Source organism: Pseudomonas sp. GL-B-26, assembly GCF_019947405.1.
Classification (GTDB): domain Bacteria; phylum Pseudomonadota; class Gammaproteobacteria; order Pseudomonadales; family Pseudomonadaceae; genus Aquipseudomonas.
The window spans coordinates 1-57671 of the sequence record NZ_JAGYGJ010000007.1 but is presented as its reverse complement, the minus strand read 5'-3'; the positions used below and the strand labels follow the sequence as shown (position 1 = coordinate 57671).

The 57671-nt window shown below is 60.6% G+C and carries 43 protein-coding genes (1 of these 43 running past the window's edge); 28 read left to right on the top strand and 15 right to left on the bottom strand.

Translation table 11 applies throughout. The annotated features are described in order from the left end of the window. The 6 genes from KGB23_RS06495 to tpx form a co-directional block, all read right to left on the bottom strand. Nucleotides 1-1315 carry the 5' portion of an EAL domain-containing protein gene (locus KGB23_RS06495; RefSeq protein ID WP_223430355.1) on the bottom strand. It extends 767 nt beyond the left edge of the window, so 1315 of the gene's 2082 nt are visible here — the first part of the coding sequence; it begins with the start codon at nucleotides 1313-1315; its stop codon lies beyond the left edge, outside the window. 325 nt (nucleotides 1316-1640) lie between these two features. After that, nucleotides 1641-3122: an efflux transporter outer membrane subunit gene (locus KGB23_RS06490; RefSeq protein ID WP_223430354.1), complete on the bottom strand. Its 1482-nt coding sequence runs from the start codon at nucleotides 3120-3122 to the stop codon at nucleotides 1641-1643. Beyond that, nucleotides 3119-6226, bottom strand: a complete 3108-nt coding sequence (locus tag KGB23_RS06485; RefSeq protein ID WP_223430353.1) for an efflux RND transporter permease subunit — start codon at nucleotides 6224-6226, stop codon at nucleotides 3119-3121. The genes KGB23_RS06490 and KGB23_RS06485 overlap by 4 nt, the downstream gene beginning before the upstream one ends. Further along, nucleotides 6223-9327, bottom strand: coding sequence for an MdtB/MuxB family multidrug efflux RND transporter permease subunit (locus KGB23_RS06480; RefSeq protein ID WP_223430352.1), 3105 nt, complete (start codon nucleotides 9325-9327; stop codon nucleotides 6223-6225). The genes KGB23_RS06485 and KGB23_RS06480 overlap by 4 nt, the downstream gene beginning before the upstream one ends. Beyond that, a complete protein-coding gene (locus tag KGB23_RS06475) occupies nucleotides 9324-10640 on the bottom strand; it encodes an MdtA/MuxA family multidrug efflux RND transporter periplasmic adaptor subunit (protein WP_223430351.1) in 1317 nt (438 codons plus the stop codon). The genes KGB23_RS06480 and KGB23_RS06475 overlap by 4 nt, the downstream gene beginning before the upstream one ends. A gap of 178 nt (nucleotides 10641-10818) precedes the next feature. Next, on the bottom strand, nucleotides 10819-11319 hold the full coding sequence (gene tpx / locus KGB23_RS06470; RefSeq protein ID WP_033054703.1) for a thiol peroxidase: 501 nt from the start codon (nucleotides 11317-11319) through the stop codon (nucleotides 10819-10821). Nucleotides 11320-11702: 383 nt separating this feature from the next. Here tpx and KGB23_RS06465 point away from each other — a divergent pair, with 383 nt between their 5' ends. From KGB23_RS06465 to KGB23_RS06400, 14 genes are all read left to right on the top strand, one after another. Further along, nucleotides 11703-12128, top strand: a complete 426-nt coding sequence (locus KGB23_RS06465) for a YciI family protein (RefSeq protein ID WP_223430350.1) — start codon at nucleotides 11703-11705, stop codon at nucleotides 12126-12128. A 478-nt stretch (nucleotides 12129-12606) separates the two neighbouring features. Further along, nucleotides 12607-14058, top strand: coding sequence for a DUF1254 domain-containing protein (locus KGB23_RS06460; RefSeq protein WP_223430349.1), 1452 nt, complete (start codon nucleotides 12607-12609; stop codon nucleotides 14056-14058). A 27-nt stretch (nucleotides 14059-14085) separates the two neighbouring features. Further along, nucleotides 14086-15489, top strand: a complete 1404-nt coding sequence (locus KGB23_RS06455) for a DUF1254 domain-containing protein (protein ID WP_223430348.1) — start codon at nucleotides 14086-14088, stop codon at nucleotides 15487-15489. Nucleotides 15490-15501: 12 nt separating this feature from the next. Next, nucleotides 15502-16455, top strand: coding sequence for a transporter (locus tag KGB23_RS06450; RefSeq protein WP_223430347.1), 954 nt, complete (start codon nucleotides 15502-15504; stop codon nucleotides 16453-16455). 14 nt (nucleotides 16456-16469) lie between these two features. Beyond that, nucleotides 16470-17450: an AAA family ATPase gene (locus KGB23_RS06445; protein WP_223430346.1), complete on the top strand. Its 981-nt coding sequence runs from the start codon at nucleotides 16470-16472 to the stop codon at nucleotides 17448-17450. Nucleotides 17451-17458: 8 nt separating this feature from the next. Beyond that, a complete protein-coding gene (locus tag KGB23_RS06440) occupies nucleotides 17459-18397 on the top strand; it encodes a DUF58 domain-containing protein (RefSeq protein ID WP_223430345.1) in 939 nt (312 codons plus the stop codon). Continuing rightward, complete coding sequence (locus KGB23_RS06435; RefSeq protein WP_223430344.1) at nucleotides 18394-18990, top strand: DUF4381 domain-containing protein; 597 nt, start codon at nucleotides 18394-18396, stop codon at nucleotides 18988-18990. Before KGB23_RS06440 ends, KGB23_RS06435 begins: the two co-directional genes overlap by 4 nt. Continuing rightward, on the top strand, nucleotides 18977-19969 hold the full coding sequence (locus KGB23_RS06430) for a vWA domain-containing protein (protein ID WP_223430343.1): 993 nt from the start codon (nucleotides 18977-18979) through the stop codon (nucleotides 19967-19969). The genes KGB23_RS06435 and KGB23_RS06430 overlap by 14 nt, the downstream gene beginning before the upstream one ends. Before the next feature lies 1 nt (nucleotide 19970). After that, complete coding sequence (locus KGB23_RS06425) at nucleotides 19971-21551, top strand: VWA domain-containing protein (protein ID WP_223430342.1); 1581 nt, start codon at nucleotides 19971-19973, stop codon at nucleotides 21549-21551. Continuing rightward, nucleotides 21548-22978 carry a hypothetical protein gene (locus KGB23_RS06420; protein ID WP_223430341.1) on the top strand — a complete coding sequence of 477 codons (1431 nt, stop codon included), beginning with the start codon at nucleotides 21548-21550 and terminating at the stop codon, nucleotides 22976-22978. The genes KGB23_RS06425 and KGB23_RS06420 overlap by 4 nt, the downstream gene beginning before the upstream one ends. Then, nucleotides 22975-24003 (top strand): HAD family hydrolase, encoded by a 1029-nt coding sequence (locus tag KGB23_RS06415; RefSeq protein WP_223430340.1) that lies wholly within the window; start codon nucleotides 22975-22977, stop codon nucleotides 24001-24003. The genes KGB23_RS06420 and KGB23_RS06415 overlap by 4 nt, the downstream gene beginning before the upstream one ends. A 73-nt stretch (nucleotides 24004-24076) precedes the next feature. Continuing rightward, the gene (locus tag KGB23_RS06410; protein WP_223430339.1) at nucleotides 24077-25657 is read left to right on the top strand and encodes an arylsulfatase; all 1581 of its coding nucleotides are present in this window, start codon (nucleotides 24077-24079) and stop codon (nucleotides 25655-25657) included. Between the two features lie 183 nt (nucleotides 25658-25840). Then, entirely contained in the window at nucleotides 25841-28357 is a 2517-nt protein-coding gene (locus KGB23_RS06405) for a fused MFS/spermidine synthase (RefSeq protein WP_223430338.1), read from the top strand. 108 nt (nucleotides 28358-28465) lie between these two features. Further along, a complete protein-coding gene (locus KGB23_RS06400) occupies nucleotides 28466-30817 on the top strand; it encodes a tetratricopeptide repeat protein (protein WP_223430337.1) in 2352 nt (783 codons plus the stop codon). A gap of 185 nt (nucleotides 30818-31002) precedes the next feature. On the opposite strand, the gene KGB23_RS06395 is transcribed toward KGB23_RS06400, so the two are convergent. From KGB23_RS06395 to KGB23_RS06385, 3 genes are all read right to left on the bottom strand, one after another. Next, nucleotides 31003-31971 (bottom strand): hypothetical protein, encoded by a 969-nt coding sequence (locus KGB23_RS06395; RefSeq protein WP_223430336.1) that lies wholly within the window; start codon nucleotides 31969-31971, stop codon nucleotides 31003-31005. A 78-nt stretch (nucleotides 31972-32049) separates the two neighbouring features. Further along, a complete protein-coding gene (locus KGB23_RS06390) occupies nucleotides 32050-32529 on the bottom strand; it encodes a DUF934 domain-containing protein (RefSeq protein ID WP_223430335.1) in 480 nt (159 codons plus the stop codon). Continuing rightward, entirely contained in the window at nucleotides 32526-34199 is a 1674-nt protein-coding gene (locus KGB23_RS06385) for a nitrite/sulfite reductase (protein ID WP_223430334.1), read from the bottom strand. Before KGB23_RS06385 ends, KGB23_RS06390 begins: the two co-directional genes overlap by 4 nt. Nucleotides 34200-34634: 435 nt before the next feature. Here KGB23_RS06385 and ccoN point away from each other — a divergent pair, with 435 nt between their 5' ends. Beyond that, a complete protein-coding gene (gene ccoN / locus KGB23_RS06380; RefSeq protein WP_223430333.1) occupies nucleotides 34635-36062 on the top strand; it encodes a cytochrome-c oxidase, cbb3-type subunit I in 1428 nt (475 codons plus the stop codon). A 15-nt stretch (nucleotides 36063-36077) separates the two neighbouring features. Then, on the top strand, nucleotides 36078-36299 hold the full coding sequence (locus tag KGB23_RS06375; RefSeq protein WP_223430332.1) for a cbb3-type cytochrome c oxidase subunit 3: 222 nt from the start codon (nucleotides 36078-36080) through the stop codon (nucleotides 36297-36299). Between the two features lie 208 nt (nucleotides 36300-36507). Here KGB23_RS06375 and KGB23_RS06370 read toward each other — a convergent pair whose 3' ends face one another. Then, nucleotides 36508-37002, bottom strand: coding sequence for a hypothetical protein (locus KGB23_RS06370; protein WP_046046933.1), 495 nt, complete (start codon nucleotides 37000-37002; stop codon nucleotides 36508-36510). A gap of 69 nt (nucleotides 37003-37071) precedes the next feature. Continuing rightward, complete coding sequence (locus tag KGB23_RS06365; RefSeq protein WP_223430331.1) at nucleotides 37072-37848, bottom strand: helix-turn-helix domain-containing protein; 777 nt, start codon at nucleotides 37846-37848, stop codon at nucleotides 37072-37074. Nucleotides 37849-37941: 93 nt separating this feature from the next. Here KGB23_RS06365 and KGB23_RS06360 point away from each other — a divergent pair, with 93 nt between their 5' ends. Next, complete coding sequence (locus KGB23_RS06360; protein WP_134097061.1) at nucleotides 37942-38634, top strand: aspartate/glutamate racemase family protein; 693 nt, start codon at nucleotides 37942-37944, stop codon at nucleotides 38632-38634. Nucleotide 38635: 1 nt separating this feature from the next. Here the strand turns inward: KGB23_RS06360 and KGB23_RS06355 are convergent, their stop codons facing one another. The 3 genes from KGB23_RS06355 to KGB23_RS06345 form a co-directional block, all read right to left on the bottom strand. Beyond that, nucleotides 38636-39157 carry a GNAT family N-acetyltransferase gene (locus KGB23_RS06355; RefSeq protein WP_223430330.1) on the bottom strand — a complete coding sequence of 174 codons (522 nt, stop codon included), beginning with the start codon at nucleotides 39155-39157 and terminating at the stop codon, nucleotides 38636-38638. A gap of 37 nt (nucleotides 39158-39194) precedes the next feature. Next, nucleotides 39195-40187, bottom strand: coding sequence for a LysR family transcriptional regulator (locus KGB23_RS06350; RefSeq protein WP_223430329.1), 993 nt, complete (start codon nucleotides 40185-40187; stop codon nucleotides 39195-39197). A gap of 87 nt (nucleotides 40188-40274) precedes the next feature. Beyond that, nucleotides 40275-40715, bottom strand: coding sequence for a carboxymuconolactone decarboxylase family protein (locus tag KGB23_RS06345; protein WP_223430328.1), 441 nt, complete (start codon nucleotides 40713-40715; stop codon nucleotides 40275-40277). A gap of 207 nt (nucleotides 40716-40922) precedes the next feature. Here KGB23_RS06345 and KGB23_RS06340 point away from each other — a divergent pair, with 207 nt between their 5' ends. The 4 genes from KGB23_RS06340 to KGB23_RS06325 all read left to right on the top strand — a co-directional run bounded on the left by KGB23_RS06340 (nucleotide 40923) and on the right by KGB23_RS06325 (nucleotide 44320). Then, nucleotides 40923-42356: a PLP-dependent aminotransferase family protein gene (locus KGB23_RS06340; RefSeq protein WP_223430327.1), complete on the top strand. Its 1434-nt coding sequence runs from the start codon at nucleotides 40923-40925 to the stop codon at nucleotides 42354-42356. A 123-nt stretch (nucleotides 42357-42479) separates the two neighbouring features. Further along, the gene (locus KGB23_RS06335) at nucleotides 42480-42773 is read left to right on the top strand and encodes a putative quinol monooxygenase (protein ID WP_223430326.1); all 294 of its coding nucleotides are present in this window, start codon (nucleotides 42480-42482) and stop codon (nucleotides 42771-42773) included. Between the two features lie 191 nt (nucleotides 42774-42964). Further along, nucleotides 42965-43381, top strand: coding sequence for a cupin domain-containing protein (locus KGB23_RS06330; protein WP_223430325.1), 417 nt, complete (start codon nucleotides 42965-42967; stop codon nucleotides 43379-43381). A 228-nt stretch (nucleotides 43382-43609) separates the two neighbouring features. Beyond that, on the top strand, nucleotides 43610-44320 hold the full coding sequence (locus tag KGB23_RS06325; protein WP_223430324.1) for an ATPase: 711 nt from the start codon (nucleotides 43610-43612) through the stop codon (nucleotides 44318-44320). Nucleotides 44321-44523: 203 nt separating this feature from the next. On the opposite strand, the gene KGB23_RS06320 is transcribed toward KGB23_RS06325, so the two are convergent. Further along, nucleotides 44524-49431, bottom strand: a complete 4908-nt coding sequence (locus tag KGB23_RS06320) for an NAD-glutamate dehydrogenase (protein ID WP_223430323.1) — start codon at nucleotides 49429-49431, stop codon at nucleotides 44524-44526. 503 nt (nucleotides 49432-49934) lie between these two features. Between KGB23_RS06320 and KGB23_RS06315 the strand changes: the two genes are divergently transcribed. The 7 genes from KGB23_RS06315 (at nucleotide 49935) to KGB23_RS06285 (ending at nucleotide 57406) form a co-directional block, all read left to right on the top strand. Next, entirely contained in the window at nucleotides 49935-50288 is a 354-nt protein-coding gene (locus tag KGB23_RS06315; protein WP_033054675.1) for a hypothetical protein, read from the top strand. A 272-nt stretch (nucleotides 50289-50560) separates the two neighbouring features. Beyond that, nucleotides 50561-51520 (top strand): AAA family ATPase, encoded by a 960-nt coding sequence (locus tag KGB23_RS06310; RefSeq protein WP_008030123.1) that lies wholly within the window; start codon nucleotides 50561-50563, stop codon nucleotides 51518-51520. A 5-nt stretch (nucleotides 51521-51525) separates the two neighbouring features. Continuing rightward, nucleotides 51526-52470, top strand: coding sequence for a DUF58 domain-containing protein (locus KGB23_RS06305; RefSeq protein ID WP_046046923.1), 945 nt, complete (start codon nucleotides 51526-51528; stop codon nucleotides 52468-52470). After that, nucleotides 52467-52961: a DUF4381 domain-containing protein gene (locus KGB23_RS06300; RefSeq protein ID WP_150657585.1), complete on the top strand. Its 495-nt coding sequence runs from the start codon at nucleotides 52467-52469 to the stop codon at nucleotides 52959-52961. The genes KGB23_RS06305 and KGB23_RS06300 overlap by 4 nt, the downstream gene beginning before the upstream one ends. Beyond that, complete coding sequence (locus KGB23_RS06295) at nucleotides 52954-54033, top strand: vWA domain-containing protein (protein ID WP_223430322.1); 1080 nt, start codon at nucleotides 52954-52956, stop codon at nucleotides 54031-54033. Before KGB23_RS06300 ends, KGB23_RS06295 begins: the two co-directional genes overlap by 8 nt. Beyond that, a complete protein-coding gene (locus KGB23_RS06290) occupies nucleotides 54030-55769 on the top strand; it encodes a tetratricopeptide repeat protein (protein WP_223430321.1) in 1740 nt (579 codons plus the stop codon). The genes KGB23_RS06295 and KGB23_RS06290 overlap by 4 nt, the downstream gene beginning before the upstream one ends. Beyond that, the gene (locus tag KGB23_RS06285) at nucleotides 55766-57406 is read left to right on the top strand and encodes a BatD family protein (RefSeq protein ID WP_223430320.1); all 1641 of its coding nucleotides are present in this window, start codon (nucleotides 55766-55768) and stop codon (nucleotides 57404-57406) included. Before KGB23_RS06290 ends, KGB23_RS06285 begins: the two co-directional genes overlap by 4 nt. Nucleotides 57407-57671 lie beyond the last annotated feature (265 nt).

Here is a 57671-nt window from a genome sequence, read left to right as displayed (position 1 = left end):
GCAATAATTGCAGCTGTTTGCGCGCGTTGCTGTTCATCGAGGCATCGAAGAAGCTGTAGCCGTTTTTCCCGGCGCCCTTGGCGTGGTACATCGCCGCGTCAGCGTTCATCAGCAATTCCTCGGCGGTTTCACCGTTGCCCGGATATATCGCGATGCCGACGCTGGCGGAAATCTGCAACTCATGTTCGCCGACCCGGAACGAACGCCCGATCAGCCCGACCTGACGGGCCGCCAGGTTCAATGCGTCATTCTGCTCGCCGAGTTGCACCAGCAATACGAACTCATCACCGCCGATTCGTGCCAGGGTGTCGTGGCTGCGCAAATCCTCACGCAAGCGCAAGCCGACCTCACGCAACAACAGATCGCCCATATGGTGACCGAAGGCATCGTTGACTGGTTTGAAACCGTCCAGATCGATGAACATCAGCGCGAAACAACCGCCCTGTTCCTGCACCATGGACATTGCCTGATCGATGCGGTCAGCCAGCAACACGCGATTCGGCAGGCCGGTCAGGGTGTCATGCAGGGCCAGTTGAGTCAGTTCGCGGTTGGCCTCGGTCAATGAGTGGGCAAGCGCTGCGGTGCGGGCCTCAAGGCGCGCATCGAGGATCGAGGTCAACAAGGCAAGGCTCAACACCGCCAGGGTGGTGATCAGCACCAGATTGTCCAGGCCCTTGCCGTTCAGGCCGCTGACGGCCGCGCCACAGAAGCTGCCATCCGGGAAACGCGCCGCCGCCATGCCGGTGTAGTGCATGCCGACGATCGCGAAGCCCATGATCACCGCCGCACCGCCACGGATCAGCCCAACATAAGGTGTGTGCTGGCGCAGGCGGAACGCGATCCATAACGCGGCGCCCGAGGCGACTACGGCGATCAGCAGCGATGCGCCGAACAGCGTCGGATCGTAATCGATACCCGGCTGCATGCGCATGGCGGCCATGCCGGTGTAGTGCATCGCGCTGATCCCGGAACCCATGACCAGTGCGCCGAATGCCAATTGCCAGGCTGGCAATTTTGGCTGGCTGACCAGCCACAGGGCAAAGCCGCAGGACAGGATGCCAATCAGCAGTGACAGCAATGTGATACCGACGTCGTAACCGAGGTCGATGGGCAAATTGAACGCGAGCATGCCGATAAAATGCATCGACCACACGCCAACCCCCATGGCAAAGGCGCCGCCCGCCGTCCATAAATGCACGGCCCGGCCCTTGGCCGTGGCGATGCGTTCGGTCAGGTCGAGCGCGGTATAGGAGGCGAGAATCGCCACAAAAAGCGAGATGACAACCAGCGTGGGGGAATAGCTACCGATAAGCATGAGACTACTCGTGACAGCCCTCCGTGCTCGGGGGGCAAATCGGGCGATTGTACTGATTGCGCAAAAGAACGCACTGACAAAATAAGCAAAGGGCCATCAAGTCGATGAAACGCTTGTTTGACACCTCGCAACGGCCGCTACCACCCGTAGCAGCGCTGCCGAGCCTGCGAGGCTGCGTTCGGCTGCGCAGCAGTCGCGAAATCAGACAGTGCGGTGTTTCAAGAAGACCATGCGTACAGGTTTTACGACTGCTACGCAGCCGAACGCAGCCTCGCAGGCTCGACAGCTGCTACGGAGTATCGAGTTGCCGTCAGAGAATGGGCGCCTACTCTTTTTCGCTCACTTGCAACGCCCCATCCCAGCCACCGCCCAATGCCGCGATCAACTGCACACTGGCAATCAACCGGCTCTGCAACAGGCTCAGCACGCTGCGTTCATTGTTCAACGCTGTGGCCTGAACGACCACCACGCCCAGATAAGCGATCACACCGGCCTTGTACTGGTTCTGGGTCAGGCGCAAGGACTCTCGCGCCGCGTCCAGTGCTTCCTGGCGCACGCCCGCTTCGTCTTCCAGGACCTTGAGCTGCACCAGATAGTTTTCCACTTCACGGAAGCCATCGAGCACGGTCTGGCGGTACTTGGCCACGGTTTCGTCGTAGGCCGCTTCGCTGCGGTCAACTTCCGCGGAGCGCTGACCGCCGTCGAACAAGGTCATGGCCAATTGCGGTCCGACCGACCAGAAGCGGTTCGGCACGCTGATCCAGTTGGAAGTGGTGCTGCTGCTGTAACCGCCGTTCAGACTCAGCGTCAGGTCCGGATAGTAGGCCGCTTTGGCCACACCGATGTTGGCATTGGCCGCCATCACCGAGCGTTCAGCGGAGGCGATGTCCGGGCGGCGCTCGAGCAATTGCGAAGGCAGGCTCAGCGGTATCTCGGGCAACGCCGGAATGTCTTTGGTTTCAGCCAGGCTGAACTCGGCCGGCGGTAGCCCAATCAGTACGGCAATGGCATTCTCGAATTGAGCACGCTGCCAGATCAAATCAACCATGTCAGCCTGGGTGCTTTTGAGCTGAGTCTGGGCCTGCGCCACCGCATCCTTGCCGGAGACACCGGCGCGGTACTGGTTTTCGGTCATTGTCAGCGAGCGCTGATAGGCCTCGACCGTCGCTTCCAGCAGGCGTTTCTGCTCGTCGATCACCCGCAATTGCAGATAGTTCTGCACCAGTTCCGACTGCTGGCTCAAGCGCATCGCCGCCAGATCGGCATAACTCGCCTCGGCGTTGGCCGTGTCGGCTTCCAGTCCTCGGCGCAATTTGCCCCAAACGTCGGCTTCCCAACTGACCCCGGCCTGTGCGGTGTAAGTGTCACGAATCCCGCTGGAAGAACTGGTCAGGCTCGAACTGCTGCTGCCGGTGCCCTGGCTGGAGCGGTTTTTCCCGACGGTCAGGTCCACAGTGGGGAAAAACGCGCCACGGGCACTGCGTACCAAGGCCTGGGCTTGACGGTACTGGGCTTCGGACTGCGCAACGGTCTGGTTGGCACTGTTGAGTTTTTCGATCAGGCCATTGAGCTGCTGATCGCCATACAACTCCCACCAGGCGCCACGGGCCAGGGAATCGCCGGGATTGGCCTGACGCCAGCCTGCCGCTTCCTTGTATTGCGTCGGCGCAGCCGCTTGCGGGCGCTGGTAATCCGGGCCGATGGCGCAGGCGCTGAGCATCGCCACGCACAGCGCCAGGCTCAATAAACGCGAGCCTCGGGCCGTTACCAGCGGTGCAGCCAGAGTGATAAGCGAACGGTCAGTCATAGCGGAGTTTCCAGAGCAACATCGGTACGCACCCCACGCCAGTGGTTGAAGCGATGGCGCAGTTTGTCGAGATAGAGGTAAACCACCGGGGTGGTGTAAAGGGTCAGCACCTGGCTGAAGATCAGCCCGCCGATAATGGTCAGGCCCAGCGGTTGACGCATTTCCGCACCTTCGGCGCGGCTCAGCAACAACGGCAACGCGCCGAGGATCGCCGCCAGGGTGGTCATCAGAATCGGCCGCAGACGTTGCAAGCAAGCGCTACGAATCGAATCCAGCGGCGCCATGCCCTGATGCCGTTCCAGCTGCAAGGCCAGATCGATCATCAGAATGGCGTTTTTCTTCACCACGCCGATCAGCAGGAACAGCCCGAGCAACGAAATCAGGCTGAATTCACCGCCCAGCGCGTAAATCGACAGCAACGCGCCGACCCCGGCCGACGGCAAGGTCGAGAGAATGGTCAGCGGATGGATATAGCTTTCATACAGCACACCGAGCACCAGATACACCGCCACCAGCGCACCGAGAATCATCCACGGCTGGCTCTTCTGGGTGGCGGCGAAGGCGTCGGCGGTGCCGGCCATTTTCACGATCACGTCTTCCGGCATGCCGAGTCGGGCGATGGCCCGCTCGATGGCCGCCGAGCCCTGCTCCACCGTCACGCCTTCGGCCATGTCGAAGGAAATGCTCTCGGAGGCGAACTGGCCTTCGTGGCTGACGCGGTCGTCTTCCAGGCTGTTTTCGTAATGAGCGATGGTCGAGAGCGGAATCCGCGCACCGTCGGCGGTGATCACCTGAACCTGTTTGAGGGTAATCGGGTCCTGGGCATATTTCGGATTGACCTCCATGACCACCTGATACTGGTTAAGGCTGTCGTAAATCGTCGAAATCTGCCGCTGGCTGTAGGCGTTGTTCAACACCGCGGTGACCATGTCCATGTCGACGCCCAGGCGTTTGGCCTGATCACGGTCGACGATCAAGGTCACCTGTTGGGCGCCGCGCCCTTCACGGGCGTCAATCGCGGTCAGCTCCGGCAAAGCCTTGAGTGCGGTAACGACTTTCGGATACCACTCGCGCAACTCGCCAAGGTCGGCGCTTTGCAGGATGTAGGAATACTGGGACGTGGACTGTTCACGACCGCCACCAAACTGCAGGTCCTGATCGGCCATCAGCATCAGCTGCGCACCGGCGACCTTGGGCATTTCCTTGCGCAGGCGTTCAATGACCTTTTGCGCAGACAGGTTGCGTTCCTTGATCGGTTTCAGCCGCACCAGCATGAAGGCATTATTGGTGCCGTTGGTGCCGCCGATGAAGCCGGCAACGCTTTGCACCGCGTCATCCTTGAGCACGGCACGGCGAAAGGTTTCCATTTTCGGCTGCATCACACTGAATGACAGTCCGTCGTCACCGCGCACGAAACCGATCAGCTGACCGGTATCCTGCTGAGGCATAAATGTTTTAGGAACAACGACATACAATGCAATGTTAACGCCAACTGTCACGATCAGGCTAAGCAAGGTCAACCGGCGATGACGCAGCACCCAGTCGAGGCTTGTGGCGTATTTACCGACCATCCACTCGTTGGCGCGCTGACTCCAGCGCTGCAAACGGTTTTCCTGACCCGGCGTATGCGGCTTGAGCCAGCGGGCGCAGAGCATCGGCGTCAGCGTCAGCGAGACCACCAGTGACACCACGATGGACGCCGCCAACGTGATGGAAAACTCGCGAAACAGGCTTTCGACGATCCCGCCCATGAACAGGATCGACAGGAACACCGCCACCAGCGAGACGTTCATCGACAGCAAGGTGAAGCCGACTTCCTGCGCCCCGAGGTACGCGGCCTTCATCGGCGGTACGCCTTTGTCGATGTGCCGGGAAATGTTCTCCAGCACCACAATGGCATCGTCCACCACCAGCCCGGTGGCCAGAATCAGCGCCATCAGCGACAGGTTGTTCAGGGAGAATCCGTAGAGGTACATCACCGCAAAGGTGCCGACCAGGGACACAGGCACCGCCAACGTCGGAATCAACGAGGCGCGGAAGTTACCGAGGAACAGGAACACCACCAGAATCACCAGCGCCACGGCAATCAGCAGGGTCATTTCCGCTTCGTGCAAGGTCGCCTTGATCACCGGCGACCGGTCCATCGCCACGTTCAGTTTGACGCTGGCCGGCAACACGGCCTGCAACGCCGGCAGTTGAGCCTTGATTTCGTTGACCGTCTCGATGATGTTGGCGCCGGCCTGGCGGTTGATCACCAGCAGTACCGCCGCGTCGTTGTTGAAGAAACCGCTGTTGTAGCGGTCTTCGACGCCGTCGCTGACCTTGGCCACGTCCTTCAGGCGCAGAGCCGCGCCGTCCGCGTAGTGAATGATCAGCGACTCGTAATCCTTGGCTTTTTCCAGTTGATCGTTGGCCTGAACCTGCCACAGCCGCTGGCCGTCTTCGACGGAGCCTTTTGGCCTGCGTACGTTGGCGTTGGCGATGGTGTTGCGCACATCGTCCAGCGCCACGCCGTACTGGTTGAGCGCCTGCGGTTCGAGTTCGATGCGCACCGCCGGCAAGGAACTGCCGCCGATCTGCACTTCGCCGACACCCTGCACCTGAGACACGCTCTGGGACAGAATCGTCGAGGCCAAATCGTAGAGCTGGCCTTTTTCCAGTACGTCGGAGGTCAGCGACAGCACCATGACCGGCGCCTGGGACGGGTTGACCTTCTTGTAGGTCGGCATGCTGCGCATCCCGCTCGGCAGCAAATTGCGCGAGGCGTTGATTGCCGCCTGCACTTCTCGTGCCGCGCCGTTGATGTCGCGGTCCAGGTCGAACTGCAAAATCACCCGGGTCGAGCCCTGGCTGGAGCGGCTGCTCATGGTGTTGACCCCGGCGATGGCGCCGAAGGAGCGTTCCAGCGGCGTGGCCACCGTCGAGGCCATGACCTCCGGGCTGGCACCGGGCAGACTCGCCTGGACCACGATCACCGGAAAGTCCATCTGCGGCAGCGGCGCCACCGGCAACAGGCCGAAGCTCACGCCGCCCAGCAGCAGGATCGCCAGGCTCAGCAACATCGTCGCAACCGGGCGCTTGATGAAAGGTCCGGACAGGTTCATGGCTGTTCTGCCGCTTCCACGGCTTCAGGCTTGCGACCCCAGCGCCGACCGAGGCGGTCGAAATACAGGTAGATGACCGGAGTGGTGAACAGCGTCAGCACCTGACTCACCAACAAGCCACCCACCATCACCAGACCCAACGGTTGACGCAGTTCCGCGCCGGAGCCGGTCGCCAGCATCAGCGGCACCGCGCCGAACAACGCCGCCAGTGTGGTCATCAGAATCGGCCGAAAACGCAACAGCGCCGCCTGATAGATCGCCGTTTCCGGGTCCATGCCCTGATTGCGTTCAGCGTCGAGGGCGAAGTCGATCATCATGATCGCGTTCTTTTTCACGATGCCGATCAACAAAATGATGCCGATGATCGCGATCATGCCCAGGTCATTGCCGCTCAACAGCAACGCCAGCAAGGCGCCAACCGCCGCCGAGGGCAAGGTCGAGAGAATGGTGATCGGATGGATGTAGCTCTCGTAAAGCACACCGAGCACGATGTACATGGTCACCACCGCCGCCAGAATCAGCAGCAAGGTGCTAGACAGCGACGCCTGGAAAGCCTCGGCCGCGCCCTGGAACTGGGTCTGCACGCCAATCGGCATACCGATGTCCTTCTGCACCTGGTCGATGATCTCCACCGCCTGCCCCAACGCTACGCCGGGCGCGAGGTTGAAGGACATCATCACTGCCGGGAACTGACCGATGTGGGTGATCGCCAGTTGTGCCTGACGCTCCTCGATGTGCGCCAGACTGGACAGGCGCACTTGCCCGCCGTCGGTGGTTTTCACGTGAATCTGGTTCAGCGCCTCCGGACCGATCTTCTCGCCGGACTGCGATTGCAGCACCACGCGGTATTGGCTGGCCTGGGTATAGATGGTGGAAATCTGCCGCTGACCGAAGGCGTCGTACAGCGCATCGGTGATGTTCGACACCGACACACCGACCCGCGACGCCGCATCGCGGTCAATCACCAGATACACCTGCAAACCCTTGTCCTGCAAATCGCTGGCAACGTCGGTCAGCTCCGGCCGTTGGGCCAGTGCGTCCACCAGACGACCGCTCCACAGACTCAGCAGCTCGGAATCCGGCGACGACATGCTGAACTGGTATTGAGTCCGGCTGACGCGGTCTTCGATGGTCAGGTCCTGCACCGGCTGCATGAACAGGCGGATGCCGACGAGTTCGTCCAGTTCCGGTTGCAGGCGTGCAATCACCTCGGTGGCGCTGAGGTCGCGATCGCTATGGGATTTGAGGTTGATCAGCAGACGACCGCTGTTCAGCGTCGAGTTGTCACCGTCCACACCGATGTAAGACGACAGGCTCTCCACAGCAGGATCCGCCAGGATCACTTTGGCCAATTCCTGCTGACGCTCGCTCATCGCCGCAAAGGAAATCGACTGCGGCGCCTCGGAAATGCCCTGGATCACGCCGGTGTCCTGCACCGGGAAGAAGCCCTTGGGCACCACCATGTAAAGGAACACGGTCAACGCCAGCGTGCCGATGGCCACCATCAGGGTCAGCGGTTGATGCTTGAGAACCCACTTTAACTTGCGCCCGTAAGCCGCGATCATCCAATCAATTGCGGCGCCACTGGAGCGGTAGAAACGGCCCTGTTCTGCTTCCTTGGGCTCACGTTTGAGCAGCCGCGCGCACATCATGGGCGTCAGTGTCAGGGACACCACCAGGGAGATCAGGATCGCCACCGCCAGGGTGATGGCAAATTCGCGGAACAACCGCCCCACCACGTCGGCCATGAACAACAACGGAATCAGTACTGCAATCAACGACAGGGTCAGGGAGATCAGGGTGAAGCCAATCTGCTTGGCGCCCTTGAGCGCCGCATTCAGGGGGCTGTCGCCCTCTTCGATAAATCGGGAAATGTTCTCCAGCATGACAATCGCATCGTCCACCACGAAACCGGTGGCGATAGTCAGTGCCATCAGGGTCAGGTTGTTCACCGAGAAACCCGCGAGGTACATCACGCCGAAGGTGCCGATCAGCGACAGTGGGACCGCGACCGACGGAATGATCGTGGCGCTGGCCCGACGCAGGAACAGGAAGGTCACCATCACGACCAGCGCAATGGCGATCAACAATTCGTGCTGCACGTCGGTGACCGAGGCGCGGATGGTCTGGGTGCGGTCGGTCAGCACGGTGACTTCGAGACCAGCCGGCAGGTTGTCGGTGATGCTCGGCAGCAAGGCTTTGATCCGGTCGACCACTTCGATGACGTTGGCACCGGGCTGACGCTGGATATTCAGCAGCACGGCCTGATTTTCGTTGGCCCACGCCGCCAGACGTTCGTTTTCCGCGCCATCGACGATCTCTGCCACGTCCTTCAACCGCAACGGCGCGCCATTAGCGTAGGCGAGGATCAGGTTGGCGTAGTCCTTGGGCGAGGTCAGTTGATCGTTTGCATCGAGCATCGACACCCGGGTCGGGCCGTCGAAGTTGCCCTTGGGCTGGTTAACGTTGGACGCACCGATCAAGGTGCGTACGTCCGACAGGTTCAAGCCATTGGCCGCCAGCGCCTCGGGGTTGACCTTGATCCGCACGGCCTGACGCTGGCCGCCGGCAATACTGACCATGCCGACGCCGCTGATCTGGGCAATTTTCTGCGCCATGCGCGTGTCGACCAAATCATTGAGCTTGGGCAGCAGCATGGTCTTGGAGGTGATGGCCAGCGTCAGCACCGGGGTGTCCGCCGGGTTGACCTTGTTGTACACCGGCGGCGCCGGCAGGTCCTTGGGCAGCAAATTGGTCGCGGCGTTGATCGCCGCCTGCACCTGCTGCTCGGCGACGTCCATGTTGATGTCGAGGCTGAAACGCAGGGTCAGCACCGAAGCGCCGCCGGAACTGGTCGACGCCATCTGGGTCAGGCCGGGCATCTGCCCGAATTGACGCTCAAGGGGCGCGGTCACGGCGCTGGTCATGACATCCGGGCTCGCACCGGGGTACAGCGTCATGACGCGGATGGTCGGGTAATCGACCTGAGGCAATGCCGACACCGGCAGCAGCCGATAGGCGATCACGCCGGCCAGGATAATGGCCAGCATGCTCAGGGTCGTGGCGACCGGGCGAAGGATGAACAGCCGCGAGATGTTCATGCGCCGCCCTTTTTCGCCTTGTCGGTGGTCGTCGCGTCAGGCGCCGTGGCGGCCGATTTACCTTGCAGGTGCCCGGTCGGGGTGGTCGGTACATCCTTGGTGTCGTTGACCACTTCCACTTCGCTACCTTCCTTCAAGCGGTCGGTGCCTTCAAGGACCACCCGATCCCCAGGGGCCAGGCCTTCGGTGATCACGGTGTTTTCACCGTCACTGGCGCCGACTTTCAATTGACGAATCGCGACTTTCTTGTCGCCGTCCAGGGCGTAGACAAACGTGCCGTTGGTGCCGAACTGAATCGCTGCCGAAGGTGCGAGCACCACGTCTTTGAGGGTGTCGGCCAGCAGGTGGACGTTGACGAACTGATTCGGGAACAGCGCCTGATCGCGGTTCTCGTAACGAGCCTTGAATTTCAGGGTCCCGGTGGTGACGTCGATCTGGTTGTCCAGGCTCTGCAAAACGCCGGTGGCCTGCAACTTGGTGTCGCCACGGTCCCAGGCTTCGGCGGGCAGTTTGGCGCCGGTGCGATAACGGGCCAGCACGATCTCCAGACTGTTTTCCGGCAAAGTGAAGGCAACGCTGATCGGTTGGGTCTGGGTGATGATCACTAGCGCGGTGGTGTCGTTGGCCGCCACCAGGTTGCCGACATCCAGCTGACGCAAGCCCACACGCCCGGCAATCGGGGCGCGGATCTTGGTGAATTCCAGATTGAGCCTGGCGTCGTTAACCGCCGCCTGATTGGTTTTGACCGTGCCCTGATACTGGCCCACCAGTGCTTCGGCGGTGTCCAGGGTCTGCTTGGCGATACTGTCTTCGCGATACAGGCCGCGATAGCGTTCCACATCGACCTGCGCGTTTTTCAGTTGTGCCTGGTTCTGCAGCAACGTGCCTTCGGCCTGAAGCAAGGCGTTCTGGTAAGGACGCGGGTCGATTTCAGCCAGCAGATCGCCCGCCTTGACCATCTGCCCTTCCTCGAAGGAGATCTTCATCAGCTCACCGCCGACGCGGCTGCGCACATTAATGGTGTTCAGCGCCGTCACGGTGCCCAGCGCCTTGTAGTACAGCGGGAAGTCACCCTTGACCGCTGGCGCGACACGCACTGGAACCGGCCCGGTCGCCCCGCCGAAACCGGGACGCATCCCCCCCGACCTGCCGGTGTGCCCGGCAACGGCTTTTTGCCCTGCGCCCTCTTTTTGGGCAGTGCCGGCGGGCCAGAACTTCCAGCACACGCCAGCGATGACCAACAGGACAAGCAGGCCAAACAGCCAGCGACGGGGACTACGGGAAACGGAGGATTGCATGGAATGATCAACCATTGGGCGCGTGGGCTTCTTCTACAGGAGGCTGAACGATAAGCACTGGCGGGCATTAAGCAAAGCGGCTTTACCGGCAATTTACCTTCGGCTTACGTTACAGGAGATGTATCTAAGGCACTGAAGCACAAATGAAAACGGCCTGGACAGGGCCAGGCCGTTAACAATTGTAAAAGCGCGTTTACTTCAGAACAGCAAGTGCCGCTTCGTAGTTCGGTTCGTCAGCGATTTCCTTGACCAGTTCGCTGTGCAGAACGTTGTCGTTTTCGTCCAGAACCACGACGGCACGGGCTGTCAGGCCTTTGAGCGGGCCGTCAGCGATGGCAACGCCGTAGTTCTCGATGAACTCGGCACCGCGCAGGGTCGACAGGTTCTGTACGTTTTCCAGGCCTTCGGCGCCGCAGAAGCGCGCTTGAGCGAACGGCAGGTCAGCGGAGATGCACAGCACGACCGTGTTGGCGACATCACTGGCCTGGGCGTTGAACTTGCGAACCGAAGTGGCGCAGGTCGGGGTATCGACGCTTGGGAAGATGTTCAGCACTTTGCGCTTGCCGGCGAAGCTCGCCAGGGTCACGTCGGACAGATTGCCGGCGACCAGGGAAAAGGCTGGCGCCTTGGAACCGGCTTGTGGCAGTTGGCCGTTGACTTGAACCGGGGAGCCTTTAAGAGTGACTTGAGCCATGAACGGAGTCCTTCTGAACGTTGTTGTAGAGAGTTTTGAAGAGGCCGAAGTTAACCACGAAATGGCCCGACGACCTATGCCCAGATACAAATTGTGATGTGTCGCCCCCTAAATTGGATACAACTCTGACAATCAACACAAAACCTGTGGGAGCGAGCTTGCTCGCGATAGCGGAATAACATTCAAAATGGATGTCGACTGGTACACCGCTATCGTCGGATCGCCGCCCGGAGCAAGCTCGCTCCCACAGAGTCGGTGTACAGCGTACCGCCCTCGCCGGCCGCAACCTGGTGTTTCATGACGAAAGGCCGTCAGCATTGTCGATTCAGGCGACGGCCATTCGACTAGCCTGTGAGTCACTCACATCCAGCGGAGATAAGACCATGCGATTCATGATCATTGTGAAAGCCAGCCAGGATTCCGAGGCCGGTGTACTGCCCAGCAAAGAACTGATGACCGCGATGGGCAACTACAACGAGGAGCTGGTCAAAGCCGGCATCCTCATCGAGTGCGATGGCCTGCAACCCAGCAGTAAAGGCGCCCGCGTGCGTTTCTCGGGTGACCAGCGCACGGTGATCGACGGCCCGTTCGCCGAAACCAAGGAGCTGATCGCCGGCTACTGGATATGGCAGGTGAAGTCGAAACAGGAGGCGATCGAGTGGGTCAAGCGCTGTCCCAACCCGATGCCAGGCACCGACGCCGAGATCGAGATTCGCCAGGTGTACGAGGCCGAAGATTTCGGGGACGAGTTCACACCGGAATTGCGGGAGCAGGAAGAACGGGTGCGTGCGCAGGTGAAAAAGCGCTAATAGCGGATCATTCCCACGCGCCTGCGTGGGAATGACCAAAATGTCGGTCTCCCAAAGGAGCGAGGCTTACCCTTGATTGCTTTTTTGCCTCCCGCCTCCTTGACCCCCTGTTTCGAATTAACTTTTTAGTACACATAAATCCCCACAAACGTGTACAAAAAAACCAAAGATCCCCCCTTCGACTGGCGAACCCCGAGTTAGCTGCTAGCTTCAACAGACGTGTCCTACAGGCTTGATAGGAAAGAGATTTCGCAGTAACGACCGCCAAGTGCCGAGTTGTCCAATGAGCCACGAAGGAACGGGGGATTCATGTCGAACAATGCGCGAGCACACGCCTTTCACGTTGCCCATCGCCCCCGGCGCCTTCATGCGTGCGCTCCAATTGCTGCGCGCTACCCTGCCGATCGGCACCCGCCCCGCCCCCACAACGGTGACGATACCGGCATCAGCGTCACGTTCGGCAAATAAGGACTTTGATATGCACGGTGCAATTCGCGCAGCCGGTTTCAGCCTGATGACAATGTTCGTCAGTTGCGGTGTCGGCGCCCAGGAGCTGGATACGCGGATCGGCAAGATCGCGATGGAAGGCGAACTGCCGGCCCATGAATCGATTGCCAAACTCTACGCCGAGCTGGATTTCCAACAAGCGACCCAGAGTTACCTGTGGGCCTTGCCGCTGGTGTCCTATGCCCAGTGGCAGGAAGAATTTCGCGACAAACTCGGCGCCCACAGCGGCGACTTGATGGTGCTCAACAGTTACGAAGACAAACTGGGCGTGATCACCGCCAACGCCACTACGCCGTACATTCTCGGCTTTGTTGACCTGAATGAAACCGGTCCTCTGGTGATCGAACTGCCGCCCGGCCCGACCGCGGGCGGTGTGGGTGATTTCTGGCAACGCGCAATCATCGACATGGGCCAGACCGGCCCGGACAAAGGCAAGGGTGGCAAGTATCTGGTGCTGCCACCGGGTGCCGAGCCACCGGCCGACGCTGGCAAATACTATTTGGCAAAGTCGGAAACGATGAACGTGCTGGTGGGCTTTCGCGTCCTCGATCCGGACCCGACCAAGGGCAAGGCGTTGGTCGAACAATTCAAGATGTACCCTTACGCCAAACGCGCCGAACCGGGCAAGACCCAACTGCTCTCCCCCGGCGGCAAGGCCTGGTCCGGCACTCAGCCGCGTGGCCTGGCGTATTGGCAGCGCTTGCACCAGATTATCCAGAAAGAGCCAGTCAACGAACGTGACCGTTTCTACATGGCCATGCTGGCCAGCCTGGGCATCGAAAAAGACAAACCCTTCAACCCCAACGACAACCAACGCAAGGCACTGGAGCAAGGTGCGCAAGTCGGCGAGCTGATCGCCAAGGCCAACACCTTCGCCAAGCGTTTTCCAGACGCCCAGTACTGGAAAGACCGGCAATGGGACACCGTGCTGAACATCGCCGAGCCGTCGCAGCGCGTGGCTTATTACGACCAGTTGTGGGAACGCAGTGCCTGGTTCTACGAAGCGGTGACCAACACCAAGGGCATGGTTTCCAAGACACCGGGCCTGGGCCAGACCTACCTCGGCGCCTACACCGACGCCAAGGGCAACTGGCTCGACGGCGGCAAAAGTTATCGCCTGCACGTCGGCGCCAACCCGCCGGCCAAGCAGTTCTGGTCGATGACCGTCTATGACATCGACAGCCGCTGCCTGATCGACAACCCGCAGCGCAAGGCCGATCTGTCGTCCCGTCAGGATCTTAAAAAGAACGCCGACGGCTCGGTGGACCTGTACTTCGGCCCGACCGCACCCAAAGATTTCGAGAACAACTGGGTGCAAACCGTACCGGGCAAACACTGGTTCAGCTATTTCCGCCTGTACGCGCCCACCGAAGCCTACTTCGATAAAAGCTGGAAACTCGACGACATCACGGCCGTGGAATGACGCCCAAGCGTTTTATAAGGAAGTTTTATGAATAACCGCATGCTGCTCACCGCGCTCTCGCTCGCCCTGAGCACCGGCGCCTGGGCCGACTTCACCGCTACCCCGGAAGAAGCCCGGGGCATCGCCAAGGAAGCCTATTTGTACGGCTTCCCAGTGGTAGAAATGTACAAGACCCTCTACACCCAGGCCGTCGATAAAAAGAGCCCGAACTTCAAGGCACCGTTCAACCAGATCGGCAACACCGCCAAGGCGTTCACCGCCAAAGACACCGCCTTCGTCACCCCGAATGCTGACACGCCTTATTCATTTGTCTGGATGGACCTGCGCGCCGAACCGGTGGTGCTGACCCTGCCCCCCATCGAAGAACATCGTTACTACTCAGTGCAGTTGATCGACGCCTACACGCAGAACTTTGCGTACCTGGGCACTCGCAGCACGGGCAACAATGGCGGGCATTTCATGATTGCCGGGCCGAACTGGCAAGGCCAGCAACCGGTGGAGATCGATCGGCTGCTGCGCAGTGAAACCAACATCGCCTACGCGCTGTATCGCACGCAGTTGTTCGATGAAAAGGACGTGGGCAAGGTCAAGGAGATCCAGAAGGGTTACAAGGTCGAGACACTCAGCCACTACGTCAAACAAAAAGCCCCGCCCGCTGCGCCGAAGATCGACTGGCCGAAACCCACCCCGACCATGAGCGATACGCCCGACCTGTTCCGCTACCTGAACTTCATGCTGTCGTTTGCCCCGGCGCAGGACGTGGAAAAGGACCTGCTCGCGCGCTTTGCAAAAATCGGTATTGAAGCCGGCAAGCCTTTCAAACCGGACGCGCTCACGCCTGAGCAGCGCAAGGCTCTTGAGGACGGTATCAACGATGCCAAAGCCGAGTTTGCCCAATTCAAAAAAGACAAGGTCGACACCCACCAGGTCACCAGCGGTGACATCTTCGGCACTCGCGATCACCTGAACGGCAACTACCTGTACCGCTACGCCGGCGCCAACATGGGGATCTTTGGCAACTCCGCCGAAGAGGCGAATTACATCGGCTATTTCGTCGACAAGGACGGCCAACCGGTCGACGCCTCGAAACACGATTACACCCTGCATTTCGACAAGGGCGCCCTGCCCCCGGCCGATGCGTTCTGGTCGCTGACGATGTACGACGGCAAGAACAAGTTGCTGGTGGCCAACCCGTTGAATCGTTACCTGATCAACTCTCGGATGTTACCGGATCTCAAGCTCGACACCGACGGCGGGCTGACTCTTTATGTGCAGCACGAGGCACCGGCCAAGGACCGGCAAAGCAATTGGCTGCCAGCGCCGAACGGTCCGTTTTATGGCGTGTTGCGCTTGTACCTGCCGAAACCGGAAGTCACCAGTGGCGAATGGAAAATGCCGTTGCTGACCCCCGTCAATCAACCAAAACAATAAATGGAGTCCGTCATGGTCAGGCCTTATGTTGTGCGTCCTTTACTGGCCCTGTGCGTGCTCGGTGCAAGCCCGTTAGCCCTCGCGGCCGAGGGCGGTGTCGGCCGGCCGATCACCGGACAACAGGTATTTTCCAATGCCGGGATCGTGCCGCCAGAACCTGGCTGGGTCATGTCGCTGACCAGCATCTGGTACGACGGTGACCTCAAGGGCAGCAAGGGTGTGCCGATTTCCGGTGAGATCGGTGCAGACCTGGACATGAAAGTCTCCTACACCATGGCCAACTTCACCCACATCTGGGACACCGGCAAGGGACGCTGGAACTACGCCTCGGCCATCGGCGTGCCGGTGCAGTACACCGACGTCAGCATCAGCATTACCGGTCCGCGCGGCCGGACACTGGGCGACGAAGACACCGGCACACAGTTCGCCGACATGCTGATCACGCCAATCGCCGCCGGCTATCACTTCGATGAAGTCAACCACCTCTCGCTTTCCCTGCCGATCTACGTGCCGACCGGTGCCTATAACGACGATCGCCTGGCCAACCCCGGGCAGAACACTTACACCTTCATGCCCACCGTGGCCTTCACCCATCTGGACGGCAAGGGCGGCGAGTTCACCCTGTCGAGCGGCCTGGAGTTCTACACCGAGAACGACGCCACGGATTATCGCAACGGCAACATTTTCACCCTCGACGCGCTGTGGACCCACGGTTTCGGCAATGGCTGGAGCGCCGGCGTTGTCGGCGGTTACATACAGCAGATCACCGATGACAAAGGCCAGACCGCCGATTCACTCAACGGCTTTCGCGGCCGCTCCGTGGGCGCCGGCCCGGTGGTGGGCTGGGCCGGTAAATTTGCCGATGCCCAGGCCAGCGTCAGCGCGCGTTGGGTACCGGAGTTCGACACCAAGAACCGCCCTGAAGGCAATGGCTTCAGCGTCAACCTGACGCTGGCGTTTTTCTAGGAGAGGAACATCCCATGACTTCGCTCCAAGACCTCAACGCCCTGCAAGCCAGCATCGCCGAAGCCGTGCTCGGCCAGGATCAGGTGATCCGCCAGATTATCCTTGGCCTGCTGGCCAACGGACACTTGTTGCTCGAAAGCCTGCCCGGCCTGGCCAAGACCCGCACGGTCAAAGCGCTGGCCAAACACCTGGACGCGAAGATGAGCCGCATCCAGTTCACCCCCGACCTGCTGCCGTCGGACATCACCGGCGCCGAGGTGCTGCACCAGATCGATGGCAAGAACGAGATCCGGTTCCAACCCGGCCCGCTGTTCGGCAACCTGATCCTGGCCGACGAAATCAACCGCGCCCCGGCCAAGGTTCAAGCCGCGTTGCTGGAAGCCATGGAAGAACGGCAAATCACCGTGGCCGGCAACAGCCATGTGCTGCCGGAGTTGTTCATCGTAGTGGCGACCCAGAACCCGATCGAACAGGAAGGGACTTACCCGCTGCCGGAAGCGCAGATGGACCGGTTCCTGATGAAGGTTCTGCTGGATTACCCGAGCGCGGAGAACGAAAGCCAGGTGCTGCGCCTGTTACGTGAAGAAGAATTTGCGTTGGGCGCGAAAACGGCTGCGGTGCAGGGCTTCGCGCTGTCCCAGGAGGTGATCTTCGCGGCGCGTCGAGAAGTCAGCGCCGTTCACGTGTCCCCGGCCATCGACCGTTACCTGATCGACCTGATCAATGCCACCCGCCACCCGGCCGATTACGATGCCGACCTCGGTCGCTGGATCGCCATCGGCGCCAGCCCTCGCGGCGGTATCGGCCTGGATCGTTGCGCCCGGGCCCATGCCTGGTTGCAGGGGCAGGATTTTGTGTCGCCGGATAACGTTCGCGCCGTGGTGCATCCGGTGCTGCGTCATCGCCTGCAACTGAGCTATGACGCGGTTGCTGACGGCGTCACTGCCGATCAGGTGCTTGATCGCCTGCTCGACAAAGTCGCGATTCCGGCCTGAGGTCGAAAATGAACAGTGCGGACGGTCTGGTCTATGTCTCTCTGGCGCAGTTGATGGCCCTGGAGTTCAAGGCGCGTGACCTGAGTTTCCTCGCGCGTCAGCCGCAAGGCAGCATCCTCGCCGGCAACCATGCCTCGCGCCTGCGGGGCCGTGGTTTGAACTTCGATGAGCTGCGCCGCTATCAGCCGGGAGACGACTTGCGTCATCTGGATTGGCGGGCGTCGCTGCGCACCGGCAAACCGGTGGTTCGCACCTTCACCGAAGAACGCGACCGCCCGGCGTTGATTCTGGTCGACCAGCGCATGTCGATGTTCTTCGGCTCCCAACGCAGTTTCAAATCCGCCATTGCCGCCGAACTTGGCGCGTTGGCCGCGTGGATGGTGTTCCACTCGGGAGATCGGGTCGGCGGCCTGGTGTTCAATGATCTACGCATCGACGCCATTGCCCCGCTGCGCAGCCGTAAGCGTGTCGAAGCGCTGTGCAGTCGCATCGCTGAGCAGAATCAGCAACTCAACGCGGCCAATCCGGACGCCGAAGGCGAGGACCAGCTCGACAAGGTTTTACAGCATTGCCTGGCGGTGGCCGGTCACGATCACCTGATTTGCATCGTCAGCGACTTTGCCGGCGCCGGTGAGCGCACCTTGCAGTTGATGCGCCAATTGGCCGCTCACAACGATGTGATTGCCATGCAGGTCTACGACCCATTGGCGCTGAACCTGCCGAAAAATGGCCGTTTGCTAATCACTCAAGGCCAGTTGCAGGTGGAACTGGCCGTCGAGCAACGCAGCGTTCATCAGCCGCTGGGGGACTTTCTCAGTGGTCGGCTCAAGGACGTCGCCACGTTGCTGCGCCGCAGTCAGGTGCCGCTGATGATGTTCAGCACCGCCACCGAGGCGCAGGAACAATTGCGCGCCGAACTGGGCAAGCTCGGCGGAGGCCGGCGATGACCCCGAGCATCCCGAGCATCGAGCAACTCAAGGAGATGGCCCTTCCCGCGCCGGTCAGTTATGCGCCGCAGACGTGGGGTTGGTGGGTGTTGCTCTGCCTGTTGCTGATTGCCGTTTTGCTGGTCAGCGCACGGAGGTATTGGCAGTGGCGGCGGGATCGCTATCGGCGTGAGGCGTTGGTGCGGCTGGCTGAACTGCAAAGCAGTGATGATCAGTTGAACGCCTTGCGCGAACTCCCGGAACTACTCAAACGCGTGGCCCTGTCGATACCCTCCCCGAATTGGAATGCAGACAATGTGGGAGCGGGCTTGCTCGCGAAGGCGTCTGGTCAGGCGACATCAATGTCGAATGGAAGTCCGTCTTCGCGAGCAAGCCCGCTCCCACAGGGGACTGTTGGTGCGCTTGGGGGTGAGGATTGGCAGGCGTTTTTGCTGCGACACAGTTCGCAGCCCTTGCCCGCCGATTTCAGCGAGCAACTGGCGCAATTGGCCTATGCGCCTGATGCCGCATTGTTGGCGCTTAAGACCGAACAGCGCCAACACCTGTTCGCCACCTGCAAACACTGGGTAGAGCATCACCATGTGGCAGCTTGATTACCCTTGGCTGCTAATCCTTTTGCCGTTGCCGTGGTTCGGTTACCGCTACCTGCCCGATTACCGCGAAGCCCGCAGCGCCGTGCGCGTACCGTTTTTCGCTGCCATGAGCCGAGCCGTCGGCCAGGCACCCAGCCAGGCCGGCACCCGCAGCAATCGCTGGCAGTTGCTGCTGAACCTGCTGGTCTGGGCACTGTTGCTACTGGCGGCCGCGCGCCCGGTGTTCGTCGAAAAACCGATCGAGCGCCAGCAACCGGTGCGTGACTTGATGCTGGCCATCGACATTTCCCAGTCTATGGAAACCACTGATTTCACCGACGCCAACGGCCAGAAGATCAACCGTCTGGCGGCGGTCAAGGACGTGGTTCATGGCTTTATCGACAAGCGCAAAGATGATCGGTTGGGCCTGATCGTGTTCGGCAGTGGTGCTTACCCGCAGGCGCCGCTGACCCTCGATCACGCCAGTCTGTCGCTGTTACTGGACGACACCGGCATCGGCATGGCCGGGCCCAACACGGCCATCGGTGACGCCATCGGTCTAAGCCTGAAACTGCTCGATCAGGCCCACGAACAGGAAAAAGTCCTGATCCTGCTCACCGACGGCAACGACACCAGCAGCGCCATTACCCCGGATCACGCGGCGTCCATGGCGGCCGCCAAAGGCGTGGTCATTCATACCATCGGCATTGGTGACCCTGATGCCTCGGGTGAAGCCAAGGTCAACCTTCAGGGTTTGCAACAAATCGCCGAGGCCACGGGCGGCAAGTTCTTCCGTGCAGAAGATCGCAATGCGCTGGATCAGGTGTACGGCACCCTCGACAAGCTCACGCCGCATCAAGTGAAAACCCTCAGTCATCAGCCGAAAAAGGACCTGTTCTGGTGGCCGCTGGGGGCCGCGATCGGTTTGCTCGCGCTCTATCACTTGGGCGCCCTGCTCCGTCCGCACCTGACATTCGCGCGTCAGCGGCAGGAGGCTTGAGATGGAGATCAATCTCAGTGACTTCCATTTCCTGCGTCCACTGTGGCTGTTGCTGGTGCCGTTCGGCGCCCTGTTGCCCTGGCTCTGGCGCCGCAGCCGCGACGTGCAACGGCGCTTGCGCAGCAACATTGCCGAGCACTTGTTGCCGCATTTGCTGATTACGCCGCAGGATCAACAGCGCTTTCGGCCCGAGCATCTGGCGTGCGCGTTGTTGATGCTGGGTGCCATCGCCGCTGCCGGGCCCACCTGGGAACAGGACCGTCCGGACTTTCTGGAAAACCGCGCGCCACTGATCATCGCCATCGACCTGTCGCCGTCCATGGACGCCACCGACGTCCAGCCAAGTCGTCTGGAAGCGGCCAAACACAAGCTGCATGACCTGATCCAGCGTCGCGCCGGTGCGCGCAGCGGGTTGATCGCCTACGCGGGGAGCGCGCATCTGGTATTGCCGCCGACCGACGATCCGGCCCTGCTCGACACCTTCATTCAGGCCCTGAGCACCGACTTGATCAGCAAACCGGGGAAAAATGTCGGCGCGGTGATCGAGCAAGCCAAACGCCTGCTGATCGCCGAGAAGATGCCGGGAACCCTGCTGCTGATCACCGACGGCGCCGACACCTCACAACTCAGCGGTCTGGACAAGCAACTGGTCGACAGCGCGCTGCAACTGCTGATTCTGGCCGTCGGCAGCGAGGACGGCGGGATCATCCACGACGCCAACGGCCAGCCACGTACCGACAGCACGGGGCGTCCGGCACTCGGCAGTTTTGATCAGGCTGCACTCAAACAGCTTGGATCAACGTTGGATGCGCCGTTGGGCAGCCTGACGCTCAATGACGACGACCTGGACTGGATCGAGCTGCACGCTCAGCAGCATTTCCAGGCTGCCAGCGATGAACAGCGCGAACTGCACTGGAAGGACGCTGGTTACTGGCTGTGCTGGCCGTTGCTGCTGATCGCCTTCTTCAGCGTGCGCAAGGGCTGGAGCCTGAACTGGATGGCGGGGTGGTTGCTGGCGCTGGGCATTGGCTTGCAACCGGCACCGGCCGAAGCCAACGCGTTGACCGATGCCTTTTTCACCCCGGACCAGCAAGGCCGCTGGGCTTTCGAGCACGAACACTTCCCGCAGGCCGCTGCGCATTTCGTCGATCCCTATTGGAAAGGCATCGCCGCCTACAACGCCGCCGATTACGACCTGGCACTGGCCAGTTTCGCGAGACTGGACACCCCGCAGGCGTATTTCTACCTGGGCAATATTTACGTGCGCCGCTTCAAGTTTGATCAGGCGATCGCCGCGTATACCCAGGCGTTGAAGGTGCAACCACAATTCCCTGAAGCCACCGCCAACCTGGCCTTGGCCATCGCCTTGCAGAAAGACACCGACAGCGCCGAACAGAACGCGCCGGAGGTCAAACCCGACGACATCAAAATGGACAAGGCACCGGACAAGGGCCAGAGCAAACCGGTTCAGACCGAGCAAGCGGCGTCGGATGCGCTGTGGTTGCAGAACCTCAGTACGTCGCCGGCGAAATTCCTGAAGCAGAAATTCAGTTTGCAGGATAAGGCGGGAGGCAAACTATGACCCGTCTGATAGACCGAGTCGCACCCTTCGCGAGCAAGCCCGCTCCCACAGGGGATTTGCGTTGCATACAGATCAAATGTGGGAGCGGGCTTGCTCGCGAAAGCGCCAGGTCATTCGCCACTAAATTCGGCACTTTGTTGATCTTCTCCCTGATCAGCATCAAAGCCGTTGCTGTCGAACCCGAGCTGCGAATCCAGACCCGCCTGCAACCCGCCGACTCAGTCATGGTCGGCGGCATTCTGCAACTGCAACTCGATGTCCTCACCGACAGCTGGTTCACCGACGCGCCCACCCTGCCCGATCTAAAGCTACCCGGCGCACTGGTCATGCCGCCCGACGGCCACGCCGAACACCTGAACCAGACGCTCGACGGCAAGTCGTTCAACGGCATGCGCTACAGCTACCGGATCACCCCGAATCTGGCACAGGGTTTCGACATCCCGGCGTTGACGGTGCACGCCACGCCCGGTCAGGCCAGTGCGCCGTTGACCGCCCAAAGCCAGCCACTGCACTTCATTGCCATACAACCGCCAGGGTTCCAACCCGGCGAACCGGTGCTGGTGGCCCAAGGACTGCGCTTCACGCAAACAGTCCTCAACTCGGCGACACCCCTGAAGGTCGGTGACAGCATCACCCGGCAACTGACTTTGCAGGCTGACGATGCCCTGGCAATGTCGCTGCCAGTGCCGTCGCTGGAGGATGTCGCCGGCCTCAGCCGTTATCCGAAAACCCCGCAAATCAGCAACCTCGATGACGGTCGCGGCCATTTCAACGGTGGCCAGCGCGTCGATACCGTGACCTATCGGATCGACACCGAAGGCCGCCATAACCTGCCGGCGATCGAGCTGAAATGGTGGGACGCCAGCACCGGACAGACCCGAACGGCCCAAGTCCCGGCCGTAACCTTCGCTGCCGCAGCCAACAGCGCTTATCGGCCGGTATTTTCGATCACCGAAGACCTGAAAAACCTGGGTCAGCAAGGTCGCGTGCATCTCTCCGGGCATTGGCTGGTGCTATTAGCGCTGCTGGTGGCCGTGACGCTGCTCGGCTGGTTTGCCCGTCCGCTCGTCCATCGTGCGCACCTTCAATGGCAGGCCCGACGCCGCGCCCGACGCGCCACGTGGCTCGAATCCGCCGACTACGCCTGGCGGCAGATTCCGGCGCAAATCGACGGCAAACCCGCACAGTTGAGCGCCCTGTACCTATGGGTCAGACGCAGCCGCATGGGCCTGAAACTGACGAACCTTGGCCCGCGCCTGCAAGACCTGTTACGCGCCTGTTACAGCCGTCAACCCACCGAAGAACAGGCGCTGCATCACCTCATGCAATCCTTGGCTACGCTGCATAGTCAGGCCAAACGCAATACCGAATCAGCCGCGCCTGCACTGCGTCCACTCAATCCCGCTCACGAGAAGGATTTCCCATGACGAACCCGATATCGCTACGCCACCGCTACGGGCTGACGTTGCTGTTAACCCTTGCGCTGAGCCTCCCGGCGCTGGCCCAGACCCGCGAGCCCCTGCCCTCGTGGAACGACGGCCCGGCGAAAACCAACATTATCGAGTTCGTCCAGGCAGTGACCGATCAAAGCAGCAAGGACTTCGTCAAACCCGCCGATCGTATCGCCGTGTTCGACAACGACGGCACGCTGTGGAGCGAGCAGCCGATGTACTTCGAATTGCTGTTTGCCCTGGAAGAGGTCAAGCGCACCGCACCGCAGCATCCGGAATGGAAAACCACCCAGCCCTTCAAGGCCGTGCTCGAAAATGATCACAAGGCCCTGGGCGAGTCGGGCATGGACGGCATGCTGAAAATCTTCGGTGCCACTCACACCGGCATGACCACCGAAGCCTTCGACGACTACGCCAAAACCTGGTTGACCCAGGCGCGCCATCCGAAAACCGGCAAGCCGTACACCGAGATGATCTTCCAGCCGATGCTGGAAATGCTCGATTACCTGCGCAGCCAGGACTTCAAGACCTACATCGTCTCCGGCGGCGACACCGCGTTCATGCGCGCCTTCGCCGAGAAGGTCTATGGCATCCCGCCGGAACAAGTGATCGGCACCACGTTTGTCACCGCCTACCAGCTCAAGGACGGCCAACCGTCGATCCTGCGCACCGCCAAACTGGCCCACAACGACGATGGCCCGGGCAAACCGGAAAGCATCGATGCGGTCATCGGCCGGCGCCCGATCCTCGCGTTCGGCAACTCCGACGGCGACCTGCAAATGTTGCAGTGGACCGCCGCCGGGCCGGGTAAACGTTTCATGGGGCTGGTGCATCACACCGACGCCAAACGCGAATGGGCCTACGACCGTCAATCGCAGATCGGTCGTCTGGACAAGGCCCTGGACGAAGCAAAATCACGTGGCTGGACTATCGTGGACATGGCCGCCGAATGGCGCCGGATCTATCCCTTCGAGGCCGCCGCCCCCGAGCACGTGCAATAAAAAAGCGTTACGCAGGACTGCAAAAAACGTTTGTCGCGCTTGAGCGACGCAAGTGAGCAAAGGAGCAAGTCAGATGACTCGCATACACAAGTGGCTACCGAAATTCGCCCTGGTGGCAGCCTCGGTGATGGCGATTTCGGCAACAGCCGGGGCCGCTGAAAAACCCAACATTCTGGTGATTTTCGGCGATGACATCGGCCAGACCAACATCAGCGCCTATTCGATGGGCGTGGTCGGGTACAAGACGCCGAACATCGACCGCATCGCCAAAGAAGGCATGATGTTCACCGACTATTACGCGGAGAACAGCTGCACGGCTGGACGCTCATCCTTCATCACCGGACAGACACCGCTGCGTACTGGCCTGTCGAAAGTGGGCGCGCCCGGTGCCTCGGTAGGCCTGCAAAAACGTGACATCACCATCGCCCAGGCACTCAAATCCCAAGGCTACGCCACCGGCCAGTTCGGCAAGAACCACTTGGGCGACAAGGATGAATACCTGCCGACCAACCACGGTTTCGACGAGTTCTTCGGCAACCTGTACCACCTCAACGCCGAAGAAGAACCCGAGCGTCCGTACTGGCCCAAGGACGACCCTGAGTTCGTCAAGGCCAACTCCCCGCGTGGCGTGATTCACAGCTTCGCTGACGGCAAAATCGAAGACACCGGCGCACTGACCACCAAGCGCATGGAAACCATCGACGACGAAACCACCGCCGCCGCGCAGGCGTTTATCGAGAAACAGGCCAAGGCGGACAAACCGTTCTTCGTCTGGATGAACACCACGCGCATGCACCTGTTCACCCACGTGCGCGAGTCGATGAAGGGCCAGAGCGGCATGCCCGGCAACGAGTACGCCGATGGCATGCTGGAACACGATGGCGACGTCGGCAAACTGCTGAAAACCCTCGACGACCTGAAAATCACCGACAACACCATTGTCGTCTACACCACCGACAACGGCCCGAACCAGTTCTCCTGGCCGGACGCGGCGACCACGCCGTTCCGCAACGAGAAGAACTCCAACTGGGAAGGCGCCTATCGCGTACCGGCGATGATTCGCTGGCCGGGCAAGGTCAAACCGGGTGAAGTCTCCAACGAGATGTTCTCCGGTCTTGACTGGTTCCCGACGCTGCTGGCGGCTGCCGGCGACACCGGTGTGAAAGACAAACTCCTTAAAGGCTGGGCACCGACCTCGGGCGGCACCAACTTCAAAGTGCACCTGGACGGTTACAACCAACTGCCGTACCTGACCGGTCAACAGCCAAAAGGCGAGCGCAAGGAGTTCTACTACTTCAACGATGACGGTGTGCTGGTGTCGATGCGTTTCGACAACTGGAAAGCCGTGTTCTGCGAGCAACGCGCACCGGGCGGCTTCAAGGTCTGGAGCGAACCGTTCGTATGCCTGCGGGTGCCGAAAATCTTCAACCTGCGGATGGACCCGTTTGAACGCGCGGATACCGTTTCCGATCAGTATTACGACTGGACTACCAAAAACGTCTACCTGGTTGCGCAAGCGGTTACCAAGTCTGCGCAGTTCCTGCAGACCTTCATCGAGTATCCGCCGAGCCAGAAACCGGCCAGCTTCAGCGTTGACCAGATCCGTGCTGCCGTAGACAAAAAAATCGAAGAAAAAATGAAAACTGCACAGTAAGACCGCTTGACTGCCGCTCGCCTTCACCGGCGAGCGGCCCTATTTTGACTTGAGACCGCGTCGGCCCCATCGCGAGCAGGCTCGCTCCCACATTTGAAATGCGGTCCACTGTGGGAGCGAGCCTGCTCGCGATGGGGCCGGCAGGGTCGCAGACTTTTTCGAATTGGAACAAGGCAATCCGCAATGACCTCACGTGTCGCTAGCAAGTCGTCGGCCATCCCTGCCACTCAGAGCAAAGCCCCGGTGCTGCTGATTCCCGCCCTGTTGCTGTTCGTCTCCGGTGCCGCGGCGCTGGTGTATCAGGTGCTGTGGATCAAGCAGTTATCGTTGGTGGTCGGCGTCGAGGTGTACGCCATCACCACCGGGATCAGCGCCTTTTTTGCCGGATTGGCGTTAGGCGGTTTGCTGTTTGGCCGGTGGGCCGATCGCTTGCAGCGGCCGGTTCTGCTCTACGCAGGGTTGGAAGTGCTGGTGGCGGTGCTCGGTGTCGGTGCCACCTTCGCCATGAGCCTCGCAGCCAGCCCGTTTGCCTGGCTGGAACAGCAAGTCGGCCTGCTGGCCTGGGTGTTGCCGTTTGCGCTGGTGGGCATTCCGGCGCTGCTGATGGGCGGCACCCTGCCGGTGCTTGTTCGCTCGTTGGCAGCAAACCCGCAACAGCTGGGCAAGGCCGGCGGTCAGCTTTACGCGGCGAACACCGCCGGGGCCATCGCCGGCACCCTGCTCGCCGCGTTTGTGTTGATTGCGACCCTCGGTGTACGCGGTAGTGCCTTGGCCGCGGCCATGCTGAACCTGCTGGCCGCCGTCGGTGCCTTGTGGCTCCAACGCCACCGCTCGCTACCGAGCGATACTGCGCCGGTCAAGCACCACGCCGACAAAGCACCCGATCGCGTTGCCTTGTGGCTTTACTCAATTGCCGGCGGCGTAGCCCTCGGTTACGAAGTGGTCTGGTCGCAGTCCATCGTGCAGTTCATGAGCACCCGTACTTACGCCTTTGCGGTGGTGTTGGCGACGTACCTCACCGGGCTGTTTCTCGGCAGCATCCTGCTGGCCCGTCGGGTTGATCGCATTCGCGATCCCTGGGGTGTGTTCGGTTTGCTGATCGCCTGTGCCGGGCTCGTCGCGTTGCTGGAAATCGCCTTGCTCGGACGCTGGCTGGTGGTCGCCCAAAGCCTGGCCGAAACCTGGGTGTTGTTGTTGGGTGCGAGTGACCTGCTGGGCATGACCGCGCGGTTTGCGGTGGCGGCAGTGAGCATCGTGTTTGTACCGACCCTGCTGCTCGGCGCCGCCTTTCCGCTGGCCCTGCGCTTGAGCGTCGGCCGCGAGCGGGTCGGTCAGGCTGTCGGCGCGGTGGTGGCGTTCAATACGCTGGGCGGGATTATCGGAGTGATGCTCTGCGGGTTTGTGCTGATCCCGTTGCTGGGGCTGGTCCGAACCCTGGGCCTGCTGGCGATTGTCGCTGCCGGGATTGGGTACTTCGCGGTGCGCAAGGGTCATGGGGTCAAGAAAGGCCGGCGCCAGGCTGTGGTCACTATCGGCCTGTTGTCGATTGCGCTGGCCGTTTTTACGCCAGTGAACAAACTCGCCAGCCTGCTCCCCGGTGCACGCAACGCCACTCTGGCTTTTTACGAAGAAGGACGCGGTGGGACCGTCGCCGTGGTCACTCAGGGCAAGGGACAGAAAGCGTTCCAGCGCTTGTACATTCAGGGCGTGTCCAACACAGGCGACGCCATGCCGTCCCTGCGCTACATGCGTATCCAGGCGTTGCTGCCACTGCTGATCCACAATGGCGAACCGCGCTCGGCGCTGGTGATCGGTTTTGGCACCGGCATCACCGCTGGCGCCCTGACGCGCTATCCGGGGCTGGAGCATCGTGTCGTGGCCGAACTGCTGCCATCGGTGGTCAAAGCCGCACCGTTGTTCAAAGGCAACTTCAATGCGGCCGCCGACCCCGGCGTTGACGTACGCCTGCACGATGGCCGACAGGAATTGCTGCGCAACCCACAGCGCTACGACTTGATCACCCTCGAACCGCCACCGCCCTCCGCTGCTGGCGTGGTGAATCTGTATTCACGGGACTTCTATCAATTGGCCGCCAGTCGCCTGGAGAAACAAGGCCTGGTCGCTCAATGGTTGCCGCTGCCCACCCAGAACATCGACGATTCGCGCTCACTGGTGCGCAGCTTTCTCGACGTGTTCCCTTACGCCACCCTGTGGACCAGTGAGTTCCACGAAATGCTGCTGGTGGGCTCGATGGAACCGATCGAACTGGACGCGACGAAAATCAGCCAACGCTTCCAACAGGAAACGGTGCGCAGCACCTTGCAGGACGTGGGCATTGGCTCCGCTGCCGCGTTGCTCTCGACCTGGGTCACCGATCGTGCAGGCCTGGAGCGTTTCGCTGCCGACGCCCAACCGGTGACCGACGATCAGCCGCGTATCGAATATGCGCCGTGGGTGCGTGCCAAGGAGATCAGCCGCGTACTGCCGGCCCTGCTGGACCTGCGTACAGCGCCACCACTGGTGAATGCCGATGCGGGTTTCAACGAGCGGATGAACGCGCACCAGCAACGCCTGATGCAGTTTTATCGGGCGAGCCTGCATGCTTATGACGGTGACCGGGACGCGTGGGCCAGGCATATTCGCGAGGTGATGCGCGGGGATGGGGGGAATCCGTATTTCCGGTGGTTTGTCGGGGAGTGATGCAGCGCCTCCGCAACCGTCATTTGACAGACGCCGGCCATCCGGCAAAGCTGCATCGAGCTTGAACCCGCGCCTGACGGCAAACGCACCCGGACTATGGAAGTCGCAATGCCGAAACATAAAAATAAAGCGGTACAGCCAAACCCTGATTCGCCACCGACCTTGATTAACCGTTACCTGTTTCCCGTCACCTTCGGCGTTTTGCTGTTGGCCATAGCGGGCATCGGCTGGTTTCTGTTCAGCAGCAAACCGGCCCCCGTGACTTATGCGCCTGTCAGTACGCCGGTCGCTCAGCCGGCCAAACCGCAACCGGTCGCCGTGGCGCCGGCAACGATGGTCGATGAGCAACAATGCCAAGGCTGCCACAGCGAGCAGGTCAAGGACTGGCAAGGCTCCCATCACCAATTGGCAATGCAGGAGGCCAATGCCGAAACAATGCTGGGCGACTTCAATAACGTCACCTTCAAAGCGGAAAACGAAACCACCCGTTTCTCGCGCAAGGACGACGGTTTCTGGGTCAACACCCCCGGGATTGACGGCAAGAATGCCGACTTCAAGGTCGTCTACACCTTCGGCATCGCGCCGCTGCAGCAATACCTGATCGAGGTCAGCGAAGGTCGGTTGCAAGCCCTCGGCGTGGCCTGGGATACCGAAAAGCACCGCTGGTTTCACCTCTATCCGGGCCAGGGCGTGAACTTCAAAGACCCGTTGCACTGGAGCAAGCCGAGCCAGAACGCCAACTTCATGTGCGTCGAGTGCCATACCACCGGTTACAAACGCAATTTCGATGCTGCGAAAAACACCTTCGACAGTCACTGGAACAGTCTCGGTGTCGGCTGCCAGGCTTGCCATGGTCCGGCCTCCAATCACCTGGAATGGACGGCAAAAAAAGCTGACCTGATCCATGCCGGTTTTACCGTCGACCTGAAGGACAAGAACGCCACTGTCGAAATCGAAACCTGTGCGCGCTGCCACTCGCGCCGCGCGCCATTGGGCGACGGCTTCACCGCCGGCAAGCGCCTGATGGATGACTACCTGCCGAGCCCCCTGACCCGCGAGTTGTACGCGCTGGACGGCAAGATCAAGGACGAAGTGTTCGAGCACGGCTCCTTCGCCCAGAGCAAAATGTTCGACAAGGGCGTGCGCTGCAGCAACTGCCACAACCCGCACAGCACCGAGCTCAAGGCGCCGGGCAACGGTGTTTGCCTGCAATGCCACAACACTGCCGGCAAGACCTCGGTGGAAGGCGTTGATGGCCAAGGCCTGCAAGCGAAGAATTACGATTCCATCGAACACACCCGCCACACCATGGGCCAACCGGGTTCGCAGTGCGTGGATTGCCACATGCCCGGCAAGTTCTACATGGGCAATGACTTCAGGCATGACCACAGTTTCAGCATCCCCAACCCTGAGCGGGCGAAAAAACTCGGCACACCGGACGCTTGCCTGACCTGTCACCAGGGCAAGGCTGGCGACAAGGTCACCGAGCAATTCAAGCTCTGGAACACCACCACCGCGCAGGCACCGCGTTACGACGAAAGCCTGTGGCTGATTCGCAATGGTCAGCCCGGCGCGGCGCAAGCCTTGTACGAGCAGCTTCAACGCAGCAATTTGCCAGCGATCCAACGCGCGACCCTGCTGGCCGAGTTGCCGCTGTACCCAAGCGAACAGGCGTTGAAACTGGCCACCAAGGACTTGAACAACCCGGCCCCGCAAGTGCGTGAAAGCGCCGTTCGGGCGATCAGCGCGTTCCTGCCGCCACCGGAGCGTGCGTCGCTGCTGACGCCGTTGCTGGCCGACCCGGTGAAGGCTGTGCGGATTGCCGCGGCTCGGGATCTACTGAGCGTGGCCCGTAATGGATTGGGCAGCGCCCAGGACAACTGGAACGCGGCCATCGCCGAATACGAAGCGGTGCAAAAGAGCCTGCTGGAACGCGCCGAAGCCAACCTCAACCTCGCCATGCTCTATCAAGCCAGCGGTCGTAGCGGCGAAGTCGAAGCGCTGCTGCGTACCGCCCTCAAGCGCGATCCGGATTTCTACCCGGCGCTGGTGACGCTGGTGCAATGGCTGGAGGCGAACGGGCGCAGTCAGGAAGCTCAGACGCTGCTGGAGCAGAGCCTGAAAGAACACCCGGATGCCGCCCTGCTGCAACACACTCAAGGCCTGTCGCTGGTACGCGCGGGCAAATCCGCCCAGGCCATGCCGGCCCTGCGCAAAGCCGCGCAACTGGAGCCGCAGAACGCCCAGTACGGTTACGTGTTGGCGGTGGCGTTGCACGACAGCGGCAAGGTCGATGAGGCCTGCGAAGAGCTGGAGCGATTGTTGAAAGTGCAGCCGGCCAATCGCAATGCTCGGTTGTCGTTGATCCAGTACTACCTGGATAACGGACAGGAACCGAAGGCACAGGTGCTGTTGCAGGGCTGGAAGAAAATGAACATGGGGGATCCGGCGTTGAAGTGATCTTGAACGCGTTCGGTCTGTAACCTGTAGCAGCTGCCGAGCAGCGCGAGGCTGCGTTCGGCGACGAAGTCGTCGTAAACCCTGCAAACGCGGTTTTCCTGTAAACCGTATCGCCTGATTTCACGGCGACTTCGTCGCCGAACGCAGCCTCGCGCTGCTCGGCAGCTGCTACATGGACGGTGGAATTACCATGACGACCCGCTCTTCAACGCCAACTCCCGCCGACTGTTCGCCCGCATCGCCTTGATCAACGACACCGTCCCCACCAGCAAAATCGCCGCGCCGAACAGGAAGTCGATGTTGTACAGCTGAAAGTCTTGCAACGGCCCCACCAGCAATATCCGGACTGCACCGATACTCACCAGCGTGGCGAGAAAATCGATGCCCGGCTCGTCGCGATAAAACACGTGCATCAGCGGCAGGCAAATCACCAGCAGCAACAGCAGGACGATCACCTTGAACGAGCCTTTGCGCTCGACGCTGAACGCGCATTCATGGGTGGCGTAGGGTTTGTAATCTTCCTCGCGAACCAACGAATGTTTCTCGTTGATGTACTCGGCCCGGTTGTACTTCTGAATGGGCGTAAAGGCGTTCGACATCTCCATCACCGTGGTGATGTGGCGAAAGCGCAAGTCGATGCGCTCATTGCCCTTGAGGTAATACAGCACCGGTTTGTAACCGTAGCGGTAGGTGTCGAAGGGAAACTCGGTGGCGCGCCCCTGCACGCCAATCGGTCGCGGCTCGAGCTCCGCGTAGGCACTTTTGTTGTCAGAAGCGAGGTTTCGGCTCAGGGATTTGATCCTCACCTGTTCGAGGAAAATCGGCGTGGCGCCGTAGGACCATTGCAGCGGCTCGAGGCGCAGGCGCAGCTCGTTTCGGCCCAGGTCGTAGCGGTTGAAAGTGCGCTCGGAAACAATCACCGCGCCGCTGAGCATGAACTCGCCACGCAGGTTGTTGGTGATGCGCAGGGTCAGCTGATCCTTGCCCAGCGACAGCGCATCGGCGGCCGGTGGCGTGCCGCACCAGGCGTAACTGTCGAACGCACCACCCAACTGCCCGCCGCGGTTTTCCTGGAACACATAAAAGTAACCGCCCCACAGGGTCAACATCAGCAGCAACGCGATTAACCCTAAAATCTTTTTGCCCACGCTCAAACCAGACTCCTTTCGATACAACTTCCTTATGAGGTGCGGACTCTACCAAAAGTGCCATCATCGACCCAAGCGAAACCCTCAACGTCGCCTGAACAACGGTCGCGGCTCAATCACCGAGCGCCCATACAACACACTCATCCCGGCCAGTCCCTTGAGCGCATCTTCGGCGGACTTGTCCTCACGCACCGCGAAGCTGTCGAACCCGCATTGACGCATGTGGCTGAGTTGATCGCGCAGTACATCGCCGACCGCGCGTAACTCGCCCGTCCAGCCCAATCGAGTGCGCAACAAGTACGCCTGGCTGTAACCGCGCCCATCACGAAAACTCGGAAAGTCGAGGGCAATCAGCGGTAGGAGTGAAAACCACGGCTTGAGACTTTCCACCTCATCGTCCGGCCCCAACCACACGCCCTTTTGCGGTGGGCCTTCAAGCCAACGGGCCAACGGCAGAATCATTGCACCCGCCGGCCATTCATCGTTGACATCCCTGACCAGGGTCCATGGATCATCAGCGACAATCCGCGCCACACCCTCCTCCAACCGAAGCAAATTGTTCATGTCGACACCTCCAGCAGCTTCGGGTAGACCCGCTCTTTGAACGGCTCCAGGCCGATGCGCTGCAAGGTGTCGACGAACACTTCCTCGCTCTCGCGGTAATTGACGAACGTGGCGATGATCTGCTCGATCACCTCGGGCACTTCGGCGGCGCTGAAGGACGGGCCGATGACTTTGCCCAATGCGCTGTTCTTGCCCTGGGCTCCGCCGAGGGTGATCTGGTACCACTCGCTGCCGTTCTTATCGACCCCCAGAATGCCGATGTTGCCGATGTGGTGGTGGCCGCAGGCGTTCATGCAGCCGGAAATGTTCAAGCTGATATCGCCCAGGTCATGCAGATAGTCGAGGTCTTCGAAGCGTGCCTGAATGGCTTGCGCGATGGGGATCGACTTGGCATTGGCCAGCGCGCAGAAGTCGCCGCCGGGGCAGGCGATGATGTCGGTCAGCAAACCGATATTGGCGCAGCCCAGCCCCTGTTCGCAGGCGCGACTCCAGAGCGTGTAGAGATCAGCCTTGGGCACGTCGGGCAAGACAATGTTCTGTTCATGGGCGATGCGAATTTCGCCAAAACCGAATTGCTCGGACCAGCCGGCCACCGCCTCCATTTGCTCGGCCGTGACATCACCCGGCGGTGAGGCAATGCCCGGTTTGGTCGACAGCACCACGCTGGCGTAGCCCGGCACTTTGTGCGGCTGAACGTTGCGCGACACCCAACGGGCGAAGGCCGGGTTTTCGGACAGGCGTGTGCCGAAATCGAGGTCGGTGTCCGCCAGTGCGCGGTAATCCGGTGGCACAAAGGCACTGGCCACACGCTCATACTCGACGTTGGTCAACTGCGCCGGGCCGTCCTTGAGGTACTGCCACTCCTCCTCCACTTCCCGGGCAAAGGCTTCGATGCCCAGCGCCTTGACCAGAATCTTGATCCGCGCCTTGTACTTGTTGTCCCGCCGACCGTGGCGGTTATAGACGCGCAGCACCGCCTCGACGTAGGACAGCAGGTGTTGCCACGGCAACCCTTCGCGGATCTGCAAGCCGAGGATCGGCGTGCGCCCCAATCCGCCGCCGACGATGACCCGCAGCAGCATTTGCCCGTCGGTACCCGGGTAAAGATAGAGGCCGATGTCATGCATCATGATCGCCGCCCGGTCCTGTTCCGCCGAGCAGATGGCGATCTTGAACTTGCGCGGCAGGAACAGGAATTCCGGGTTGATGGTCGACCATTGCCGGAGGATTTCTGCCAGTGGTCGCGGGTCGATCATTTCATCCGCTGCAACTCCGGCAAAGGCTTCGGTGGTGATGTTGCGTACGCAGTTGCCGGAAGTCTGGATCGCGTGCATTTCCACGTGTGCCAGGCGTTCGAGGATGTCCGGCACCTGGGCCAGTTCGATCCAGTTGAACTGCATGTTCTGCCGGGTGGTGAAGTGGCCGTAGCCGCGATCGTAATCCCGGGCGATGCTCGCCAGCGTGCGCATTTGTGGCGCGCTTAACGTGCCGTAAGGAATCGCCACGCGCAGCATGTAGGCGTGTTTTTGCATGTACAGGCCGTTTTGCAAACGCAGCGGCAGGAATTCTTCTTCGCTCAACTCATCCGCCATAAAGCGTTCGACCTGATCGCGAAACTGCGCGACCCGCTCAAAGACCAGGGCCCGGTCATAGTCATCGTACTGATACATGTGGCTACCTCATCAGGATTGATCGCACGCTCTGCCCCGTAGCAGCTGTCGAGCAGCGCGAGGCTGCGTTCGGTTCGGGCCGCGTTCGGACGCAGCAGTCGTAAACCCTGTGTACCCGGTTTACCTGACCCACCGAGTCGCTTGATTTCACGACGGCTTCGCCGCCGAACGCAGCCTCGCGCTGCTCGACAGCTGCTACGGGTTTGGTGGTGTTTGTGGTAGCGACTATGGACCTTCGGCGCAGTGCATTACAGATTCACCTGAATGATAAAAAACCGTATCAGGTTGTGGCAGATGGCCGCAGGGTTACCTCAAATCTGATCCGCATAAACTCTGTTTTTCTGAGTCTGTTTTGTTTCCGGTGGGGTTTCTACAGTGGACGACATGCCAGTCCGGGTGGCCTGGCAAGACTTTGCAACCGTGGAAGCATTGACCATGAGCACAGCAGCAATCGGACAGGCCTATAACTACAAGGTCGTCCGCCAATTCGTCGTGGCAACCGTGGTTTGGGGTGTCGTGGGGATGGCGATGGGGGTGTGGATCGCCTCGCAACTGGTGTGGCCGCAGATGAACCTCGACCTGCCATGGACCACCTTCGGCCGCTTGCGCCCGCTGCACACCAGCCTGGTGATTTTCGGCTTTGCCGGCAGCGCACAATTCGCCGCCAGTTATTACGCGGTGCAGCGCACCTGCCAGGTGCGGCTGTTTTCGGACAAGCTCGCCGCATTCACCTTTTGGGGCTGGCAGTCAGTGATCGTGGTGATGCTGATCACCCTGCCGCTGGGCTACACCACCACCAAGGAATACGCCGAGATCGAATTCTCCGGCGCGGTGTGGATGACGGTGGTCTGGGTCGCCTATGCCATCGTGTTTTTCACCACCGTGGTGCAGCGCAAGACCAAGCACATCTATGTCGGCAACTGGTTTTTCGGCGCGTTCATCGTGGTGATTGCGATGCTGCACGTGGTCAATCACTTGGCGATCCCGGTGGACTGGTTCAAGTCCTATCCGGTGTATTCCGGGGCGACCGACGCCATGGTGCAGTGGTGGTACGGGCACAACGCAGTGGGGTTCTTCCTGACCACCGGGTTCCTCGGGATGATGTATTACTTCGTGCCGAAACAGGTCGGACGACCGGTGTATTCCTATCGGCTGTCGATCGTGCACTTTTGGGCGCTGATCACCCTGTACATCTGGGCCGGTCCGCACCACTTGCATTACACCGCCCTGCCGGACTGGGCGCAGTCGCTCGGCATGGCGATGTCGCTGATTCTGCTGGCACCGAGCTGGGGCGGGATGATCAACGGCATGATGACGCTGTCGGGGGCCTGGCATAAATTGCGCACCGACCCGATCCTGCGCTTTTTGGTGTTGTCCCTGGCCTTCTACGGGATGTCGACGTTCGAAGGGCCGATGATGGCGATCAAGACGGTCAACGCCCTCTCCCACTACACAGACTGGACCATCGGCCACGTCCACGCCGGGGCCCTCGGTTGGGTAGCGATGATCACGTTTGGCGCCATCTACCACATGGTCCCGAAAGTCTTCGGCCGCCCGCAGATGCACAGCATCGGCCTGATCAACGCGCACTTCTGGCTGGCGACCATTGGCACCGTGCTGTACATCGCCTCGATGTGGGTCAACGGCATCACCCAGGGCTTGATGTGGCGCGCGATCAACGACGACGGCACGCTGACGTACTCCTTCGTCGAAGCCTTGCAGGCCAGCCATCCAGGGTTCGTGGTGCGCTTCGCCGGCGGGGTGTTCTTCCTCAGCGGGATGTTGCTGATGGCTTACAACGTCTGGCGCACGGTGCGGGTTTCGGACGTCGAAATGGCCCACCGCGAAGCGCAGATTGCCTGAGGCGAGGGGCTTGAGATGATTGAGGTCGTGCTGAATGTGCTGGGCGTCGTGGGACTTTGGCTGGCGGTTGAATACTGCCTGAAACACCAGACTGCAGAGAGTCTGGATGAAGCCAGTCTGATTCCGTTTGCCGATGACCCGGAGGTGGCGCGGCGGGTGGAGTTGGCGACGGGTAAGACCGTGAAGGCGGTGGCGCCGGAAGAAGCGAAACCGGGGTGGGGGAATTTGGAAGCTTGAGGGGAGTCAGCTAAGGCCACCCCTCACCCTAACCCTCCCGAAACGTCGGACCGCCCCAGGGGGTAGAGGGGACTGACCGAGGTGTTCTTTCAATTTACATCGACCTGAAATATCGAGCCGAACTCAGGTCTTGAAAGCCATGGAGATCTGCTCCCTTTCCCCCTCTCCCCGCTGGGGAGAGGGCTGGGGTGAGGGGTGGTTCTTGACCTTAGCTGCGCTCGCGGGGAATCAGGCTCTGCAACTGCTGCGCCAGAAAGTTCGCATCGAACGCAAAGGTATCCGGATCTTTCAAGCCATTGGTCTTGCGCCATTGCCAGCTGCTGGACGGTGGCAGGCATACCAGCGAAATGCTGCCGTAGCGCGCGGCCGTCAGGCCCATCACGGCCAGTGAAATCTGACCACCGGCACCCATCACGTCCGGCACAAATTCAACCGGTTTACCGGCGATCACAATGGACAGCTTCTCGGTCTTGAAGGTCGACGTTTCGACCGGAACGCTCGGCCCCGAGGCGACATACGCCTCGCGGCTCACCTCCAGCAGATTCGGCGCCTGGACCGGTTCCAGCCATTGCTGGATCTGATCGAACAGTTCACCAATGCGCGTCGCCCACACGGCCGATTGCGACTCGAACAGTTGCTTCTTGTGCGCTTCGCTTTCTGCGTAATGGCGAAGCATCTCACCCAGTTGCTGTACATCGTCCATTGCGGTGATCCTTTGTTGAAACGGTGCTGCGGACTTTGAGCATGGCAGATGCGCGCTGCCGGCGTACGACTAAAAGCGTGAACGGTATTGGCTGGGCGTCATCGCCAGGTATTTGCGAAAGGCACTGCCCATGTGGGACTGATGGGCGAAGCCGGCGTCCAGGGCGATGTCGGCCAGGGACAGGTCAGAGTGTTCGATCATCCGGCGTGCCGCCTGGAGCCGCACTTCAACGAGGTAAGCGTGGGGTGTCAGGCCGATGGTCCGGGTGAAGTCGCGCAGAAAGCGCAGCTCGTTTTGCCCGTAGGTGGCCGCCAATTGTTCCAGGGTCAGGGGTTCATGGAACTGCTCGGCGATCTGATCCAGCACTCGGGTGAAAACCCTGGGCGTGGCACGTTGCGCGATATCTGCCTTTGAACTCACCAAACCAACGAATTCCACCGCACTTTGCTCAAGCGCCAGACTGTCCGGTTGCGGAGCGAGCAACAGACAACGCAGTTCCCGGCCCAGCATCAGCGCACGGCGATTACCTGAAGACTGCACACGGTGGTCAACCGAGGGTAAATGCTGATGGGCCAACGACTCGTCCAGTCGCATCAGCAGGTATTCGCCACCGCTGGCCGATTCGGAAAACACTTCCACGCCGACCGGGGTGTAAGCCAGTACGCCTGGCAAGGTGTCGAAATCCACCCGATGATCCGAATCGATGGCGTGCACGCCGTGTTGACGTTCCAGTGTCACCCCAAGGGTTTGCCACTGCACAGGGTCACGCGCGCTGTAAGCCGCACGGGGCAAAAGCTGCAGGCAGAGTCTGCCGTCCAGCAGCTCTTGGCTCAGCACCGCTGGCATGTGAAATTTCCTGATAGATCGTTATGAAGAGCCACGGGTACTCTCAACTAAGGGCATGCTCGAACAAAGGGTTGCCATCAACAGGAGCACGACATGCGCACCATCGGCCTAATCGGCGGCATGAGCTGGGAGTCCAGCGCCGAGTATTACCGTCTCATCAACCAGCAGGTGCGCGACCGGCTCGGGCCATTGCGTTCGGCGAAATTGCTAATGTACAGCGTCGACTTCGGGCCTGTCGAACAGGCCCAGCATGCCGGGCGCTGGGACGATGCGGCGGCGATTCTGGTGGATGCGGCGCAGCGGCTGCAGGCGGGTGGTGCCGATTGCGTGGTGCTGTGCACCAACACCATGCACAAAGTGGCCGGGCAGATTCAGGCAGCGATCAGTATTCCGTTTCTGCACATCGCCGACCCGGCGGGTCAGGCTGCCGTCGAGGCTGGCGCGCTGAAGATTGGATTGCTCGGCACAGCGTTCACCATGGAGCAGGACTTCCTCAAGGAGCGCCTGACTTCAATGGGGCTGACCGTACTGGTGCCGGAGGCTGATGAACGTCAGGCCGTCCACCGGATCATCTATGACGAGTTGTGCGTCGGGGTGGTCAGCGAGGCGTCACGCAAGGTCTATCAGCAGGTCATCGAATCACTGACCCGACGTGGCGCCCAGGCCATCATCCTCGGCTGCACGGAAATCGGCCTGCTGATCAAACCCGAGCACAGCGCCCTGCCCTTGCTCGACACCACCGAACTGCATGCGCAGGCGGCGGTGGCGTTCGCCTTGGGCGAGTGACTCAACCGGCCTTGGGTGTGCGACGCAGACGCGCCATGCTCAAGGCATCCACCAGCACGCCGTCACGCACGGCGTAGTCGCGAAACAGCCCTTCGGTGTCGAAGCCGAACTTGCGGTAGAGCCCGATAGCGGCTTCGTTGTCGGCGTAGACCGAAAGCTCGACCCGTTGCAGGTTCATCCAGTTGTCGGCGATGTCCAGCGCCGCCGCCAACAGCTTCGAGCCGACGCCCTTGCCCTGCCAGCCCACCGCGACACCCATGCCGAGATTGCCTGCATGGCTGCGGCGGATCCGCGAAAACTGCTCCAGGCCAATATTGCCGATGACCGTCCCTTGATGCAGCGCCACCAGCTGCACCACCCGCTCGTTGTCCGGCGCCAGGCGCTTGCGCCAGACTTCGGTGGACTGAAACGGCATTTGCAGCACCTGACGGGTAATGGCGGGGTCGTTGTAGAGCGCGGTAATGCCGTCAATGTGGGATTCGTTGAAACGTTCGAGGGTGATGACAGCGTCAATGGCGGGCATGGGTGATTCATCCTTGAGACAGACATGGCCGCCCACTCTATACCGTCGCAGGTTGTTCGAACCACTCCCGCCGCTCTTCGAAGGTGTTCTGGATCAGCTCGACGATCATTTGCACCTGCGCTTGCCCCTCGGATTCGGCATTGACCGCCATCCACACCTGACGCTGCATCGGTTGACTGAACAGCCCCGGCAATTCAATCAGGCCGCGGTCGAAGCGGCTGATGTATCCGGGCAGCAGGCCAATGCAGGCACTGCAACGGATCATCTCCAGCATCAGCTCATAGGAATGCAACTGCACCACTCCGGCCAGACGCTGGTCCACGAGGGTATTCCACGGCCGAAAGCTGTCGACCTGACGATCATGCTGCCATTGCACCAGCAGGAAATCCGTCAGGTCGTCGAGGCTGTCTGGCCGCGACGCGACCCGTGAATAACGTTTGGCGATGTGGGGCAAGTAGTCGAGCCGTGCCAGACGCCGGGGCTCACTGACCGCAAAACTCGGGCCTGGCTGCGCTGAATCGGTGCCGGCCAGCCATAGCACCACATCGGCACTGACGGCTTGCAGGGACAGTTCACTGTCCAGGGTGATGATGTCCAGGCGCACGCTGGCGTTGCGCCGCAACAAGGCGACCAGATCGCGACCGAGAATGTCATGCAGGATTGATTCGGCGACGGCCAGGCGAATCAGCGGCTGTTCGATCACCGGCAAGTCGCGCTCGTGGGCCAAAGCAATCAACTGCGATTGCAGCTGCAACCCGTCACGACTGAGGGCAACGCCATTCTCTGAGTGGCTGAATAGCGAACACTGCAGGTGCGCTTCAAGCTGCGCCAATTGTTTGCGCAGCTGGGTGGTCTTGATGTTGAGACTGCGGGCCGCCTGCATGAAACAGCCGCAACGGGCACTGACCCGAAAAGACTGCGCCAGTACCGGATCGATGCCTGCCGCCAGAGTGCGCCAGGATGAGGTTTTTTCTACGGGCGAGCGGTACTCGGCAATTTGCTGACGACCTGTGGTTTCCATGAATGGCATCGCTGACTCCCTGTCGATCTGTCCTTGAAAGCCTCATCCTGCGCAGCGTTTATGAACCTGATGTGACACCCAGGGCGGAAAATCGATTCAGCCGCCAGGGGTTTGCCGAAAACTCACCGCCAGGCGATTCCAGCTGTTGATCGTGGTGACGGCGATGGTCAGGTCGACCATCTCGCCTTCGTTGAACTGCTCCCGGGCCTGCGCGTAGACCTCGTCCGGCACATGGCTTTCAGAGAGCAAGGTGACGGCTTCGGTCCAGGCCAGCGCCGCGCGTTCTCGCGCATTGAAGAAACCGCTGTCGCGCCAGACCACAATCGAATACAAACGACGGTCAGTCTCGCCGAGTCGCCGGGCATCCACCGAGTGCATGTCGGTGCAGAAAGCGCAGCCATTGAGTTGCGAGGCACGGATCTTGATCAAGTGCAGCAAGGCCGGCTCGACGCTGAGGTTGCTGGTCAAGGCCTCCATGGCAATCATCGCTTTCATCGCTTTGGGCGATGCACTGTAGTAATCCAGGCGGGCGTTCATGGAGTGACCTCGTGGATCGAATGTGTACCCCTCAAGGTAGGCGTTGATACGCAGGCGTTACAGATCCAATTCTACGAAATACCCGTGGACCACTCAGGCACCAGACCAATCGGAGGTTTTTCGCCCACGCAACTTTTGCGCAGGCGCTCATGCGGGTAATCTGGCCCGACGCACACGCGCCTCAATCGCCCCAGGAGCTTCGCCGGTATGGAACTTCACGTTGTCATCAACGGCCGCAAGGACCTGGCAGGCCAGTTGTACAACCAACTGCGCAGCGCCATCGAATCCGGCCGCCTGGCAGCCGGGACGCAACTGCCGCCCAGTCGTTTGCTGGCAGAACAACTGGGCATTTCGCGCAAGACCATTTCCGACACCTACACGCAACTGACCTACGAAAACTTCCTCACCGGGGTCATTGGCAAAGGCACCTACGTCAACGCCCGACCGGCGAAAATCACCCGTAAACAGAGCCATTCGGAATTGGCCAGCGCCGAGGTCATCGAGTCCTGGCGCAACCTTCCGGTGTTCCTGCGCCATCCGACGCTGGAAGGTTCGTTGCGCTACGACTTCATCGGTGGCGCCACCAGCAAGGGCCAGTTTCCCCAGGATGACTGGCGGCGCTGCACCGCTCACGCCTTGCGCCAGATCGCCGCGTCCAAGGGCTTCTACAGCCTGCCCGAAGGCTTGCCGGCGCTGCGTAATGCGATCGCCCGGCACATCGCGTTTTCGCGCGGGGTCAATTGCCAGGACGAAGACGTGGTGGTGTGCAACGGCGCGCAACAGGCACTGGACCTTATCTCTCGGGTGCTCACGCGTCCCGGCAGCCTTGTCGCCATGGAAGACCCCGGCTATCCGCCTGCACGCCTGTTGTTCGGTACCCACGGTGCCACGGTGATCGGCGTCCCGGTGGATGCCGAAGGCATTCAGGTGGACAAAATCCCCCTTGGCACCCGGCTGATCTACGTCACGCCGTCGCACCAGTTCCCGCTCGGCATGCCGATGAGCCCGGCGCGCCGGGTGGCGCTGCTGGAGCGGGCCCATGAGTTGGGCGCGATCATCATTGAGGACGATTACGACAGCGAATTTCGCTACGAAGGCCGTCCCACCGACTCGCTGCAAAGCATGGACGAACGCGGCATCGTCGCCTACGTCGGGACCTTTTCGAAAACCCTGCTGCCGGAGCTGCGCCTGGGTTATACGATCCTGCCGCCAGCGATTCTCGAAGCGGTCATTCGAGCCAAGCAGCTCACCGATCTGCACACCTCCACCCTGCCCCAATGGGCGCTGGCCAAATTCATCGCCGAAGGCTGTCTGCTCAAGCACATCCGGCGCTGCCATACGATCTATGCCGGACGTCGTGAGCGGATCCTCGAGCGCATGGCTGGGGATCTTTCACCGTGGCTCGAGGCTGTCCCGACCACCGCCGGGTTCCACATGGTGGTTATGTGCAAAGTGCCTATTGATATTCCATTGGTGATCACACTTGCGAAAAAGGTCGAAGTCGGGGTGTATCCCATCGACAGCTTTTTCTATCAACAAGCGCCGCAGTCCGGGCTTTTCCTCGGTTTTGGCGCCATCGAAACCCTCGACATCGACATCGCCCTGGACCGCCTGCGGGACATTTTGCAGCAGGTCGCCTGACGGATTGGTCTGCGTTTTTATCCCGCGATTGGCTATTGGTGGTCCGCGGATGCAGGCCTATCCTGCATAAGCGTTATCCCTCAATGAGCAGGATGCGTCCGGCCTGATTCAGGAGTGTGAGCAATGTCCAACGAAGTGATCAATACCGTTAAGGTGCAGGCCGCCGCCGGCCGCTCGGACGAACTGGGCAAGCAACTGCAAAAGATTGTCGACACCCTGCGCGAACTACCGGGCTGTGATTCCTATATGCTCGACCGCTGCCCCGAGGACGACAACCGCTGGACTGTCAGCGCCCGCTGGCAATCGGAAGCGGCCATGCAGATGCATTTCAACTGCCCTGAAGTACAAGGCTTTATCAGCCTGATCGACAGCCGCCTGGCAAACAGCGTCGACTTCAACAGTTTTCCTATCGTTTAAAAATTAGGTCGCCACCTTCGGCCACTCCTACAGGGTTATGGGTACCCCTGCAGGAGTGGCTGGAGGCGGCGATCTTGTTTTTTAAAAAGCGCATGATTGGTCCCCTCGCCTTCACGAAAATTGGCTGTTTGATTGGCCTTGGCCGAGACTTACTGTGGTCCCTGACAACTAACCACAGCAGGTGATAACCCATGAACGCCTTACGCTACTGTGCTGCGCCCCTCGCCGCCCTCGCCCTGATCTTTTCCGCCGCGACATACGCTCATGAAGCCGCGCCTTCGGAGAAGGTCACCGTGTTGCAGGACCAGATGTTGAAAAACGTGCCCAATAAAAAGGCGCTGATGATCGAGGTCGACTATCTGCCCGGCCAATCGTCCATCGCCCACAAGCACGAGGGCACGGCCATGGCTTACGTGATTTCGGGAGAAATCATTTCCCAGGTCAAAGGCGAAAAGGCGATCACTTACAAGGCCGGTGAATATTGGTACGAGCCGGCCGGTTCGGAGCATTTGGTCTCGAAAAATGCCAGTACCACCAAATCCGCCAAACTGTTGGTGTTTATGGTGTTAGCGCCAGAAGAAAAAGTATTGATCCCTTTGGAAAACTGATAGCTGTTGCGCCAGCCATAAATAAACAGGCCCGAATTAACAATTCGGGCCTGTTTATTTCCCGGCGCAATTAACCGGGGCCTTTTAAACCAAACAAAACTAGTAATCACCGGACAAGTGCAGTATTTAGCCATTTCATTCAGTGACGACAGGTTTAGTCTGGAATCTCCGCCGACTGTGTCCGGCCTATTAACTTTCCGACTCAAGTTGTTTCACGGGAGAAACACCATGAAACTTGCACTTGTCAGCACCTTGACGATGACGATTCTTTTAACGGGCTGTTCAATACCCACTGCACCGAAGGCTGTTTCTTCGCTCGACGGCGTCTTTACCGAGCCGGTCGGCCGCAGCAGTACCACACATGTCACCAATGGCAGCAACGTTTCCCTGGGCATCGTCTACAGCCGCAACACTCAGACCAACCGCGCCTACCTTCAGGATTACCAGGCCAACGCCGGCACCGGTTTCGGCCAGAGCCTGCTGGTGCAATCGATTCACGACGCCTACGTCGCCACCTCCAAACCGGACCTGGCGGTGGACTGGGTTAAAGCATCCTTGCAGCGTCAGTTTGGCTCGGTGACGGTATACCCGGACATGCAAAGTCTCAGGGCCGCTAAACCAGACGTGGTCGCCGTCGTCGACACGCGCAGTCAATTGATGACGTCGCGCAGTTCGGACATCAGCGCGAATGTCAGCGCGGCGTTCTACGATTCCAACTACAACTACATCGGCACAGCACAAGGGCATGACGCTAAAGAACTGAGCCCGGTATGGGCGGACTATAAACGCAGCGAAGAGATAGTTGCCGACATTAACGAACAACAGAATGTGCAAGTTCGGGCCTTGCAGAAGTTTGACCAGTCGCTCAGTAATTTATTGACCAGACCGACAGATAAAGTGTCGATGAACAATAATGCAGCAGGCATACAGTTGTATTGAATGTGATGCCCCCTTCGCGAGCAAGTCGGATCGCCGCACCGCCGCTCCCACATTGATTATGTGTACGACGCAAAACTAATGTGGGAGCGGCGGTGCGGCGATCCGACTTGCTCGCGAAAGGGCCCGACCAAACACCACAAAAATATCAGACAAAAAAAAAGCCCCGCCTCTCTCAAGACGGGGCTTCTTCATTCAGCGCCTGATCAGGCCGCCGGTTCCAGCTCAGCGCTGGTAGTGGCAGCTGCAGTGACTGGCACTACCGCTTGACCGCTCAACGCCAGATCCAGCAACTCACGGTTGGCCACCGCATACATGGCGTAATCAGTGCCGCTGGCGGCACGGATTTCTACCAGCATGGCGCGCCAGCGTTCGATCATGCCTTCGTGCTCTTCCATCCACAGCTCAAGACGGGTTTCCACGTCCTGGGTGCCGTCGCCCTGTTGCAGGACCGAGATGGTGATCGCACGTTGTTGCCAGTCGACGTCATCGCGGAACGCTTCACGGGCCAGGGCCTGCCAGTTGTTTTCAACCGGCAGAGCGCTGATCTGTTGCAGGTACCAGGTGATGTCCAGCGCGCTGCCGACAGCGAAGTAAGCCTTCGCCACGTCAGCTGCGTTCTGACCGGTCACGTCGGACGCCTCGATGATCGGCAGCAAGGTGTACAGGTGAGTGGTGCCTGCAACCATGCGCGCCAGCAACTCAGGAACGCCAGCCGCGACGTACGCCTGATAACGGGTCTGCCAGCCTTCGCGGGTCGGGCCTTCCAGCAGTTCGTCGAGCTTGAGGCCCAGCGCTGCCAGATGTGGACCGAAGTGCGCGACGTCACGGGCAGCGTTCTGCTCGTTGCGACGGCTGCGCAGGAACCAGCGCGTAGCGCGACGGCCCAGACGCATCAGCTCGTCCATCAGCTCCAGTTGCACGTCAGCGGAAACCTGGTAATCCAGGGCCTCTATCTGCCGGAACCAGTGCGGGAGGTGGAAGATATCCCGAACTATCACATACGCACCCGCAACATTCGCCGGGCTCATGCCGGTCGACTCTTTCAGTCGTTGAACGAAGGTAATGCCCATGTGGTTGACCAGATCGTTGGCGATCTGGGTGCTGACGATTTCGCGCTTCAGACGGTGACGGCGCATGGCGTCGGAGAACTTGCTCACCAGGGTCGGCGGGAAAGCGGTTTCCATGTCGCACGTCAGGTAGTCGTCGTCCGGCACCTGGGAGTTGAGCAGCGCTTCCTTGAGGTCGATCTTGCTGTAAGAGATCAGCACTGACAGCTCGGCACGGGTCAGGCCATGGCCTTCCGCGAGGCGCTCGTTGATCGCTTCTTCAGCCGGCAGGAACTCGATGGCGCGATCCAGCTTGCCGCGGCCTTCCAGATCGTTCATCAGACGCTTGTATTCGGCAATCCGCACGAAGGCACGGCGTGCTGCCAGAGACAGTGCTTGAGTCTGCTTGTAGTTGTTGCCCAAAACCAGGTTGCCGACTTCGTCGGTCATGCTCGCCAGCAACTGGTTACGTTGCTTGTCGGTCATGTCACCGGCATGAACTACTTCGTTCAGCAGGATCTTGATGTTTACTTCGTGGTCGGAGCAGTCCACACCACCGGCGTTGTCGATGAAGTCGGTGTTGGAACCGCCGCCATTGAGGCCGAATTCGACACGACCCAGCTGGGTCATACCGAGGTTACCGCCCTCGCCCACGACTTTGCAGCGCAGTTCGTTGCCGTTCACGCGCAGCGCATCGTTGGCCTTGTCGCCGACATCGGCGTGGCTTTCGCTGCTGGCTTTGACGTAAGTACCGATACCGCCGTTCCACAACAGATCCACCGGTGCCTTGAGCAAGGCGTTCAGCAGTTCGGTTGGGGTCAGCTTGTCAGCCTGAATGTCGAAGCGCTCTTTCATCTGCGGGGAAATCGCGATGCTTTTCGCGCTACGGGAGAAGATCCCGCCGCCTTCGGACATGATGCTGGTGTCGTAATCCGACCAGGCCGAACGCGGCAGGTCGAACAGGCGCTGACGCTCGGCGAAGCTGTTGGCCGGCTCCGGGTTCGGGTCGATGAAGATGTGCAGGTGGTTGAACGCTGCGACCAGTTGCAGCTTGTCGGACATCAACAAGCCGTTACCGAACACGTCACCGGCCATGTCGCCGACGCCGACCACCGTGATGTTGTCTTCCTGAACATTGATGCCGCGTTCACGGAAGTGACGTTGAACGCCAACCCACGCGCCCTTGGCGGTGATGCCCATTTTCTTGTGGTCGTAACCGGCCGAGCCGCCCGATGCGAATGCATCGCCGAGCCAGAAGCCGTAGTCGATGGCGATGCCGTTGGCGATGTCGGAGAAGGTTGCAGTGCCCTTGTCCGCAGCGACCACCAGGTACGGGTCATCGTCGTCATGACGCACGACGTTGGCCGGCGGTACCAGCGCCCCGTCTTTCAGGTTGTCGGTGATGTCCAACAGGCCCGAGATGAAGATACGGTAGCAGGCGATGCCCTCGGCCGCGATCTCGTCACGGCTGCCGCCCAGTGGCAAGCGACGCGGCAGGAAGCCGCCCTTGGCGCCCACCGGCACGATGACCGAGTTCTTCACTTGCTGGGCTTTTACCAGGCCCAGGACTTCGGTACGGAAGTCTTCTTCACGGTCGGACCAGCGCAGACCACCGCGAGCAACGTTGCCGAAGCGCAGGTGCACGCCTTCGACGCGTGGCGAGTAAACGAAGATTTCGAACTTCGGTACTGGCTTCGGCAGCTCTGGAATCTGGTGCGGGTTGAACTTGAAGCTGAAGTAGGACTTGTTCTGACCGTGCGCGTCGGTCTGGTAGAAGTTGGTCCGCAGGGTGGCCTTGATCAGGTCCAGGTAGCGACGCAGGATTCGGTCTTCGTTCAACACCTGGACGTCGTCCAGTGCGCTCAGAATCGCGTGTTCCAGGCGTTGCTGCTTGTCTTCCAGATCGTCAGTACCGAGCTTGCGGGCCAGGTAGAAACGGGTTTTGAACAACCGGGTCAACTCGCGAGCGATATCGGTGTGGTTGTTCAGGGTGCTGGCGATGTAACCCAGGTCGAAGCCCAGGCGAATCTGCTTCATGTAACGGGCGTAGGCACGCAGCAGCGCGACATCGCGCCATGGCAGGCCGGCGGTCAGCACCAGACGGTTGAACGCATCGTTCTCGGCATCGCCGCGCACGATGTGGACGAAAGCGTCCTGCAAGGTGTCGTTGAGTTGCTGGATGTCGAGTTCCAGGCCTTCAGCAGCGGTGAACGCGAAATCGTGAATCCAGAACTCGCGGCCATTGTTGTGACGCAGGCGATACGGGAATTCACCCAGCACGCGCAGGCCGAGGTTTTCCAGGATCGGCAACACGTCGGACAGTGCCAGCGGGGTATCGGCGTGATACAGCTTGCAGTGCAGCTCGCGCTGACCAGAGACCTGACCCAGTGGCTGATAGAAGCTCATCACCAGCGGATTGGATTCTTTCAGGCTCAGCAGGTGCTGCATGTCGACCACGGCCGAATGCGCGGCAAAACGCTCGCGGTAACCGGCCGGGAAGCCTTTCGGGAAGTCGGCCAGCACGTTGGTGCCGTGAGCTTCGCCGAAGCTTTCGACGACCAGGCTCGCGTAGTCGTCCTGCCAGCTGCGGCAGGCTTGCACCACTTCTTTTTCCAGCAGAACCGGGTCAATGTCCAGACGGTTCTTCGGATCGACGCGCAGAATCAGCTGCACGCGGGCCAGCACGGACTCGGAGAAGAAGGTCCAGAACTCACAGTCCGAGGCTTTCAGGCGATCCATCAGCACTTGCTGGATCTTCTGGCGCACTTCGGTGGAGTAGATGTCGCGCGGCACGTAGGCCAGGCAGTAGCAGAAACGGCCGTACGGGTCTTTACGCAGGAATACGCGAATCTTGTTGCGTTCCTGGATCTGCACGATCGACATCACGGTGCTGAACAGCTCATCCACCGGGGTCTGGAACAGATCGTCGCGCGGCAGCACTTCAACTACCTGGGCCAGTTCCTTGCCCAAGTGAGCCTTGGCCTGGAAGCCCGAACGGCGTTCGATTTCTTCGACCTTGCGGCGGATGTACGGGATGACCCTCACGCTCTCGCCATACACCGAGGAGGTGTACAGGCCCATGAAACGGCATTCCTTGATGACGTTGCCGTCGGCGTCGATTTCACGGATCGACACGTAATCCGGGTAAGCCGGACGGTGTACACGGCTTGGGTGCGCAGCCTTGGCGAACGACAGCAGGGTCGGTTCGCGCAGGTAGTTCACGGCGTAGTCTTCGATGCGCAGGTCATCGTAGGTCAGGCCGGTGCGCAGCAATTTGGTCAGGCCGAGGAAGGAGTCCTGGTCGTAGACGATGTGGCCGCCATCGGCTTCGTCGCGAACCACGAATTCTTCATAGCCCAGGAAGGTGAAGTGGTTGCCCACCAGCCATTCCAGGAAGCTTTTGATTTCGGCTTTTTCTTCCGGATCAACCTTGAACTGGCTGTTGTCCAGGCCGGTGAGGATCTCCTGGACCTTGGCTTTCATCGGTTCGAAATCGGCGACCGCGACGCGGACTTCACCGAGAACCTGTTCCAATTCCTTGCTCAGGACATTCAATTCGGCCGAATTGGCGCAACGGTCGATTTCCAGGTACATCAACGACTCTTGCAGCACGTCGTCGCCTTGGGTGCCTTTCGGCAGGATTTCCAACAGCTCGCCCTTGCTGCCGCGACGCACGCTCAGCACAGTGGTTTGCAGGGTGTGGATGCTGTAGCCGCGACGGTTCAGCTCGGTGCGTACCGAGTCCACCAGAAATGGCAGGTCGTGGTGCAGCACTTCGACCGCGGTGTGGGTCGACTGCCAGCCGTGGCGCTCGTAGTCGGGGTTGTAGACGCGCACTTGCGGTTGCGCGTGATCGAAGCGCTCAAGCAGGCGCCACGCAGAAAGGGTACAGCCGGCGAGGTCGGACAACCGACGCTGGGTCAGCTCGTCCAGGGAAATGATGCCGAAAAATTGTTCCGCGAACAGCGCCACTTGTGGCAGTGCCTGTTCACTGATGTGCTGGGCCAGTGCCGCTTGCAGTTGGTGCTGGAAGTCGGCTTTGCTGGCTGCGGTGAAGAACGCCATCTGTGGTACTCCGCTTGGGCTTGTTATTGATGGAAGCGTCGCGTGCAAACCCCTTTCGGGGCAATCCGTCACCCTGTTCCTGATTCTCGGGCAGAGGAAACAGGATGACAGGTGGGTGAAGCTGGACGAGACACTCAGGTCACATTCACCTTCCATGAATGGGCATCTGCAAAAACGACTGGGCAAGGTACAGCGCAATGCCTTTACAGGTGCTCATCCGTTGCGCAGCTTAACCAGTGCGGCAAGGCCCGTGCTTGCAGCGCTGCGACATATTCGGTCATCGGTACGCAGCTTGTGCCTTGTGCATCGAACAACACTAGCAGCCGCACGGCAAAACGGGGGGTTTAAGCCCGGTTTTGCGGCACATCCGTACCAGAAATGACCAGCAACACCCCAGATGCTCACGACACATCCTCTGACAACCAGACGAGCAGAAATTCCCGTCTGCTGGCAGAATCGCCCTTTGTTCGTCTTTACAACGCTCGTCGACCCAGGAATTCCCCATGCAAATGACCACCGCCCTCTTGATCGTCAACCCGTGCGATGACGAAGAAGACAACATGGCCATGCTCTGCTGCCACAGCGATCAGGGCGATATGTTCCTGATGACCCGTTACCCGGACGAGGACGCGCTGGACATCAGCCTCGGCGACGAGCCTTCGACCCTGGACGGCGTAAAAGTCACCCTCAGCCCTACCCGCCTGCTGATCGAAATCGCTGCCGCTGACGCCGATGCGCTGAATGGTGATGATTCGCTGGAAATCATTCACAGCACTGATGCGGCGGATTTGGCTGAAGTGGAAGAAACGTTACAGAACATTCTCAAGGGTACTGGCACCTACATCAGCGAGCTTTAATGGTGTCTGGGCGGTCCTCTTCGCGAGCAAGCCCGCTCCCACATTTGATTGCACTTCCCTTGGAGGAACGCGGTTAAATGTGGGAGCGGGCTTGCTCGCGAAGAGGACCGAAAGAACACCACAACCCTCCAAGCCCTGCAAAATCGCTAATCAATTCCCACACTTTGCACAAAATGCCGTTAGTCGCCGCCCCCCGCGATAGATTAAAGTAACGCCCCCAGCCCTGGCGTTATTCGAACGTCTTCGGTCACCCTTTCCAGGAACAGTCATCGATGGAACATCGTGAAGCGCTGCTAGCGCTGCGAACCTTTCTTTCAACGCAGATTCTCGGCCAGGAAAAACTCATCGAGCGCTTGCTCATCGCCTTGCTTGCCGACGGCCACATGCTGGTCGAGGGCGCTCCAGGCCTGGCCAAGACCAAGGCCATCAAAGAACTCGCCGAAGGCATCGAAGCACAGTTCCATCGCATCCAGTTCACCCCCGACCTGCTGCCCGCCGACATCACCGGTACGGAAATCTATCGCCCGGAAACCGGCAGTTTCGTGTTCCAGCAAGGCCCGATCTTCCACAACCTGGTGCTGGCGGACGAAATCAACCGCGCCCCGGCCAAGGTTCAGTCCGCCCTGCTCGAAGCCATGGGCGAGCGCCAGGTCAGCGTCGGGCGCAGCACGTACGAGCTGTCGCCGCTGTTTTTGGTGATGGCCACGCAAAACCCGATCGAACAGGAAGGCACCTATCCACTGCCCGAAGCGCAGCTCGACCGCTTCCTGATGCATGTAAAAATCGGTTTTCCGGACGCCACCGTCGAACGACGGATTCTGCAACAGGCCCGTGGCGAAGCGTTGAATGGCGAAACCAAGCCCGAGCGCCGGGTCAGCCAGCAGGCGATTTTTGCCGCGCGCAAGGAAATCCTCGGCTTGTACATGGCTGACGCCGTGGAGGAATACCTGGTGCAACTGGTCATGGCCACACGTACCCCGGCCAAGTTCGACCCGGAGATGGCCGAGTGGATCGCCTATGGCGCCAGTCCGCGCGGTTCGATTGCCCTCGACCGTTGCGCCCGGGCCCACGCCTGGCTGGCCGGTCGCGACTTCGTCAGCCCGGAAGACATTCAAGCGGTGCTGTTCGATGTGCTGCGTCACCGCATCATTCTTTCCTTTGAAGCCGAAGCCGCGGGCATCGACCAGGACCGGGTGGTCCAGCGGATTCTCGACGTCGTAGCCGTCGCTTGACCCCGATGAACGTCATCCTGCCGCCCGAGCCGGGCATCCGTGTCAGCCTCGCCGAGCTGATCGAGATGCGCCATCGTGTGCGTGAAGTGCAACTGTTTTCCACACCGAGCCAGCGCAGCCCGCTGATCGGCCTGCACCACTCCAAACTGCGCGGGCGCGGGGTGGACTTCGATCAGGTGCGGGTCTATCAGGCCGGCGATGACGTGCGCAGCATCGACTGGCGCGTCACCGCGCGGACCCAGGAACCCCATACCAAGCTGTTCCATGAAGAGCGCGAGCGGCCGATTTTCATCATGGTCGAGCAAAGTCGCCGGCTGTTTTTCGGCTCGGGGCTGATGTTCAAATCGGTGCTCGCCGCCCAGGCCGCGAGCCTGATCGGCTGGGCCGCACTGGGTCATAACGATCGGGTCGGCGGATTGGTGTTCGGCAACAACGAACACTATGAAATCAAGCCACGACGCAGCAAACAGAGCCTGCTGCAATTACTCAACCGTCTGGTGCGGGTCAATCAGTCGCTGCACACGGAAAACGAGCCGGACCGGGACGCCTTCAACATTGCCCTGCGCCGTGCCCGGGAAGTCCTGCGCCCCGGCAGCCTGGTGATCATAATCTGCGACGAACGCACCCTGACCGAAGGCGCCGAACAACAGCTGAGCCTGTTGTCGCGGCATTGCGATCTATTGCTGCTGCCGGTGTCTGATCCTCTCGATCACGCCCTGCCCGCCGCCGGACTTTTACGCTTCGCCGAACGCGGTGCGCAACTGGAACTCGACACCCTCAATTTCGAGCTGCGCCAGACCTATCGCGCCCAGGCCGAAGCACGCATCGCTCGCTGGGAATTGCTGGCGCAGAAGCTGCGGATATTGCTGATGCCCTTGAGCACCCAGAGTGAGATGGTCGAGCAACTGCGCGAGTACCTGAACCCACAGAAGCCGGGGAAAGGCCGATGAGCAGCCTCGATCAACTGCAACCGCTGATCTCCCCGCCACCGATCGAATTCTGGCCACCGGCACCGGGCTGGTGGCTGTTGCTGCTGTTAATACCGCTCATCGGTTTCGGTCTGTGGAAGGCAAGGCACTTCCTTCCGAGCAAGCGTCCGATCGTGCGCGCCGAACAACCGCTGGACCCAGTGCGCCTCGCCGCGCTGGCCGAACTGGCGCGGATGCCCAAACCCTACGACGGGGCTCCGGCCGGTGCCTGGTTGCAGCAACTCAACGGTTTGCTCAAACGCCTGTGCCGCAACCACTACCCCTACAGCCAGAGCCATACCCTCAATGGGCGCAAATGGCTGGCATTCCTCGATAATCGCTGCCCCGCCGCCGGCCTGACCCGCTGGATGGTGCTGGTCGAAGGCGCCTACAAACCCGAATGCAAACTCGACGACAAGGCCATCGCCGGCCTGACTCAGGCTGTCGACACCTGGATTCGTAAACATGTTTGAGTTCGCCTGGCCGTGGATCTTTGCCCTGCTGCCACTGCCCTGGCTGATGCGCATCGTGCTGCCTGTCGCCGACAGTGGCGAACCGGCGCTCAAAGTCAGCTTCCTCGGCGACCTCGAAGGTCTGGTCCGCCGCCGCGCCCGGGCCAACCTGCCGGCCTGGCGCCAACAGGCACCGTTCATTCTGCTGTGGCTGTTGTTACTGATCGCCGCGGCGCGCCCGCAATGGCTTGGCGAACCGCTGCCCATCGCCGCCAGCGGTCGCGATCTGCTGGTAGCGGTCGACGTGTCTGGCTCGATGGATTACCCCGACATGCAGTGGCAGGACGAAGACGTCAGTCGACTCACACTGGTTCAGCATTTGCTCGGTGACTTCCTTGAAAGTCGCGATGGCGATCGCGTCGGCCTGATCCTGTTCGGCAGCCAAGCGTATCTGCAAGCACCGCTGACGTTCGACCGACACACGGTGCGCGTGTGGCTCGACGAAGCGCGGATCGGCATCGCCGGCAAGAACACCGCCATCGGCGATGCCATCGGCCTGGCCCTCAAACGCCTGCGCCAACGTCCGGCACAAAGTCGCGTACTGATTCTGGTCACTGACGGCGCCAACAACGGTGGCCAAATCGATCCGCTCACGGCTGCGCGGCTGGCGGCTAGCGAAGGCGTGAAAATCTACCCGATCGGTATCGGCGCCGATCCGGAGCAAAGCGGCACTTTGGGTTTCCTTGGGGTCAACCCGAGCCTCGACCTCGATGAACCCTCCTTGATGGCGATCGCCGAAGCCACCGGCGGCCAGTATTTTCGCGCCCACGATGACAAGGAACTGCAAGCGATCAAGGACACCCTCGACAAACTGGAACCGGTGACCCAGCAACCGACTCAGGCCCGCCCGGCGCAGGCGTTGTACCACTGGCCGTTGGCAATAGCGTTGCTGTTGAGCATGCTGTTGGTGGTTCGCGAGCGCTGGCCGGACAACCCGTTTCGGCGACTGTTTACCAAGGATCTGTTTTTGCAATCGCAACTGCCCGACTGGCGCCAGCGGCTTAAACGCCTGCGTCTGCGGAGGCGCCGATGAGTGCACTCTGGCCGTACTTGTTCCGCCCCTGGTGGTTGCTGTTGTTGCCATTGCTCGGCTGGTTGCTCTGGCAGCTCTGGCATCGGCAGAAACGCGCCGGGCGCTGGCAGATGATTCTGCCACCGGCCTTCCATGCGGCGTTGCTCAGTGGTGGCAACGGTCGCGACAGCAAATTGCCATGGGTCATCCTTGGATGTGCCTGGGTGCTGACCGTTCTGGCGCTGCTCGGCCCGAGCTGGGAACGTGTCGAGCAAGCCAGTCAGAAGCCCGCCGACCCGCTGGTCGTGGTCCTTGAGCTGACCCCGGAAATGCTCGCCACCGACGTACCACCCAACCGGCTGGAACAGGCCCGGCGCAAGCTGTTCGACCTGCTGGAGAACCGCAGCGATGCCCAGACCGCGATCGTCGTCTACGCCGGCAGCGCTCACACGCTGGTGCCGCTGTCGGATGACCTGTCGACCAGCCGCAATCTATTGGATGCCCTCAAGCCTTCGCTGATGCCCCAGGCAGGACATCGCGCCGATCTGGCGGTGACCAAGGCCCTTGCCTTGCTGGATCAGGGTGCCCTCGGTGACGGGCGGATCCTGCTGATCGGTTCAACCTTGACCGAACAGGAACACCAAGGAATTCATCAGGCGCTGGACGGCAAGTCGACACAATTTCTGATGCTCGGTATCGGCACTGCCGAAGGCGCGCCGATCACCCAGGAGGACGGCAGTTTTCTGAAGGATGACCAGGGCGCGATTCTGGTGCCACATCTGGACGAACCAAGCCTGAAAGCCTTTGCCAACGATCTGGACGGACTTTATCGCCACGCGCGCCTGGACGATGCCGACTTGCGCGCACTCGGCTTGCTCGAGGGACCACGCGCGCTGCGCAACGACGGCCAGACCCTGCGCCTCGACACGTGGGCCGATCAGGGTTACTGGCTGTTGTTGCCGTTGTTGCTGCTGGCGGCGTGCGCCGGTCGTCGCGGTTGGTTGTTCTGCTTGCCACTGCTGTTTTTGCTGCCACAACCGAGTTATGCCTTCGACTTCAACGATTTATGGCTGCGACCCGACCAACAGGGTCTGATCTTGCTCAAGCAGAAGCGCGCGGCCGAGGCCGCGCAGCATTTCGAAGATCGACAATGGCAAGGTGTGGCGCTCTACGAAGCGGGCGACTACAGTGGCGCCGCCCAGCGGTTCGCCGAAAGCAGCGATGCCCACGCCCACTACAATCGTGGCAATGCCCTGGCCAAAAGCGGAGAGCTGGAAGCCGCGCTGGATGCCTACGAACAGGCGCTGGAGCGTCAACCGGATTTGCGCCCGGCCATGACCAACAAGGCGCTGGTGGAAAGTCTGCTCAAGCAGAAAAACACTCCACCGCCCGTTGCGCCGGACAAAAACGCCGGTAACGAGACCGAGCCCCCCACGCAAGAACCGCCGCCGGGCGCGGCCACGCAACCGTCGGATAGTAGCGAACCGAAAACCGACGGCCAACAAACCACGACGGACTCCGACCAACAGAGCAAAACGCCGTCGAAACCCGGCACCAATGAAGTCCCGGGCAGCGAACTAGGGAATGAAGACAGCACCCGACCACCGATGCGTCCGGCCAGCGACAGCATCGATGGTGAACAGCGCCAGGCGCTGGAGCAATGGCTGCGCAAGATTCCGGATGATCCGGGTGAATTGCTCAGACGCAGATTCTGGTATGAACAGCAACAACATCAGGATCAGGGAAAAACTCGATGACCCGCTTCACCGCCTTCTTGCTCGCGCTGCTGCTCTGGACTGTTCAAGCCCAGGCAGCGGGGCTGGTCGCCAGTGTCGATCGCAGTCGCCTGAACAGCGGCGAGACGATCGAACTGACCCTGGAATCCAACGACGTGACGCAGTTCGGCAAGCCTGATCTGACACCGCTGGAGCCGCTGTTCGACGTGCGCGGCACCCGTCAGGTCAACCAGTTGACCACCCTGAACGGCGACAACCGTGCGACCACGCGCTGGATCATCACCCTGCTGCCTCGGCAGAACGGCAGCGTGGTGATTCCGTCACTGCAACTGGGTGACGTGCAGAGCCAGCCGATCACCGTGCAAGTGGTCGAGACCGAAACCCAGGACAGCCCGACCCAACGGGACCCGGTGTTCATCGACGCCAGCCTCGATCAAAACAGCGTGTACGTACAAGCCCAGGCGATCCTGACCTTGCGCATCTACCATTCGGTGTCGCTGTACGACGACAGCAGCCTGCCCCCTTTGCAAATCCCCGATGTGCGCATCGAGCAACTGGGCGAGGCGCGCACCTACGAGAAAGACATCAATGGCCTGCGCCACGGCGTGATCGAGATGCGCTACGCGATCTACCCGCAACACAGCGGTGAGTTGATCATTCCACCGCAGATATTCAATGCCGCACTGGTCGACGCACACCCCGCTCAGGACGCCGCCGCCCAGGCACCGAAATCCGGCAAATTAATGCGGGTCAGCTCCGCCGAGATTCTGCTGACGGTCAAAGCCAAACCCGTCACCTACCCGGCCGACATGCCATGGCTGCCGGCCCGCAGCCTCAGCCTGAGCGAAAGCTGGAACCCGGAACCGGATCATGCGCAGGTGGGTGATTCGTTGACCCGCAGCCTGACGGTAAAGGCTGAAGGCCTGGCCAGTTCGCAATTGCCACCGCTGCCCGCCACCGACGTCAACGGCTTGCGGCGCTACCCGGATCAACCGGTGCTGGGCAACCAGAACAGCGAGCGCGGGCTGATCGGCAGTCGCGAAGATCGTGAGGCCCTGGTGCCAACGCGCAGCGGCGCAATCGAGTTGCCAGCGGTTGAAGTGATCTGGTGGAACACCTTCGAGGACCACCTGGATCACAGCAGCCTGCCGGCCCGAACCCTGCCAGTGGCGAACAATCCAAGCCTGATGGTCGACACCCCGGCCGGCATGCCACAAGTCTTTTCCGCTGCCGACAACGAAGCCCTCTGGTGGTGGAAACTCAGCAGCCTGATCCTGGCCTGCACCACCCTGCTGGGCTTCGGTCTCTGGTGGCGCGCCCGCTGGCAACCGGCGATCCTGCGCGCGGCGCAGACCGGCCCGAGCCCGCGCACCGTGCTCGACGATCTCAAGCGCGCCTGTCAGGCCAACGACTCCCACGCCACCCGCCAGGCCCTCGACGCCTGGGCCCGCCAACAACCGGAAACCCTGGCCGATATGGCGGCGCGTTTTGTGCCGCTGTCCGACGCCCTCGATGGCTTGAACGGCGCGCTCTACAGCGAAACCGGCCAGCATTGGCAAGGTGACGATCTGTGGCGGGCGATCAAGGCGATTCCGAATGCCGAGCGGGTTCAGGACCCGGTGGGTGACAGCGGGTTGCCGCCGCTTTACCCCAAATAACCACTGCCACCGCATTCCATGTAGCAGCTGGCGAAGCCTGCGTTCGGCTGCGCAGCAGTCGTAAATCCTGCTTGCACGGTTTGTCTGATACACCGCGTGTGCTGATTTTACGACTGCTGCGCAGCCGAACGCAGGCTTCGCCAGCTGCTATGTATGGACTCGCCCCCACGTTCAACCTGCTTTTTGAACACTGCTACCCGGTTGCATCTATGTATGAGGCCTGTTCGAGGAAGCCTTCAACGGCTTCTGGCCAACATTGGGTAAG

What these genes read in the sequence shown, in the direction of transcription:
- KGB23_RS06490 (WP_223430354.1), bottom strand. Translation starts at nt 3,122, where the DNA reads ATGACTGACCGTTCGCTTATCACTCTGGCTGCACCGCTGGTAACGGCC.
- KGB23_RS06485 (WP_223430353.1), bottom strand. Translation starts at nt 6,226, where the DNA reads ATGAACCTGTCCGGACCTTTCATCAAGCGCCCGGTTGCGACGATGTTG.
- KGB23_RS06480 (WP_223430352.1), bottom strand. Translation starts at nt 9,327, where the DNA reads ATGAACATCTCGCGGCTGTTCATCCTTCGCCCGGTCGCCACGACCCTG.
- KGB23_RS06475 (WP_223430351.1), bottom strand. Translation starts at nt 10,640, where the DNA reads ATGGTTGATCATTCCATGCAATCCTCCGTTTCCCGTAGTCCCCGTCGC.
- tpx (WP_033054703.1), bottom strand. Translation starts at nt 11,319, where the DNA reads ATGGCTCAAGTCACTCTTAAAGGCTCCCCGGTTCAAGTCAACGGCCAA.
- KGB23_RS06465 (WP_223430350.1), top strand. Translation starts at nt 11,703, where the DNA reads ATGCGATTCATGATCATTGTGAAAGCCAGCCAGGATTCCGAGGCCGGT.
- KGB23_RS06460 (WP_223430349.1), top strand. Translation starts at nt 12,607, where the DNA reads ATGCACGGTGCAATTCGCGCAGCCGGTTTCAGCCTGATGACAATGTTC.
- KGB23_RS06455 (WP_223430348.1), top strand. Translation starts at nt 14,086, where the DNA reads ATGAATAACCGCATGCTGCTCACCGCGCTCTCGCTCGCCCTGAGCACC.
- KGB23_RS06450 (WP_223430347.1), top strand. Translation starts at nt 15,502, where the DNA reads ATGGTCAGGCCTTATGTTGTGCGTCCTTTACTGGCCCTGTGCGTGCTC.
- KGB23_RS06445 (WP_223430346.1), top strand. Translation starts at nt 16,470, where the DNA reads ATGACTTCGCTCCAAGACCTCAACGCCCTGCAAGCCAGCATCGCCGAA.
- KGB23_RS06440 (WP_223430345.1), top strand. Translation starts at nt 17,459, where the DNA reads ATGAACAGTGCGGACGGTCTGGTCTATGTCTCTCTGGCGCAGTTGATG.
- KGB23_RS06435 (WP_223430344.1), top strand. Translation starts at nt 18,394, where the DNA reads ATGACCCCGAGCATCCCGAGCATCGAGCAACTCAAGGAGATGGCCCTT.
- KGB23_RS06430 (WP_223430343.1), top strand. Translation starts at nt 18,977, where the DNA reads ATGTGGCAGCTTGATTACCCTTGGCTGCTAATCCTTTTGCCGTTGCCG.
- KGB23_RS06425 (WP_223430342.1), top strand. Translation starts at nt 19,971, where the DNA reads ATGGAGATCAATCTCAGTGACTTCCATTTCCTGCGTCCACTGTGGCTG.
- KGB23_RS06420 (WP_223430341.1), top strand. Translation starts at nt 21,548, where the DNA reads ATGACCCGTCTGATAGACCGAGTCGCACCCTTCGCGAGCAAGCCCGCT.
- KGB23_RS06415 (WP_223430340.1), top strand. Translation starts at nt 22,975, where the DNA reads ATGACGAACCCGATATCGCTACGCCACCGCTACGGGCTGACGTTGCTG.
- KGB23_RS06410 (WP_223430339.1), top strand. Translation starts at nt 24,077, where the DNA reads ATGACTCGCATACACAAGTGGCTACCGAAATTCGCCCTGGTGGCAGCC.
- KGB23_RS06405 (WP_223430338.1), top strand. Translation starts at nt 25,841, where the DNA reads ATGACCTCACGTGTCGCTAGCAAGTCGTCGGCCATCCCTGCCACTCAG.
- KGB23_RS06400 (WP_223430337.1), top strand. Translation starts at nt 28,466, where the DNA reads ATGCCGAAACATAAAAATAAAGCGGTACAGCCAAACCCTGATTCGCCA.
- KGB23_RS06390 (WP_223430335.1), bottom strand. Translation starts at nt 32,529, where the DNA reads ATGAACAATTTGCTTCGGTTGGAGGAGGGTGTGGCGCGGATTGTCGCT.
- KGB23_RS06385 (WP_223430334.1), bottom strand. Translation starts at nt 34,199, where the DNA reads ATGTATCAGTACGATGACTATGACCGGGCCCTGGTCTTTGAGCGGGTC.
- ccoN (WP_223430333.1), top strand. Translation starts at nt 34,635, where the DNA reads ATGAGCACAGCAGCAATCGGACAGGCCTATAACTACAAGGTCGTCCGC.
- KGB23_RS06375 (WP_223430332.1), top strand. Translation starts at nt 36,078, where the DNA reads ATGATTGAGGTCGTGCTGAATGTGCTGGGCGTCGTGGGACTTTGGCTG.
- KGB23_RS06370 (WP_046046933.1), bottom strand. Translation starts at nt 37,002, where the DNA reads ATGGACGATGTACAGCAACTGGGTGAGATGCTTCGCCATTACGCAGAA.
- KGB23_RS06365 (WP_223430331.1), bottom strand. Translation starts at nt 37,848, where the DNA reads ATGCCAGCGGTGCTGAGCCAAGAGCTGCTGGACGGCAGACTCTGCCTG.
- KGB23_RS06360 (WP_134097061.1), top strand. Translation starts at nt 37,942, where the DNA reads ATGCGCACCATCGGCCTAATCGGCGGCATGAGCTGGGAGTCCAGCGCC.
- KGB23_RS06355 (WP_223430330.1), bottom strand. Translation starts at nt 39,157, where the DNA reads ATGCCCGCCATTGACGCTGTCATCACCCTCGAACGTTTCAACGAATCC.
- KGB23_RS06350 (WP_223430329.1), bottom strand. Translation starts at nt 40,187, where the DNA reads ATGCCATTCATGGAAACCACAGGTCGTCAGCAAATTGCCGAGTACCGC.
- KGB23_RS06345 (WP_223430328.1), bottom strand. Translation starts at nt 40,715, where the DNA reads ATGAACGCCCGCCTGGATTACTACAGTGCATCGCCCAAAGCGATGAAA.
- KGB23_RS06340 (WP_223430327.1), top strand. Translation starts at nt 40,923, where the DNA reads ATGGAACTTCACGTTGTCATCAACGGCCGCAAGGACCTGGCAGGCCAG.
- KGB23_RS06335 (WP_223430326.1), top strand. Translation starts at nt 42,480, where the DNA reads ATGTCCAACGAAGTGATCAATACCGTTAAGGTGCAGGCCGCCGCCGGC.
- KGB23_RS06330 (WP_223430325.1), top strand. Translation starts at nt 42,965, where the DNA reads ATGAACGCCTTACGCTACTGTGCTGCGCCCCTCGCCGCCCTCGCCCTG.
- KGB23_RS06325 (WP_223430324.1), top strand. Translation starts at nt 43,610, where the DNA reads ATGAAACTTGCACTTGTCAGCACCTTGACGATGACGATTCTTTTAACG.
- KGB23_RS06320 (WP_223430323.1), bottom strand. Translation starts at nt 49,431, where the DNA reads ATGGCGTTCTTCACCGCAGCCAGCAAAGCCGACTTCCAGCACCAACTG.
- KGB23_RS06315 (WP_033054675.1), top strand. Translation starts at nt 49,935, where the DNA reads ATGCAAATGACCACCGCCCTCTTGATCGTCAACCCGTGCGATGACGAA.
- KGB23_RS06310 (WP_008030123.1), top strand. Translation starts at nt 50,561, where the DNA reads ATGGAACATCGTGAAGCGCTGCTAGCGCTGCGAACCTTTCTTTCAACG.
- KGB23_RS06305 (WP_046046923.1), top strand. Translation starts at nt 51,526, where the DNA reads ATGAACGTCATCCTGCCGCCCGAGCCGGGCATCCGTGTCAGCCTCGCC.
- KGB23_RS06300 (WP_150657585.1), top strand. Translation starts at nt 52,467, where the DNA reads ATGAGCAGCCTCGATCAACTGCAACCGCTGATCTCCCCGCCACCGATC.
- KGB23_RS06295 (WP_223430322.1), top strand. Translation starts at nt 52,954, where the DNA reads ATGTTTGAGTTCGCCTGGCCGTGGATCTTTGCCCTGCTGCCACTGCCC.
- KGB23_RS06290 (WP_223430321.1), top strand. Translation starts at nt 54,030, where the DNA reads ATGAGTGCACTCTGGCCGTACTTGTTCCGCCCCTGGTGGTTGCTGTTG.
- KGB23_RS06285 (WP_223430320.1), top strand. Translation starts at nt 55,766, where the DNA reads ATGACCCGCTTCACCGCCTTCTTGCTCGCGCTGCTGCTCTGGACTGTT.